Annotated in this window: 56 protein-coding genes and 1 pseudogene (1 of these 57 running past the window's edge); 26 read left to right on the top strand and 31 right to left on the bottom strand. The window is 69.1% G+C overall.

From position 1 onward, the window contains the following. Positions 1 to 78 precede the first annotated feature (78 nt). Positions 79 to 582 (top strand): hypothetical protein, encoded by a 504-nt coding sequence (locus AB0M48_RS37510; protein WP_363851392.1) that lies wholly within the window; start codon positions 79 to 81, stop codon positions 580 to 582. Positions 583 to 1,032: 450 nt separating this feature from the next. On the opposite strand, the gene AB0M48_RS37515 is transcribed toward AB0M48_RS37510, so the two are convergent. The 3 genes and pseudogenes from AB0M48_RS37515 to gabT form a co-directional block, all read right to left on the bottom strand. Continuing rightward, on the bottom strand, positions 1,033 to 1,992 hold the full coding sequence (locus AB0M48_RS37515) for a LacI family DNA-binding transcriptional regulator (RefSeq protein ID WP_363851395.1): 960 nt from the start codon (positions 1,990 to 1,992) through the stop codon (positions 1,033 to 1,035). Between the two features lie 55 nt (positions 1,993 to 2,047). Next, positions 2,048 to 3,334 (bottom strand): annotated as a pseudogene (locus AB0M48_RS37520) (aldehyde dehydrogenase family protein); the annotation flags it as partial. A gap of 20 nt (positions 3,335 to 3,354) precedes the next feature. Continuing rightward, positions 3,355 to 4,638: a 4-aminobutyrate--2-oxoglutarate transaminase gene (gabT, locus tag AB0M48_RS37525; RefSeq protein ID WP_363851398.1), complete on the bottom strand. Its 1,284-nt coding sequence runs from the start codon at positions 4,636 to 4,638 to the stop codon at positions 3,355 to 3,357. Positions 4,639 to 4,719: 81 nt separating this feature from the next. Here gabT and AB0M48_RS37530 point away from each other — a divergent pair, with 81 nt between their 5' ends. Next, on the top strand, positions 4,720 to 5,982 hold the full coding sequence (locus AB0M48_RS37530; RefSeq protein ID WP_363851401.1) for a PucR family transcriptional regulator: 1,263 nt from the start codon (positions 4,720 to 4,722) through the stop codon (positions 5,980 to 5,982). On the opposite strand, the gene AB0M48_RS37535 is transcribed toward AB0M48_RS37530, so the two are convergent. The 3 genes from AB0M48_RS37535 to AB0M48_RS37545 all read right to left on the bottom strand — a co-directional run bounded on the left by AB0M48_RS37535 (position 5,956) and on the right by AB0M48_RS37545 (position 7,166). Continuing rightward, the gene (locus AB0M48_RS37535) at positions 5,956 to 6,756 is read right to left on the bottom strand and encodes an intradiol ring-cleavage dioxygenase (RefSeq protein WP_363851404.1); all 801 of its coding nucleotides are present in this window, start codon (positions 6,754 to 6,756) and stop codon (positions 5,956 to 5,958) included. The genes AB0M48_RS37530 and AB0M48_RS37535 overlap by 27 nt on opposite strands. Before the next feature lie 70 nt (positions 6,757 to 6,826). Then, positions 6,827 to 7,000 (bottom strand): hypothetical protein, encoded by a 174-nt coding sequence (locus tag AB0M48_RS37540; protein ID WP_363851407.1) that lies wholly within the window; start codon positions 6,998 to 7,000, stop codon positions 6,827 to 6,829. After that, positions 6,966 to 7,166, bottom strand: coding sequence for a hypothetical protein (locus AB0M48_RS37545; protein ID WP_363851410.1), 201 nt, complete (start codon positions 7,164 to 7,166; stop codon positions 6,966 to 6,968). The genes AB0M48_RS37540 and AB0M48_RS37545 overlap by 35 nt, the downstream gene beginning before the upstream one ends. Positions 7,167 to 7,593: 427 nt before the next feature. On the opposite strand from AB0M48_RS37545, the gene AB0M48_RS37550 reads away from it, so the two are divergent. Then, positions 7,594 to 8,565: a helix-turn-helix domain-containing protein gene (locus AB0M48_RS37550; RefSeq protein ID WP_363851413.1), complete on the top strand. Its 972-nt coding sequence runs from the start codon at positions 7,594 to 7,596 to the stop codon at positions 8,563 to 8,565. Here AB0M48_RS37550 and AB0M48_RS37555 read toward each other — a convergent pair. The 4 genes from AB0M48_RS37555 to AB0M48_RS37570 all read right to left on the bottom strand — a co-directional run bounded on the left by AB0M48_RS37555 (position 8,550) and on the right by AB0M48_RS37570 (position 14,226). Further along, positions 8,550 to 12,293, bottom strand: a complete 3,744-nt coding sequence (locus tag AB0M48_RS37555) for a S8 family peptidase (RefSeq protein WP_363851416.1) — start codon at positions 12,291 to 12,293, stop codon at positions 8,550 to 8,552. The two genes, AB0M48_RS37550 and AB0M48_RS37555, sit on opposite strands and share 16 nt — an antisense overlap. A gap of 185 nt (positions 12,294 to 12,478) precedes the next feature. Continuing rightward, the gene (locus AB0M48_RS37560) at positions 12,479 to 13,114 is read right to left on the bottom strand and encodes a lamin tail domain-containing protein (protein ID WP_363851419.1); all 636 of its coding nucleotides are present in this window, start codon (positions 13,112 to 13,114) and stop codon (positions 12,479 to 12,481) included. 136 nt (positions 13,115 to 13,250) lie between these two features. Further along, complete coding sequence (locus AB0M48_RS37565; RefSeq protein ID WP_363851422.1) at positions 13,251 to 13,769, bottom strand: lamin tail domain-containing protein; 519 nt, start codon at positions 13,767 to 13,769, stop codon at positions 13,251 to 13,253. A gap of 148 nt (positions 13,770 to 13,917) precedes the next feature. Continuing rightward, positions 13,918 to 14,226: a helix-turn-helix transcriptional regulator gene (locus AB0M48_RS37570; RefSeq protein WP_363851425.1), complete on the bottom strand. Its 309-nt coding sequence runs from the start codon at positions 14,224 to 14,226 to the stop codon at positions 13,918 to 13,920. Between the two features lie 253 nt (positions 14,227 to 14,479). On the opposite strand from AB0M48_RS37570, the gene AB0M48_RS37575 reads away from it, so the two are divergent. From AB0M48_RS37575 to AB0M48_RS37585, 3 genes are all read left to right on the top strand, one after another. Continuing rightward, the gene (locus AB0M48_RS37575; RefSeq protein WP_363851428.1) at positions 14,480 to 14,887 is read left to right on the top strand and encodes a nuclear transport factor 2 family protein; all 408 of its coding nucleotides are present in this window, start codon (positions 14,480 to 14,482) and stop codon (positions 14,885 to 14,887) included. Continuing rightward, entirely contained in the window at positions 14,887 to 15,504 is a 618-nt protein-coding gene (locus AB0M48_RS37580; protein ID WP_363851430.1) for a ScbR family autoregulator-binding transcription factor, read from the top strand. The genes AB0M48_RS37575 and AB0M48_RS37580 overlap by 1 nt, the downstream gene beginning before the upstream one ends. Before the next feature lie 274 nt (positions 15,505 to 15,778). Further along, positions 15,779 to 17,080: a serine/threonine-protein kinase gene (locus AB0M48_RS37585; protein ID WP_363851433.1), complete on the top strand. Its 1,302-nt coding sequence runs from the start codon at positions 15,779 to 15,781 to the stop codon at positions 17,078 to 17,080. On the opposite strand, the gene AB0M48_RS37590 is transcribed toward AB0M48_RS37585, so the two are convergent. From AB0M48_RS37590 to AB0M48_RS37605, 4 genes are all read right to left on the bottom strand, one after another. Continuing rightward, positions 17,071 to 17,673, bottom strand: a complete 603-nt coding sequence (locus AB0M48_RS37590) for a VOC family protein (RefSeq protein ID WP_363851436.1) — start codon at positions 17,671 to 17,673, stop codon at positions 17,071 to 17,073. The two genes, AB0M48_RS37585 and AB0M48_RS37590, sit on opposite strands and share 10 nt — an antisense overlap. Positions 17,674 to 17,728: 55 nt before the next feature. Next, on the bottom strand, positions 17,729 to 18,394 hold the full coding sequence (locus AB0M48_RS37595; protein ID WP_363851439.1) for an HAD family hydrolase: 666 nt from the start codon (positions 18,392 to 18,394) through the stop codon (positions 17,729 to 17,731). 22 nt (positions 18,395 to 18,416) lie between these two features. Next, a complete protein-coding gene (locus AB0M48_RS37600) occupies positions 18,417 to 19,715 on the bottom strand; it encodes a wax ester/triacylglycerol synthase family O-acyltransferase (protein WP_363851442.1) in 1,299 nt (432 codons plus the stop codon). Positions 19,716 to 19,776: 61 nt separating this feature from the next. After that, entirely contained in the window at positions 19,777 to 20,676 is a 900-nt protein-coding gene (locus AB0M48_RS37605; RefSeq protein WP_363851445.1) for an anti-sigma factor RsbA family regulatory protein, read from the bottom strand. Between the two features lie 182 nt (positions 20,677 to 20,858). Here AB0M48_RS37605 and AB0M48_RS37610 point away from each other — a divergent pair, with 182 nt between their 5' ends. After that, positions 20,859 to 21,593 carry an alpha/beta fold hydrolase gene (locus AB0M48_RS37610; RefSeq protein WP_363851448.1) on the top strand — a complete coding sequence of 245 codons (735 nt, stop codon included), beginning with the start codon at positions 20,859 to 20,861 and terminating at the stop codon, positions 21,591 to 21,593. A 534-nt stretch (positions 21,594 to 22,127) separates the two neighbouring features. On the opposite strand, the gene AB0M48_RS37615 is transcribed toward AB0M48_RS37610, so the two are convergent. Next, positions 22,128 to 22,667 (bottom strand): MOSC domain-containing protein, encoded by a 540-nt coding sequence (locus AB0M48_RS37615; RefSeq protein WP_363851451.1) that lies wholly within the window; start codon positions 22,665 to 22,667, stop codon positions 22,128 to 22,130. Between the two features lie 264 nt (positions 22,668 to 22,931). Here AB0M48_RS37615 and AB0M48_RS37620 point away from each other — a divergent pair, with 264 nt between their 5' ends. The 9 genes from AB0M48_RS37620 (at position 22,932) to AB0M48_RS37660 (ending at position 32,366) form a co-directional block, all read left to right on the top strand. Further along, complete coding sequence (locus AB0M48_RS37620; protein ID WP_090065120.1) at positions 22,932 to 23,927, top strand: LacI family DNA-binding transcriptional regulator; 996 nt, start codon at positions 22,932 to 22,934, stop codon at positions 23,925 to 23,927. A gap of 115 nt (positions 23,928 to 24,042) precedes the next feature. Beyond that, complete coding sequence (locus AB0M48_RS37625) at positions 24,043 to 25,686, top strand: ABC transporter substrate-binding protein (RefSeq protein WP_363851456.1); 1,644 nt, start codon at positions 24,043 to 24,045, stop codon at positions 25,684 to 25,686. Next, positions 25,687 to 26,592 (top strand): oligopeptide/dipeptide ABC transporter ATP-binding protein, encoded by a 906-nt coding sequence (locus AB0M48_RS37630; RefSeq protein ID WP_363851459.1) that lies wholly within the window; start codon positions 25,687 to 25,689, stop codon positions 26,590 to 26,592. It abuts the gene before it with no gap. Further along, entirely contained in the window at positions 26,589 to 27,569 is a 981-nt protein-coding gene (locus tag AB0M48_RS37635; protein WP_363851462.1) for an ABC transporter permease, read from the top strand. The genes AB0M48_RS37630 and AB0M48_RS37635 overlap by 4 nt, the downstream gene beginning before the upstream one ends. Before the next feature lie 7 nt (positions 27,570 to 27,576). Continuing rightward, the gene (locus AB0M48_RS37640; protein ID WP_363851465.1) at positions 27,577 to 28,395 is read left to right on the top strand and encodes an ABC transporter permease; all 819 of its coding nucleotides are present in this window, start codon (positions 27,577 to 27,579) and stop codon (positions 28,393 to 28,395) included. Then, complete coding sequence (locus AB0M48_RS37645) at positions 28,392 to 29,348, top strand: ABC transporter ATP-binding protein (protein ID WP_363851468.1); 957 nt, start codon at positions 28,392 to 28,394, stop codon at positions 29,346 to 29,348. Before AB0M48_RS37640 ends, AB0M48_RS37645 begins: the two co-directional genes overlap by 4 nt. Further along, positions 29,341 to 30,675, top strand: coding sequence for a GH1 family beta-glucosidase (locus AB0M48_RS37650; RefSeq protein WP_363851471.1), 1,335 nt, complete (start codon positions 29,341 to 29,343; stop codon positions 30,673 to 30,675). The genes AB0M48_RS37645 and AB0M48_RS37650 overlap by 8 nt, the downstream gene beginning before the upstream one ends. A 224-nt stretch (positions 30,676 to 30,899) precedes the next feature. Continuing rightward, positions 30,900 to 32,150, top strand: a complete 1,251-nt coding sequence (locus AB0M48_RS37655) for a SidA/IucD/PvdA family monooxygenase (protein WP_363851474.1) — start codon at positions 30,900 to 30,902, stop codon at positions 32,148 to 32,150. A gap of 21 nt (positions 32,151 to 32,171) precedes the next feature. After that, positions 32,172 to 32,366 (top strand): MbtH family protein, encoded by a 195-nt coding sequence (locus tag AB0M48_RS37660; protein ID WP_363851477.1) that lies wholly within the window; start codon positions 32,172 to 32,174, stop codon positions 32,364 to 32,366. On the opposite strand, the gene AB0M48_RS37665 is transcribed toward AB0M48_RS37660, so the two are convergent. Together AB0M48_RS37665 and AB0M48_RS37670 are read right to left on the bottom strand one after the other, a co-directional pair. Beyond that, a complete protein-coding gene (locus AB0M48_RS37665; RefSeq protein WP_363851480.1) occupies positions 32,359 to 33,036 on the bottom strand; it encodes an SDR family oxidoreductase in 678 nt (225 codons plus the stop codon). The genes AB0M48_RS37660 and AB0M48_RS37665 overlap by 8 nt on opposite strands. Beyond that, the gene (locus tag AB0M48_RS37670) at positions 33,033 to 33,851 is read right to left on the bottom strand and encodes a hypothetical protein (RefSeq protein ID WP_363851483.1); all 819 of its coding nucleotides are present in this window, start codon (positions 33,849 to 33,851) and stop codon (positions 33,033 to 33,035) included. Before AB0M48_RS37670 ends, AB0M48_RS37665 begins: the two co-directional genes overlap by 4 nt. Before the next feature lie 64 nt (positions 33,852 to 33,915). Between AB0M48_RS37670 and AB0M48_RS37675 the strand changes: the two genes are divergently transcribed. Genes AB0M48_RS37675 through AB0M48_RS37685 form a run of 3 tightly spaced genes read left to right on the top strand, consistent with a single transcriptional unit; the run spans position 33,916 to position 35,815 of the window. Beyond that, the gene (locus AB0M48_RS37675; protein WP_363851486.1) at positions 33,916 to 34,284 is read left to right on the top strand and encodes a GntR family transcriptional regulator; all 369 of its coding nucleotides are present in this window, start codon (positions 33,916 to 33,918) and stop codon (positions 34,282 to 34,284) included. 41 nt (positions 34,285 to 34,325) lie between these two features. After that, positions 34,326 to 35,159, top strand: coding sequence for an ATP-binding cassette domain-containing protein (locus AB0M48_RS37680; protein ID WP_363851489.1), 834 nt, complete (start codon positions 34,326 to 34,328; stop codon positions 35,157 to 35,159). Beyond that, the gene (locus AB0M48_RS37685; protein WP_363851492.1) at positions 35,156 to 35,815 is read left to right on the top strand and encodes a hypothetical protein; all 660 of its coding nucleotides are present in this window, start codon (positions 35,156 to 35,158) and stop codon (positions 35,813 to 35,815) included. The genes AB0M48_RS37680 and AB0M48_RS37685 overlap by 4 nt, the downstream gene beginning before the upstream one ends. Here AB0M48_RS37685 and AB0M48_RS37690 read toward each other — a convergent pair whose 3' ends face one another. From AB0M48_RS37690 to AB0M48_RS37700, 3 genes are read right to left on the bottom strand one after another with little or no spacing between them, the layout of a single operon-like run. Continuing rightward, entirely contained in the window at positions 35,816 to 36,787 is a 972-nt protein-coding gene (locus AB0M48_RS37690) for a LacI family DNA-binding transcriptional regulator (RefSeq protein ID WP_363851495.1), read from the bottom strand. Positions 36,788 to 36,792: 5 nt separating this feature from the next. Continuing rightward, the gene (locus AB0M48_RS37695) at positions 36,793 to 37,245 is read right to left on the bottom strand and encodes a hypothetical protein (protein ID WP_363851498.1); all 453 of its coding nucleotides are present in this window, start codon (positions 37,243 to 37,245) and stop codon (positions 36,793 to 36,795) included. Between the two features lie 2 nt (positions 37,246 to 37,247). Continuing rightward, the gene (locus tag AB0M48_RS37700) at positions 37,248 to 38,084 is read right to left on the bottom strand and encodes a DUF1996 domain-containing protein (protein ID WP_363851501.1); all 837 of its coding nucleotides are present in this window, start codon (positions 38,082 to 38,084) and stop codon (positions 37,248 to 37,250) included. Between the two features lie 215 nt (positions 38,085 to 38,299). Here AB0M48_RS37700 and AB0M48_RS37705 point away from each other — a divergent pair, with 215 nt between their 5' ends. Continuing rightward, complete coding sequence (locus tag AB0M48_RS37705; RefSeq protein ID WP_363851504.1) at positions 38,300 to 40,009, top strand: discoidin domain-containing protein; 1,710 nt, start codon at positions 38,300 to 38,302, stop codon at positions 40,007 to 40,009. On the opposite strand, the gene AB0M48_RS37710 is transcribed toward AB0M48_RS37705, so the two are convergent. Beyond that, entirely contained in the window at positions 39,993 to 41,918 is a 1,926-nt protein-coding gene (locus tag AB0M48_RS37710; RefSeq protein ID WP_363851507.1) for a hypothetical protein, read from the bottom strand. The two genes, AB0M48_RS37705 and AB0M48_RS37710, sit on opposite strands and share 17 nt — an antisense overlap. A gap of 241 nt (positions 41,919 to 42,159) precedes the next feature. Between AB0M48_RS37710 and AB0M48_RS37715 the strand changes: the two genes are divergently transcribed. After that, positions 42,160 to 42,999, top strand: a complete 840-nt coding sequence (locus AB0M48_RS37715; protein WP_363851510.1) for a dienelactone hydrolase family protein — start codon at positions 42,160 to 42,162, stop codon at positions 42,997 to 42,999. A 55-nt stretch (positions 43,000 to 43,054) separates the two neighbouring features. Here the strand turns inward: AB0M48_RS37715 and AB0M48_RS37720 are convergent, their stop codons facing one another. The 4 genes from AB0M48_RS37720 to AB0M48_RS37735 form a co-directional block, all read right to left on the bottom strand. Further along, a complete protein-coding gene (locus AB0M48_RS37720) occupies positions 43,055 to 45,574 on the bottom strand; it encodes an FtsX-like permease family protein (protein WP_363851512.1) in 2,520 nt (839 codons plus the stop codon). Further along, positions 45,567 to 46,253 carry an ABC transporter ATP-binding protein gene (locus AB0M48_RS37725; RefSeq protein ID WP_319981328.1) on the bottom strand — a complete coding sequence of 229 codons (687 nt, stop codon included), beginning with the start codon at positions 46,251 to 46,253 and terminating at the stop codon, positions 45,567 to 45,569. The genes AB0M48_RS37720 and AB0M48_RS37725 overlap by 8 nt, the downstream gene beginning before the upstream one ends. Before the next feature lie 290 nt (positions 46,254 to 46,543). Then, positions 46,544 to 47,029, bottom strand: a complete 486-nt coding sequence (locus AB0M48_RS37730) for a hypothetical protein (RefSeq protein ID WP_363851516.1) — start codon at positions 47,027 to 47,029, stop codon at positions 46,544 to 46,546. Positions 47,030 to 47,075: 46 nt separating this feature from the next. After that, positions 47,076 to 48,053: an LLM class flavin-dependent oxidoreductase gene (locus tag AB0M48_RS37735; RefSeq protein ID WP_363851519.1), complete on the bottom strand. Its 978-nt coding sequence runs from the start codon at positions 48,051 to 48,053 to the stop codon at positions 47,076 to 47,078. A 29-nt stretch (positions 48,054 to 48,082) separates the two neighbouring features. Here AB0M48_RS37735 and AB0M48_RS37740 point away from each other — a divergent pair, with 29 nt between their 5' ends. From AB0M48_RS37740 to AB0M48_RS37755, 4 genes are read left to right on the top strand one after another with little or no spacing between them, the layout of a single operon-like run. Next, positions 48,083 to 48,361: a GNAT family N-acetyltransferase gene (locus AB0M48_RS37740; RefSeq protein WP_363851522.1), complete on the top strand. Its 279-nt coding sequence runs from the start codon at positions 48,083 to 48,085 to the stop codon at positions 48,359 to 48,361. A 35-nt stretch (positions 48,362 to 48,396) separates the two neighbouring features. Next, on the top strand, positions 48,397 to 49,386 hold the full coding sequence (locus AB0M48_RS37745) for an MBL fold metallo-hydrolase (protein ID WP_363851525.1): 990 nt from the start codon (positions 48,397 to 48,399) through the stop codon (positions 49,384 to 49,386). After that, positions 49,383 to 50,108, top strand: coding sequence for a lysophospholipid acyltransferase family protein (locus AB0M48_RS37750; RefSeq protein ID WP_363851528.1), 726 nt, complete (start codon positions 49,383 to 49,385; stop codon positions 50,106 to 50,108). The genes AB0M48_RS37745 and AB0M48_RS37750 overlap by 4 nt, the downstream gene beginning before the upstream one ends. Continuing rightward, positions 50,105 to 50,254: a hypothetical protein gene (locus AB0M48_RS37755; RefSeq protein WP_319987925.1), complete on the top strand. Its 150-nt coding sequence runs from the start codon at positions 50,105 to 50,107 to the stop codon at positions 50,252 to 50,254. Before AB0M48_RS37750 ends, AB0M48_RS37755 begins: the two co-directional genes overlap by 4 nt. Positions 50,255 to 50,525: 271 nt before the next feature. On the opposite strand, the gene AB0M48_RS37760 is transcribed toward AB0M48_RS37755, so the two are convergent. From AB0M48_RS37760 to AB0M48_RS37770, 3 genes are read right to left on the bottom strand one after another with little or no spacing between them, the layout of a single operon-like run. Beyond that, on the bottom strand, positions 50,526 to 50,966 hold the full coding sequence (locus tag AB0M48_RS37760) for a response regulator (protein ID WP_363851531.1): 441 nt from the start codon (positions 50,964 to 50,966) through the stop codon (positions 50,526 to 50,528). Beyond that, complete coding sequence (locus AB0M48_RS37765; protein ID WP_363851534.1) at positions 50,963 to 52,474, bottom strand: ATP-binding protein; 1,512 nt, start codon at positions 52,472 to 52,474, stop codon at positions 50,963 to 50,965. The genes AB0M48_RS37760 and AB0M48_RS37765 overlap by 4 nt, the downstream gene beginning before the upstream one ends. After that, positions 52,471 to 53,616 (bottom strand): SpoIIE family protein phosphatase, encoded by a 1,146-nt coding sequence (locus AB0M48_RS37770; protein ID WP_363851537.1) that lies wholly within the window; start codon positions 53,614 to 53,616, stop codon positions 52,471 to 52,473. Before AB0M48_RS37770 ends, AB0M48_RS37765 begins: the two co-directional genes overlap by 4 nt. 66 nt (positions 53,617 to 53,682) lie before the next feature. On the opposite strand from AB0M48_RS37770, the gene AB0M48_RS37775 reads away from it, so the two are divergent. Then, positions 53,683 to 54,168, top strand: coding sequence for a GNAT family N-acetyltransferase (locus AB0M48_RS37775; protein ID WP_363851626.1), 486 nt, complete (start codon positions 53,683 to 53,685; stop codon positions 54,166 to 54,168). Here AB0M48_RS37775 and AB0M48_RS37780 read toward each other — a convergent pair. The 3 genes from AB0M48_RS37780 to AB0M48_RS37790 form a co-directional block, all read right to left on the bottom strand. After that, entirely contained in the window at positions 54,103 to 54,573 is a 471-nt protein-coding gene (locus tag AB0M48_RS37780) for a DUF1232 domain-containing protein (RefSeq protein ID WP_363851540.1), read from the bottom strand. The two genes, AB0M48_RS37775 and AB0M48_RS37780, sit on opposite strands and share 66 nt — an antisense overlap. A gap of 8 nt (positions 54,574 to 54,581) precedes the next feature. Further along, positions 54,582 to 54,992, bottom strand: coding sequence for a hypothetical protein (locus AB0M48_RS37785; protein WP_363851543.1), 411 nt, complete (start codon positions 54,990 to 54,992; stop codon positions 54,582 to 54,584). 104 nt (positions 54,993 to 55,096) lie between these two features. Continuing rightward, positions 55,097 to 55,219, bottom strand: partial view of a zf-HC2 domain-containing protein gene (locus AB0M48_RS37790; protein WP_363851546.1) — the final stretch only. 621 nt of this gene lie beyond the right edge of the window; the window shows 123 of its 744 coding nt (coding positions 622-744); its start codon lies off the right edge, out of view; its stop codon occupies positions 55,097 to 55,099.

Below are 55,219 nucleotides of genomic sequence, written 5' to 3' on the forward strand. Positions count from 1 at the left end.
ATAGTGAGTTCATGGCGGCGGAGAGTCAAATCGTGTGATTGCAGTTACACCGACTTGAACCAAGTGAGGGTGAGATCGATGAACTCGCCTAAGGGAGTACTACCGTCCGGAGTTCTGCCGCAACTCGACACGTTCGCCGGTGCGCTCGAGCGGTGCTCGGAGTGGGGGTGGCTGGTGCTGCGGTCGGAGAACCGGCTGCTGCTCACCACCGATCACGCGGTCTCCGCCGTGGAGATGGCGGCGGGGATCGGCGGGGAGGTGCGGCACTACCTGTCCCTGCGGATGCTGGGCGGGCCGGTGGTGGTGCTGCCTTCGGTCGGGGGCGCTCCCGGGCGATGGCTCATCCTCACCGAGTCCGCCGACGAGGCGTCGCAGGTGAACCTGATCCGGTTGCGGGCGCGCGGTGCGCTGACGCACCGGCTGGGGACCCTCGTGCCGCTGCCGCCGTCGCGGATCGACGGGGGCGGGGTGCGGTGGCTCGGCGAGGTGCCGGCCGCGAAGCCGTTCCTGCCGCCGTTCTCGGCCGTGGTGGCGGCGCTGAGGGCGGTCACCGAGACGGGTCACGCCGACTCTTTGACGTAGTCGTAACGGCGCGATTCGCCATACCGGTCTTCCTGGACTTTCACGATCACTGGATCGATTTCAGTTCACGTCCGAAAGCGTTTGTTACGCCCGGATGATCGGCCCATTCTTGCGCCGTTCTTGACACTTCGGAATCGAGATAGAGCCGTCACCACGACTCCTCTGGGTTATCGGCGGCTACCCCGGTTGCGATGTAAATTCACTCCACAGGACGCGTCTGAGGCTCTACGGTTTATGGGGTCGACACCAACGGAAGGAGCTGGCCATGGACGGCTACGAAATTCTCGCCGACGAGGACGGGCACGTTCGCGGTTACGACTAGAGATCACTCATCGGCTGCGTGAGGGAGTCACCCCGAAGCGACTCCCTCGGCCCGAGTGAACCGGCGCCGCCGGTTGTTCGATCGCCGCGAGGAATGCGTCCAGGCCGTCCCGGTTCTCGCACCGGGTGTCAGGCCCCCGGACGCCTGGTCGTGCTCGCGCGGACCACGAGCGTCGTCGGGAGTTCCCGGTGCTCGGCCGGTCCGCCGTCGAGCAGGGAGGCCAGGAGGTCGACGGCGACCTCGCCCGCGGCCTCGGTCGGCATGTGGACCGTCGTCAGCGCGGGAGAGCACATCGTCGCGTAGAGGATGTCGTCGAATCCGGTCACGCTGATCTGTTCCGGCACCTTCACGTCGTGCGCGGCGAGGTAGGCGAGCGCACCCAGTGCCATCAGGTCGTTGTAGCAGATCAACGCCGTCGCACCGGTGCCGAGCGCCTGCTCGGCGGCCGCGTGGCCGCCGTTGAAGTTCGGTTCGAACGAGCCGAGCAGCCGGGCGCGGCCAGCGAGGCCCCCGATCCTGCGGCCGTTCGACCACGCCGCGGCGGGGCCGCCCAGGTAGGCGTAGTCCTCGTGGCCCAGCGACTCCAGGTGCGCGACCACCTGGTCCATGCCGGACGCGCTGTCCATCAGCACCGACGAGACGCCCGGCACGATCCGGTTGATCAGCACCAGCGGGGTCACCGCCGCCAGTGCGACGATCGTGTCGTCGGACAGCAGCGACGCGCACAGCACCACGCCGTCGACCTGCGCCGCCATCGTCCGCACGAGCTCGGCCTCGGTGTCCGGGTCCTCCCTGCTGTCGCAGAAGAACACCGAGGTGCCCGCCTCGCCCGCCTTCGTCTGCACGCCCCGCAGGATCGAGGGGAAGAACGGGTTGAGGAGGTCGGGCACCACGATGCCGAGGTTCCCGGTGCGGCCGGTGATCAGGCTTCGCGCCGCCCGGTTCGGCTGGTAGCCGAGCCCGGCGACCACGTCCAGGACCCGTTGCCGGGTGGCCTCCTTGACGAGACCCGGCGCGCTCAGCGCACGCGAGACGGTCGAAACGGAGACCTGAGCCTGGAGTGCGACATCCCTGATCGTGACGGCCACCGGCAGATCATCGCAGTCACGGTCAAGAACGACCCATTCGTCGGACGTCTGCCGGTCAGAGCTCCAGTCCGGTCAGGACCAGGACGCGCTGCTCGGTGAGGTCGTCCATGGCCGCGCGCAGGCCCTCCCGGCCAATGCCGGACTCCTTCACGCCGCCGTAGGGCATCTGGTCGGCGCGGTAGCTCGGCACGTCGCCGACGATCACGCCACCGACCTGGAGTCGTTGCGCGGCACGGAAAGCCAGCCGCACGTCCGTGGTGAACAGACCCGCCTGCAGGCCGTACCGGGACGCGTTGACGCGGTCGAACGCCTCCTCGACGCTGTCCACCCGCGTGAGCGTCACGACCGGGCCGAACACCTCCTCGGCGTTGACCTTCGAGTCCTCCGGCACGTCGGTCAGCACGGTGGGCGCGTACGTGCGGCCCTCGCGGGTTCCGCCTGTCAGCACCGTGGCACCGGCTTCGCGCACCCAAGACTCGACGCGGTCGGCCGCGGCGTCGTTGATCAGCGGGCCGACGTCGCCTGCCACGTCCAGCTTGTTCACGTGCTGCACCACGGCGTCCGAGACCGCGTCGTACACGTCGGTGTGGACGTAGACGCGCTGCACCGAGATGCACGACTGACCGGCCTGGTACATCGCGAACGTGGCGATGCGCTGCGCCGCGAACTCGAGGTCCTGCCAGTCGGGGGCGACGATCGCGGCCGCGTTGCCGCCCAGTTCCAGCGTGACGTGCTTGCGCGGCACGCGTTCCTTGATGCCCCAGCCGACCGGGCCGGACCCGGTGAACGAGACCACCGGCAGGCGCGGGTCCTCGACCAGCGCGGCCGTGTCCTCATTGGACAGGTGCAGGATCGCGAAGGCACCGCCGGGCAGGTCGGTCTCGGCCAGCAGTTCGCCGAGCAGGAACGCGACCTTCGGCGTGGCGGGCGCGGGCTTCAGCACGATCGGCGCGCCGACGGCCAGCGCGGGTGCCACCTTGTGCGCCACCAGGTTCAGCGGGAAGTTGAACGGCGCGATGCCCAGCACCGGACCGCGCGGCACCCGGCGCACCAGCGCGAGGCGGCCCTCGGCGGCCGGATCGGTGTCGAGGCGCTGCAGCTCACCGGAGAACCGGCGGGCCTCCTCCGCGGCCCAGCGGAACGTGGAGATCGCCCGCGTCACCTCGACGCGCGCCCACTTCAGCGGCTTGCCCGAGTCGTCGTTGATGGCCTGCGCGAACTCCTCGGCGCGCTCGGCCAGGCGCCGCGACACGTGGTCCAAGGCGGACGCGCGGCGGTGCGCGGGCAGCGCGGCCAGTTCGGGAGCGACCGCGTGCGCCTTCGCGACCGCGTTCTCCACGTCTTCGGGGGTGTGGAAGCCAATCATGCGAGCAGAGCTCCTTCGAGCACGTCGAGTCCTTCGGCGAGCAGGTCGTCCGGGATGACCAGCGGGGGCAGCAGGCGGATCACGTTGCCGTACGTGCCGCACGTCAGCACGACGACACCCTGTTCATGGCACGCCTTCGCGACGCGCGCGGCGACGTCGGGGGTGCGTTCGGTGAACTCGATGGCGAGCATCGCGCCACGGCCGCGGATGTCCGCGATGACGTCGGTCTTCTCCGCGATCGCCCTGAGCCGGCCCAGCACCTTCTCCTCGATGCGGCGGGCGGCGGCGTTGAGGTCGCGTTCGCGCATCGTGCGGATGGCGCCCAGGGCCGCCGCGCACGCCACCGGGTTGCCGCCGTAGGTGCCGCCGAGGCCGCCGACGTGCACGGCGTCCATGATCTCGGCACGACCCGTGACGGCGGCGAGCGGCAGTCCGCCCGCGATGCCCTTGGCCGTGGTGATCAGGTCCGGCACCACGCCCTCGTGGTCGAGCGCGAACCACGAACCGGTGCGGCAGAAGCCGGTTTGGATCTCGTCGGCGACGAACAGCACACCACGTTCGGAGCACCACCGCGCGATCGCCGGCAGGAAGCCCTCGGCGGGTTCGACGAACCCGCCCTCGCCCTGGATCGGCTCGATCACGACAGCGGCGGTGTTGTCCGCGCCGACCTGCTTCTCGACGGCGGCGATCGCCCTGGCCGCCGCTTCGGGACCGGTCAGGCCGTCGTGCAGCGGGTAGGACCCGGGCACGCGGTAGATCTCGGGCGCGAACGGGCCGAACCTGTGCTTGTAGGGCATGTTCTTGGCGGTCAACGCCATCGTGAGGTTCGTGCGGCCGTGGTAGCCGTGGTCGAACACCACGACGGCCTGCCTGCCGGTGACGTGCCGGGCGATCTTGACCGCGTTCTCGACGGCCTCGGCGCCGGAGTTGAACAGCACCGACCGCTTCTCGTGGCCGCCGGGCGTCAGCTCGTTCAGCTGCTCGCAGACCTCGAGGTAGCTCTCGTACGGCGTGATCATGAAGCAGGTGTGGCTGAACCTGTCGATCTGCGCGTGCACGGCCTCGGCGACGGCGGGCGCGGGGTTGCCGGCGTTCGTCACGGCGATGCCGGAACCGAGGTCGATCAGCTGGTTGCCGTCGACGTCGATCAGCAGGCCGTCGTCGGCGGAGTCGATGTAGACGGGCAGCGTCGAACCGACTCCGGCGGCGACGGCACCCCTGCGCCGCGCCTGGAGCTCCAGCGACTCGGGACCGGGGATCGCGGTACGCAGTCGGGTCATGTGCACAGCATGGACCTGGTCAGCTGCCTGCGCAGTGTCTGAAATGGCGCTCTTCGAAGCTGGGACTGTACAAATTGGCACATGCCCATCACGGTGCGGGAGTTGGCGGGGAGGCTGGCGTTGCCGGTGCTGGCCGGGGACGTGTCGAAGCCGGTCGGGTGGGTGCACGGCACGGAGCTCGCGGACCCCACCCCGTTCCTGGAGGGCGGTGAGCTGCTGCTCACCACGGGCCTCAACGCCCTGCGCGACGGTTATGTCGAACGGCTGGTGCGCGCGGGGGTCGTCGGGCTCGGCTTCGGCACCGGCCTGGGGCACGACGTCGTGCCGCCCGCACTCGTGGAAGCGGCGGCGGAGGCGGGGCTGGGACTGGTCGAGGTGCCGCGCGACGTGCCGTTCATCGCGATCAGCAAGGCCGTGTCGAAGGCGCTCGCCGCCGACGAGTACGCGGCGCTGACCAGGACCAGCGAGGCTCAGCGCGCGCTCACCAGAGCCGCTGTCCGGGCCGGCGTCGGGGGAGTGGTGCGCAGGCTCGGCCAGTGGATCGACGGCTGGGCCGTGCTCCTCGACGCGGCCGGCCAGCCCGTGCACGCCCACAACCCCCGCCTCGTTCCGGACCTCACCGCCGAGCTCGCCCGGCTGAAGACCGCGGGCGGACTGGCCAGCGCCGCGTTCGAGCTCGACGGCGTGCACGTGTTCCTCCAGGTCCTCGGCAGCCGCGCCCGAGGGGTTCTGGCGGTCGGTACCGCCAGGCCGGATCCGGGGATCGTCAACACGGCCGCGTCGCTGCTCGTCCTCGCGCTCGCCCAGCACGACTCGGTCGACGCGGCCAGGAGGGAACTCCGCGCCGCCCAGTTCCGGATGCTGCTGGCCGGGCTCGCGGTCGACGGACTGCCCGCCCGGTTCCGGGCGTTCCTCGCCGCCGGACCGCCGGACGACGACGTGTTCTGGGCCGAGCACGACGGCGACGTCGTCGTGCTCACCGACGAGTTCGACGGTGTCGCATCGTCCGAAGTGGACCAGAGCGACGTGGCGAGGGGCTACCGCGAGGCCCGCCAGGCCCGTCGGGCCGGCCTCCGCACGTTCGAGGAGCTCGCCGGGCACCTGCCGCTGCCGGACGGGTTCGCGGACGCGTTGCTGAAGCCGCTCGACGCGGAAACCCGTGCGACGCTTCGAGTGTGGCTGGCGCACCACGGTGCGTGGGACCCGGCCGCGACGGAACTCGGCGTGCACCGGCACACGCTGCGCAACCGGGTGCGCAAGGCCGAGCAGGCGCTGAACCGCTCGCTCGACTCGCCCGGCCTGCGCGCGGAACTGTGGCTAGCCCTGCACCGCGAAGGTCAGTGAGGCGGTGTAACCGGACTGGACGTCTCCCGACATCGTCGCCATCTGGTGGTCGACGCCGTCGCGGAACACCATGTCCTGCTTGAGCGAGGTCCGCGACATGTTCTGCACGCTCTGCGTGTACCCGGCCGTGCCGTAGACCTCCTTGCACGTCGTCTCGGGCAACGCGAGCTGCGAGGTCGTGATCTTGTTGCCGGCCCTGGTCGCCTCGGCGAGGCTCGGGTAGACCTCGAAGTGGATGTGCGGCCAGCGTCCCGCGTACGCGCCGGGGAAGACGCTGACGAACGTCAGCTTGCCGCTCGCGTCGGCCTCCTGGACCCCGCGCAGGAAGTTCTCGTTCTTCACGCGGTCCGAGTACATCGAGTAGTCGCCGTTGATGTCGCAGTGCCACAGGTAGATCGCGGCACCCGCGAACGGCTTGCCGTCGTCGTTCTGGACCGTCAGGTCGATGGTCAGCCGCACGCCCTCGGCCGTGCGGCTCGACGAACCGAAGCTGGACCGGATGTCCGAACGCACGATTCCGCTCTGCGTCAACGCGTTCGGGCCGTTGGAGCCGTCGCCGGGGTACGGGCCGGCGGTCTCCGCCGGGATGGTGTCCAGCGGGGTGCCGTCGGCGGTGGTGGTGGTCGAGCCGGTGGTGGTCGAGGTCGCGGTGGTGGTCGACGGGGCGCAGGCCACGAGCGTGAGGCCTGCGCCGCCGAGCAGCGTCAGCGCCCGCCTGCGCCCGATGAGCGTGGCGAGGTCGAACTGGAGGCCGCGGTCGTGGTTGTCCGTCATGCGACCCAGATTGCGGCCGATTCCTGTGAGTCGCCTGTGGACGAGCTGTTGAGGAGATAGCGACTCGAACTCACGCACGCAGCTCGAAGTCCGGGAGGGTCAGCGCGGAGTGTTCGGGGCGCGCGGCCTCGGCGGGCATCGTCTCGCGCGAGCGCAGGGCGGCGTTGCGCGCGGCCAGTGCCTCGGCGGTGCCGGGGAACAGTTCCGCGTTACCGACGTCGACCAGGTTCTGGTTCGCCTCCACGAACGGCCGGATCGTGCGCGGCGTCCCCGGCCAGGGTGACGCGGCCGGACGACCAGCGCGGCATCCGGATCTGGCTGACCGTGTCGAAGAACAGGTCGTTGGCCTCGTGCATCGCCTTGACCAGCCCCGGCACCTCCCAGCCGTCACCGGCGAACACCTCCGCCACGAGGTCGCGCTGGGCCTGCGGGTCGGGGGAACGGCGCCTCGGCGCGCGCGAAGCTCAGGAAACCGTGCGCGGTCTCGTTCGCACCGACGGCGTACAGCGCGGCGGCGCGGCCGGGTTCGTTCCACACAGGGCTTCCTGCGTGGGGCCGAGGTGGCCGGGAGCGTGAAGCCTGCGAAGCAGTAGCCGAGGTAGCGGTGGAACCGCTCCTCCGGCCCGAACGTCTGCTCGCGCACCACCGAGTGCAGTCCGTCGGCTCCGATCATGTGGTCGTAGGTGCGTTGCAGGCCGCTGCGGAACGTCAGGTCCACGCCGCCGGAGTGCTCGTTCATGGCGACGATGGTGTTGTCGAAGAGGAACTCCACGTCGTCGCGCACGACCTGGTTCTGGCCCCGCGTCAACGCGTGCCCGAAGTCGGCATACTGCTCGCGTGCTCGGATTGCGTCCGGCGGAATTCGCGGTGTACGAGGTGCTCGTGGACTCCTACCAGCTCGGTGTCGCCGAACTCTGCCTCGCCACGGACATGGCCGAGTCGACCGTCCGCCCCGCGCTGAGGTCGTTGACGGAGCTGGGGTTCGTCCACCAGGTCAACGGGCTGCACACGGCTGTGGCCCCGGAAGTCGCGCTGGCCATGCACTTCCTGCGCAGGGAGGACGACCTGCGGCGTGACCGGTTGCTGGCCGGCGAGCTGCAGGTCCGGTACGAACGCGCGGCAGGGGTGCGCGCGCCAGCCGATCTCGTCGAGGTCGTGCACGGGACCGAGGCGATCTCGCGGCGCGTCGACCAGGTCATGCGCACCGCCCGGCGGGAGGTCTGCTTCGTGGACAAACCGCCCTATGCCAAGGCGCCCACGTCCTTGCACCCGGTGGAGGAGGAGCTGTTGAACCGCGGCATCCGGTTCCGCGGGATCTACGAACGCCAGGCGCTGGAGCTGCACGACCTGCGCGCCGACCTGGAGATGGGGCTGTCGCTGGGGGAGGAGGCGCGGGTGGTCGCCGTCGCGCCGACGAAGATGATCCTGGCGGACGCCCATCTGGGGCTCATCCCGCTGCACGGCACCGAGACGACGCTGGAGAGCGCGGTGATCGTGCACCGGTCGGCGTTGCTCGACTCGCTCGGCGCGCTGTTCGCCAGGCTGTGGGACGACGCGGTGCCGTTGTCGTTGCCGGGGCAGCCCGCGAGCACCGAGATCTCGATCGAGGACGCGCGACTGCTCGCGTTGCTGGCCACCGGGCTGCCGGATCGCAGCATCGCGAAGCAGCTCGGGCTGAGTTATCGGACCTTTCAGCGGCGGCTGCACCGGCTGATGGACGAGCTGGGCGCGCAGACCCGGTTCCAGGCGGGTCTGCGCGCCGCAGCACGCGGTGCTACCTCTCTGCTGCCACCTCAGCTACCGGAGTGAGTGCGGAACGCCTTCTGCATGGTCTGCACGACGGTGTTCCCCGCTCCGTCCCGGGCCTCGGTGCGCAGCCACACGTCGCCGGCGGGTTTGTCGATCGTGACCTGCCAGCGGTCTCCGCCCGGCTGGATGGCCGCCTGACTCCACGTCCTGCCGTCGTCCGACGACCACTGCACCTTCACCAGGGTGATGGGTGAGCTGTTGGACGCGTGCACGTGGTAGGTGAACGGTGTGCCCGCCGGTGCGGAGTTCGTGAGGTCGAGCGGCAGGTCGTGGCGGAGCCGGATGAGCGGCTGGAACTGGCAGGCCGGCTGACCCGCGTGACACGCGTATCCGGGAGGAGGAGGGTTCTGCGAGCGGTGGGACTGGAAGGTCCACGTGGTCTCGGTGCGCGGGGCGAGGGTGAACAGCACCGGGTTGACCGCGCCCGCGACGGCTCCCGGAGCGTGCGTCTCGACCGTTTCGAGGCGGTAGGCCGCCTTCTCCGGTGCCATCGTGAAGGTGGGGTAGAAGGCCAGTGGCTCCTGGGAGGCCGGGATCTCCGCGTCGCCCCGGAACAGCCGGACCTTGGTGGTCGTGAAGAACTTGCTGTTCTGGTAAGGATTCGTGTAGTGACCGGGGTTGCCGTCGGTCCACTGCAGGGCGGGGACGAACGTGTCGCCCGTCCGGCAGTTCGAGCAGAGTTGCCGCCACGCGCCGTTCGCGGCGGGGTAGCGGGCGGGGTGGTCGGACTGCAGCGCGATCGCGGTGCTGTGCATCGGTCCCGCGAACCACCGTTCCGGCGCGGGAGCCGCACCCTCGCGGAACACGTTCTCCTGGAACATGGTCATGGCCGCGCGCTGGCCCTTGGCGTCGGTTCCGCTCAGCGTCACGTGCCGCTTCCAGACGATCCGCTCGTCTCCCGGCCCGATGTACTCCTTCCACGCGGCCGGCGGGGTGAACGTGGTGCCGCGCAGGATCTGCGTCTGCCACAGGCCGGTCGGGAACGGGTACCACGTCTTCTGCACCGTCAGGCCCGGCTTGTCGGCGTGGTAGGCGGTCTGCCGCTGGACGAGCTTGGAGGGGTCCACCGTCCGGCGGTGGTCGGCCGGGATCCCGTTGGCGTCCAGGAAGCTCAGGTTGAACACCGACTCCGGGCCGGGTTTGACGGTCAGCCTCAAGGACCTCTGCTTCGCGAGGAACTCGCCGTCCGCGTTGCTGACGCTCAGCGCCGGGAGAGAGGCGCTGGAGAGCCCGGTGAGCGCGAGCGCACCCGGAGCGTCCACATAGGACAGGATCGCCTTCTTGCCGGCCTGGGCCGCGGCCGTGGCGGCGGTGTTGGCCGCCTTGACCATGGCGGCCGGTGTGTCCGCCTTGATCTTCACCAGCGCCGTGTCCCCGCCGAGGGTCAGGTCGCGCTCACCGGACCACTTCGCGGACAGCACGCCCACGTCGCCGTCCGTCGCGAGCGTCCGGCCTCCCGAGGACGCGGTGACCGTCGCGGTCTGCAGGGTCACGTTGTCCTGCAACGAGATCGCACCCTTCTTCGCCGCCGCGGAAGGCGTCGCGCGGATCTCCCACGGTGCGCTGCCGAGCGCGGCGGCGATCTCGGTGATCAGCGGCAGCCTGTCTCCTTCCGCCGGGAGGACGCGGCGCACGGTGACGGTGCGGTCGCGCTGTTCGGCCGGACCTGGTGGCACGACCTCGATCGGCACGGTCTTCTGCGCGTCGAGTGAGACGCTGGAGGCGCCGCTGACCGTCAGCTCCGGTGCGGCGAGTGCGGACCAGCGCCGGACTCCCGCCGTGTTCTCGGTCGCCCAGGTCACCGCCGAATAGCGGCCGCTCGGCACGTTCGCGACGCCTTCACCGTTGACGACGTCGAAGTAGTAGCTCAGGGTCTCGTCGAACGGGTCGTTGACGTCGTCGCCACCGTTGGTGTCGTCGATCAGCTGGCCCATCGCCGGTGCGGGCGGTTCGCCGGCGCCGTCGCGGACCCGCACGGACACCGGGAACGTCTGGGGCGCCTCGTAGACGCTGACCGGGGTGCGCAACGTCGTGCTGGCTCCGGTCGCCGTGACCACGCCGCCGTACACGCCGGCCGGGCCCACCTCCGGGTCGAGGGTGAGGGTGGCCGACGCCTTGGCGTGGGCGGGAACGGTCAACCGGGTGGTGCCGAGGGTGAACCCGGTCGTCGACTTCCCGTCCCAGCCCTTGATCGTCGCGCTGAGGTCGAGGGTGAGCGGGGTGCCGGAGGTGTTGACGTACTGGAGTTCCCTGGTGAGCACTCCACCCTTGCCGCGTTCGTGACGGCCGTAGCTCGCCGACGCGGTGGCCGTGGCCTTCTGCGTGATGGCCCTTGCGACGTCGAGGCGGCCGGCGCCTTGCTCGTACCAGGACATGCCGGCATCGGTGGCGCTGGTGACGAGGGCGTTCTTCACCGTCTGCGCGTCCCAGTCGGGGTGCTGCTGCGTGAGCAGCGCCGCGGCGCCCGCGACGTGCGGCGTCGCCATGGACGTTCCCGAGGCGGCCGTGTGGCGGTCGTCGACCGGGGCGCCCATCGAGGTGCCCGCGGCACGGGCGGCCACGACGCCGACGCCGGGCGCGGTGATCTCCGGCTTCACGTGGGCGTCACCGATGCGCGGGCCGGTGCTGCTGAACGGCGCCGGTTTGGTCTGCCGGTCGACCGCGCCGACGGTGAGAGCGGAGGCCGCGGCGCCGGGTGAGGTGACCGAGCGGCCGGCCGGGCCGTTGTTGCCCGCCGCCACCACGAACAGCACGCCCGTCTCCGCGGAGAGCCTGTCGACCAGCGCGCTCATCTCGTCACTGCCGTCCGTGACGGCACCGCCGAGGCTGAGGTTGACGATCCTCGCCCCGGAGCGGGCCGCCCACTCGATGCCGGCGAGCACCTGGGACGTGTCCGCCTCGCCGGCGCCGTTGAAGACCTTGGCGATCACGAGCGTCGCGCCGGGGGCCACGCCCTTGTACCTGCCGGCGGAACCCTGACCGGTGCCGGCGACGGTCGAGGCGACGTGCGTGCCGTGGCCGTGCCGGTCGACGATGTCCGGTTCGTCGGAGAAGTTCTCCGTAGCGGTGATCTTGCCGGCGACGTCGGGGTGGTGCGCGTCGATGCCGGTGTCGACGACGGCGACCGTGACACCGGTGCCGTCCAGGCCGGCCTTCCACGCCTCCGGGGCACCGATCTGCCGGGTGGTCTGGTCGAGCGCGACGCGGACCGGGCGGTCGTACTTCAGCCGCACGCCGGACTTCGCGCTCATGTCCAGGGAACGCCAGAACTCCCGCGCCTTCGACTTCTCGACCCGGATGCCCGAGGCGTCGAGACTGCTGATCCTGGTGTGGGCGCTGGCGGAGAAGCCACCGGTCATCAGCACCGGAACCGTGGTCGTGCGGTCGTCGGACTGGCCGGTGCGCACGAGATCGGTGACGTTGAAGAGAGTGCGCTCGACCGTTCCGGACGTGACGGCGCTCATCGCGTCCGACGGGTAGACGTGCAGACCTTTTGCCGTCGTCATCGTGTGGAAGATCGGCTGCTCGCCATCCCGTGGTGCGGCGTGGATCTGGGCGAACCGCCGCCCGTCCGAACGTTCGGTGTAGTCGACGACGTCACCGGTGATGAGCGTGATCCGGTGTGAGGCCTCGGATGTCTGCGTCTGCGGCGGTGGTGACGCGGCGGACGCGGCTGGTGCGACGAGCGTTGCGGCAGCTACGGCAAGTGCCAGAACTTGTCGAATCACGGCGCCCTCCCTCGGTGATCAGGTCACAGCAGGATGAGGGGCCGCAAATCGTTGGGAAACAGTAAAAAGCGGCGGTTAGTCGCCGTTGGCGACTTCACGCCACACACGAGCGTGCCCGGACCACCGAGGGGAGGTGGTCCGGGCACTTCGTTCGGTGCACCCGCTTGACGGTCAGATCGAGTTGATCAGAAGGTGCGTTCCTGCAGCGAGAAGTCCCGCTGGTTGTTGTTGGTGTCCTGGTTCAGCAGGTTGCGCGTGTTGGAACCGTTGAGCTGCGCGGTCCGCTGGTTCTCGGGCTGGGCGTGCACGCCTTCCTTCGCGGCGCTCACCGGCGCCGAGAATGCGACACCGTCGATCTTGAAGGCAGTCGGGGCCAGGCTGCCGAAGACAGCCACGCCACCGAGGGACGGGATGCCCTCGGCGCCGGTGAATCGCACCGGGAGAACGTTCGGCGTGGACGTGGTGCCCGAGAACTCCGCGCCCGTCAGCACCAGCGTGCTGCCGACGTTGTTCGCCGGGGCCAGCGTGAGCGGCCCGCCGAGCGGGTCGACCAACGGGATCGTCTGGATGACCTCGTTGCGCTGGTTGTAGATCCTGATGACCCAGTTGCTCAGGTCGACCTGCTCGCTCGTGGTGTTGATGATCTCGATCGCCTCGTCGAGCGGGCCGTTCGGTCCCATGGTGGAGACCTCGTTGATCAGCACTGCCGGCAGCTGCATGACCTCGGGAGACTCGGGCTCCTCGGCGGCCGTTGCCAGTCCGGCGAACGCGATGGTGCTCGCGATTGCCAGGGCGGCAGCTCCGCTCAGCAGTCGACGCATTGTCCTGTCCCTTCGGGAAAGTGAATTCGGGATATTCCTCGTAGCGGCCAGGTGGTCCGGGGGAACGACCTGTCTTGCCGCTGGGACTGACTTTGCTCGCATTCGTTCGGCCTCGAAAGGGGCCATTGCCGAATGATCAGGGATTGCTTTCTCCAGGAGAAGGAATGCGGCAGCTGAAGTCGGCCGAGTTGTGATCCGTGTCGCGCGAGGAGCCGTCGCGGCCGAGCGATGAATCTGCGCAAGGTGTCGCGGGTCCGGCTTCCCGGCACGGCGAGGAGGAGCTGAGGCCGACGCTGTCGGTGTGTGCGCCGTGCCGGTTCCTGGCGATTACGCCACTTCCGTCCACGGTCTCGACGATCAGGCCGTTCGGCACTGTTCCGCTGAACGCGGCACCGACTATGACGAAGTATTCGCCCGGAGCCAGGGGTGTGCCTGGTGAGATGGTGGCGAGGATTTCGGAGGTGCCGCCGGCGCAGGTCTGGACGGTCCACCCTCCGATGTCTGCGGTGGTGGAGGCCGTGTTGCGCAGTTCGACGAATCCGGAGGGGCCCAGTGCGATCTCGTTGACCTTGACGGGGGAAACGCCCGGTGTGCCGCCGATCGTGCTACCGGCGAGTAGAAGCAACGTTGCGACGGAATGTCCGAAGGCTGTCACGTCACGCAGTCTGGCCCCCTGTGCGCGGACGCACAGGGGGCCAAAGGTCCCTCCTGCCTGGGGCTTGTGGTAGGGCGGTGCCCTGCGGCGGCCGCTGTGGGCACCGCCCCTGCGGGCGGGCAGACCCCTGCCGTCTGCCCGCGCACCGCTAGCAGGAGTGGTCTTCCTCCTTCGCCCTGCGGCATTCCCGCTCGATCACGGCAGCTCGGTCGAGGGCCGCGTGCGGCACGTCGAGGGCCTCGCTGATCCAGGCACGCCAGTAAGGGCCGGGAATGCGTTTGCCGCGTTCCCACCTCGACACTTCTTCACGGGTGACGCTGTCGTTTTGTGAGATCTCGCACAACAGGTCCGCGAGAGCGCGCTGAGTGAGCCCTTGTTCTCGCCGTGCCTGTGGAATCAAGGCGGTAATCGGCGGGGTGACCTGGTGCTCGTGGGCTTGAGTGGCTGCCTTGAGCACGGTTCTGCTCCGTTTCAGTGAGTTGACGGGTGCGCCATCAACCATGCCTCAAAGTCCAGCAGTTCGTGCCGTGCATTGCGGTGATACCGACGGTCGTTGAAAGTTCAGGTACCAACGGAATCGTCCGATCGGATGTTTGGGTGAAACAGAGCTGGTCCAATGGGGTGTGCGCACTCGCATTTCGAGCGCCTCGCTAGTGTGACTGCACCGAGTTCATTGCCGCAGCAATGACCGGGATGAGAAGGTGAGTGAAATGTACTCGACGGTCGAAGCGGTGCAGGTCTTCCTGGCACGACTCGCGGCACAGGACGCACCTGGCATCGCGCGGTTGTGCGCACCGGCCGTCGAATGGGAGGCGCCCGACCCGAACGGCGTCCGCTGGGCACTCGGCAGGCGCACCCGCCGTGAGGTCGAGTCCCAGTTCCTGACCCTGTTCGCCACGTTCGACCTGGAGCAGCTCTCGGTGCGCCAGGTGATCGTCGACGGAGGAGACGCCGCCGTGATCGGCTCGGCGCGCTGGCGGGTCCGTGCCAGCGGCGAACCGGTGGAAGTGCGCTTCGCCGCGGTGCTTTCGGTGCACCTGGGGGAGATCGAGCAGTACTGGCAGATGCCGGACACCTTCGCCACAGCCGTCGCGACCGGCGTCGCACGGATCAAGTGATGAGTTCCAAACGCGAGAAGTCGGCGCACACGCGCGCGAAACTGCTGCGAGCCGCGGCGGAGGTCTTCGACCGAGAAGGGTTCTCCAGGTCGAGCCTCACGGCCGTGTGTGCGCGGGCGGACGTTTCCAAAGGTGCGCTGTATTGCCACTTTCGTTCCAAAGAAGCCCTTGGCGTCGCCATCATCGAGGAGCAGTCCCTGCTGTGGCACCGGCTGCGTGACGAGGTGCTCTCGGTCGAGTCGTCACCCGTGCAGGCGCTGATCGAGATGTCGTTCGAGTTCGTCGGCCGGCTCGAGACGGATCTCACCGTGCGGGTGAGCGCGAAGCTGTTGCGGGAGGCGGTGTTCTTCGACGTCGCCGCGGCCGCGCAGGTGATCGGCTGGGTGACGGTGGTGCGGGACCTGCTGTCGCTGGCGTCCGAACGCGGCGAGTTGTTGCCGGAGGTGAACGTGCGGCACGCGGCCGAGCAGATCGTGGCCGAGTTGCTCGGGTTGCAGTTCGTGGCGCAGGCGTTGACCGGCGGCACCGACCTCCGGGTCCGGCTGAGCCGGGTCTGGCAGGCCACCTCCGGCTGCCTCGTGACCGCCGACGTCCGGGAGAAGCTGCGGTTCGAGTGACGGTCGTCTCGACCCGATCGACACAGAGTCACCCGCGTGGCTGCACCGTGCAGGCCCGAAAATTCGCCGCTGCGTTAACAAGCCGAACCTCCGCGACGACAAGGTGCTCGTGCGGGAACTCGCTGCTGGCGGCGACCGGTCGTACCGGCTGGAACACGAGGTGGCGGTGGTCCGGGAGATCGAATGCGGGATGATCGTAGTTTGATCTTCAGGTAGGGCGGGTACCGGAATTCCAGGTGACCCGTTAGGTTGCTGCGCAGGCGAGCGGAGGCCCATGAGCGCACCTTGGGACGGCGATCTGACCGGAGCGGTGATCGACAACCGTTTCGTCGTCGGCACGCTCCTCGGGTCCGGCGGCATGGCGGAGGTCTACCGCGCGTACGACCGGTCGACGACGTCCTCGGTGGCGATCAAGATCTTCTCGGGCCCCGGCCTGCCCGACGACGAACTACGCCTGCAGCGCGAGGCCTCGATGCTGGTCTCGCTGGACTGCCCCGGCATCATCCCGGTCTACGCCTCCGGCACGGTGTCGCGCCGCCCGTACTTCGTGATGCGCGAGATCACCGGCGGCACGCTGCGCCAGCGCATGCGCGAACCGCTGCCGCCCCGGTTCGTGGCGCGGATCGGCAGCCAGATCGCCGCGGTGCTGGACCACGTGCACGACCTGGGCGTCGTGCACCGCGACATCAAGCCGTCCAACATCCTGCTCGACGACACCGAGAAGCAGGCCTACCTGGCGGACTTCGGCCTCGCGCTGGTCGCGGAGGTGACGCGGGTGACGACGTCCGGCGTGCTGGTCGGCACCGCCGGCTACCTGTCGCCGGAGCAGGTGCGCGGCGCCGAGGTCGGCCCGCCCGCCGACGTCTACTCGCTGGGCCTCGTGCTGCTGGAGTGCCTGACCGGGCGGACCGAGTACCCCGGCGGCGACGCCGAGGCCGCCCTCGCCCGCCTCGCCCGGTCGCCGCGGATTCCCGTGGACCTGCCGCTGGCCTGGGTGTCGTTGCTGTCCGCGATGACGGACATGAACCCGGCGCGCCGGCCGTCCGCCGCTCAGTGCTCCCGGTCGTTGCAGGCCGCCTTCGAGGCCAGCCGGGGCCTGCCGGCGTTGCTGCCGGACGCGGCCGTCGCCCCGGACGAGCCTCCGGCCGTGCCCGAGCCCCGCTCCCGGCGGGGCAAGCGCGTGGCGATCGCGGCCGCGGCCGTCGCCGTCACCGCGGTGGCCGTCGTGGTGGCGAACCTCGGCGGTGGCGGGAACGAGGCGCCGGCGGCGGACAGGCCGGTGGTGCCGGACGCGCACACCCAGGTCGTCACCGTGACGCCGTCGACCGTGACCGTGGTGCAGACGCCGGACGGGTCGGGCGTGCCGGGGGCCTCGGACGCGCCGGGGGTCTCGGACGCGCCGGGTGTGCCCGGAGCGCCGCAGCCAGGGGCCGGTGGGGTCGTGCCGTCGTCGGCTCCGGTCGTGGAGACCACCGGGGACGAGCCGGCCGGGGACACGACCAGGCCGAGCAAGGAGAAGAGGGACCGCGGCAAGCCCTCGGACGTTCCGGTTCCACCGGTCGTTCCTCAGCCGTAGACCTGGAACGTCAGGCCTTCCGGACTGCTCACCCGCCCGCCACGGGGACCGGGCCGGTCGCCTGCCTCGATCGCGAGTTCCCACTGAGGGGCTGTGAGGCCCGGTGAGGTGACGAAGTCCGCGCCGGGCAGCGGGGCGCCGGTCGTCTCCTCGTAGAAGTGCCTGGCCTCGTCCGGCCGGGCGCAGGCCAGGACCATGCGGCGCGCAGCACCCGGCAGGCCGGGCGGGAACGTCCAGCCGGCGAACCTGTGCCGCTGCCACAGCGAGAAGGCGGCACCGAACGGGTCGATCACCGTGGCCAGGCGGCCCTGGTCGCCCGCCTCGAAGGGCGGCACGACGACGCGGGCGCCGTTCGCCACGGCCGTCGCGGTGCGGCGGCCGACGTCGTCGACCGCCAGGTAGTAGGCGATGTGGGCGGGTGTTCCCGGCGGGTACACCGGGTTGGCGAGGTCGCTCACGCCGCCGATCAGGTGGCCGTGGACGGAGATCTTGACGGCCTTGCGCCAGTCCTCTTCGTCCACCTCGAAGCGCCAGCCCAGGGTCTGCGAGAAGTAGGCGGTGGTGCCGGCCAGGTCGCGGGTCTTGAGGTCCATCCAGCAGAACATGCGGTCTGGGTATCGGCTGCCCGGACGGCCCGGCAAGGGATTTTCAGGCGTCGGGCTCCTCCACGACGGCGAACGGCAGGTCGCTCAGCTCCGCTCGCAGCGTGTCCAGGTCCTGGTAGACCGCCGAGGCTCCGCTGTCGACCAGTTCGTCCTCGCCGAACCCGCCCGTCAGCAGCCCGATCGACGGCAACCCGACCCGTGCGGCGGCCTCGCAGTCCCACACCGAGTCGCCCACCACGACCGCGCGCTCACCCTCGACCTTGCGCAGGGCCACCTCGATCAGGTCCGGCGCCGGCTTGCTGTCCTCGACGTCGTCCGAGGTCGTCCAGGCGACGTCGCCGGGGTCGAGCAGCTTCAGGTAGTGCTCGACGTGCTTGCGCTTGCCCGAGCTCGCGAGGACCACGGTCAGTCCGAGGTCGGTCGCCGCGCGGATCAGGCGGTGTGCGCCCTCCAACGGCTGGATCTCGTCCAGCATCTCGTCGAAGTACCGCTCCCACGCCTGCCGCAGCTTGTCGCCGTGGTCCTGTTCGACCTTGTCGCCCGCCACGGCGGCCACCAGCTTGTCGCCGCCCATGCCGATCGCGCGGTGCACGCGCCATCCGGGCACGGTGACGTCGACGGTGCGGAAGGCGCGCAGCCACGCCACCGTGTGGTGGTAGTTGGTGTCGACCAGGGTTCCGTCCACGTCGAGGACCACGGTGTTGCTCATGAAAACAGGTTTGCCCGCGGCTCTACCTCGGCAAACCCACCAGCTCCCTGCTCTCCTGCAACGAGGAGAGCTCGCGCCGCAGCACGCTGTCGAGCCAGTGCGCGTCCGACATCCACGACTGGTTCGTGTTCAGGCAGACGTGGACCGACGACTTGTAGACCGACAGCGCGATGCCGACGGCGTGACCGGGTGCGACGGGCGCGACCGGGTACATCTCGCACAGCGCGGCGCCGTCCAGCGAGAGCGGAACGGACGGCAGCGGCACCGAGGTGACCAGCGTGTCGAACAGCAGCGGAGCGCAGCGACCCATGACCGGCGCGGCCAGGCGGTGCACCAGCGGCGGCACCTTGTCGGCGAGCAGCGGCAGCGCCCCGGCACCCCGGTCCGGGCCCGCCGCCTTCGCGGCCTCCATCTGCGAGCGGATGTTCCGCAGCCGCCTCACCGGGTCCGTCTCGCCGACGGGCAGCGCGACCAGGAAGCCGGAGATCTGGTTGCCCGAGGCGCCGTCGCCGGAGCGTGAGCGCTGGTTAACCGGGATCAGGGCGCGCACGACGGAGTCGGGACCGGCGCTGCCGTGCGCGGAAAGCCAGTGACGCAACGCACCTGTGACGAGGGCCAGCAACACGTCGTTCACCGTGCCGCCGTGCGCGCGGCGGATCCGGTGCACGTCCGCGAGATCCAGGCGCGACATCACCACGCGGCGTGGCCGGGTGGACGAGGTGAGCACCGGCGAGTTCAGCGTCGGCGGGCGGGTGTTCATGAGCACGCTCGACGCGATGTCGATCGTGTCCTTGATCCCGCGCAGCGACGGGAGGGACGGGAGGATCGACTTCACCGCCGGCTCCACAGCGTCCGGAATGGACAGCCGGGACGGGTCGAAGAGCTGAATTCCCAGGCCGACGGCCTTCATGCCATCGCACAGCGAGTGGTGCAGCTTCGCGACGACGGCGAACCGGCCGCCCGCGAGGCCGGTGATGACGTGCAGCTCCCACGGCGGTCGCGCGAGGTCGAGCGGCTGCGCCATGAGGTGCGAGACGAGGCTGGCGAACCGGTCACGGCCGCGCGCGTGGTGCGTGAAGACGTGGTCCTCCGGCGCGAAACCCGGGTCTTCCACCCAGCGCGCGCCACCGAGCAACGAGGTGCGTGCGCGCTGGCGCAGGCGCGGAATCTCTTGCGCCCGTTCGCAGAGCACGGCGGCGATGCGGGCCGGATGCACCGGAGTGGACGGTGCGAAGGTCGCGACGGCACCGAGGTGCAACGGATTGGTGTCGCCCTCCATCGCGAGGAAAGCGATGTCGAGGGGAGAGAGGTGGTCTGTCATATCTGTGCAAGGAAAACAGGTCATCGTGTCGTGCGCATTGCGATGAGATGGCGGTGACTCCCTACCGCCCCAAGTACACTCGAACGGTGGTACCACTGTGACTCGTGTGGGTGCGAACCAGGTCACACAGCAGGTTCACCATCACGATCCCGAAGCCGGACAGGCCGGTGAACGACGGCGGGAAGCCGGAGCCCGAGTCGCTCACCTCGCACACGACGGTGCCGCCCTCCCGCCACAGCCGCAGCACCCCGCGGCCCGACGCGTGCAGGATGCTGTTCGTCGCCAGTTCGTTCACCGCGAGCACCAGGTCCTCGACCTGTTCGCGGCGCAGCCAGTGCGCGAACGCCGACACGATCTTGCGCATGTGCGCGAGCGTGCCGACGGAGAACGGGTGCTCCTCGGCGTCCGCGGGCGGAGGCGGCAACGGCACGTTGTAGATGTCGGCCAGCGCGGTGGTGGGGTCCGAGTACCACGCGCTCGCCATGCGCCGCCCGTCCTCGATCACCACGGGATGGGTGCGCCGCGCGTCCTCCAGCACGTGGCCGGGCAGCGCCGTCGCGTCGTACGGGCACAGGATGACGCCCGGCCGTCCCTCGAACGCCGTGTTGATCAACGCCTCGTGCTGCACGCACGCCGGGTACTCCAGGTCGGTGCGGCCGGGCCAGATCGGCTGGCCGACCACGCGGAACCGCAGCTGCGTGCTCGCGCCGAACGCCATCAGCACACCGGGGATGATCCGGCCGGGGTTGCGACCGGCCTCGGTCATGTCGATGAAGTGGACCTGCTCCGCCACGTCGCCGAGCCGTTCGCGCAGCGGGCCGATGCTCACCTCGGGTACCGCCACCAGCGCCGGCTCGCCCCGGTCGACACCTTCCGCGACGAATCTCGCCGTACCGGCGAGGAAGGTGTCCTCGTCCCGGTAGAACAGGGCTTCGTGTGCGAACGGGGCAACGGAGTTCATCGGCTTCCCGGTGAGGTCGGTGGCTGCGGCAGTCCCCCATTCTGCTCCCCGTAACAGTGTTTCGGCGGGGGCCAGGCCGGTGGTTGTCGACGAGCGGGGATTCGCAGGTTGGATTCGTCGTGCGAGTGGGGAACACCCCAGGCAGACTCCCGGTTGTCGGGGCACAGCGAGGAGGTGACGCCGTGCTGCACCACACGTTGACCGGCCCGCGAGACGCGCCGGTGCTGGTGCTCGGCAACGCGCTCGGCACGACGACTGAACTGTGGCGCGAGTTCTCGCTGCCGTTCCGCCTGCTGCGCTTCGACCACCGCGGCCACGGCGGCAGCGCGCCCGTCGAAGGCCCGTGCGCGATCGAAGACCTGGCGCACGACGTCGTGGAACTGCTGGACCACTTGGGACTGCGCCAGGTGTACTACTGCGGCGTCTCCCTCGGCGGCATGGTCGGCATGTGGCTGGCCGCGCACACCGACCGGATCTCCCGGCTGGCGCTCGTGTGCACCACCGCGTGGGTGCCGGACAAGGCCCGGCTGGACGAGCGGATCGCGCTGGTGCGCGCACACGGGATGGAGTCGGTCGCGGACGCGGTGGTGTCGCGGTGGTTCACGCCGACCTGCGCGCCGGCCGTCGTCGCGCACTTCCGCGCCGAGTTGCTGAAGGTCGACCTGCCGACCTACCTCGCCTGTGCCGAGGCCGTCCGGGACATGGACCTGCGGCCGGATCTGGCGAAGATCGACGTGCCCACCGTGGTGATCGCGGCGGCTCAGGACCACGCGACGCCCACGGAGTTGGTGCGGCACACCGCGGACGAGTTGCCGGATTCCGAGCTCTACGTGGTGGGGGATGCGGCGCACCTGGCGGTGGTCGAGGCGCCTCGGACGATCTCGGTGATCCTCGACGACCACTTCGGCAACGGGTAGCCGGGCCTGGCGCGGGCGCGGGTCGGCCTGCGTTGGCCGGTTCCTGCTCCAGCGGGGTGGGTCGCGTTCCTGGCGTTCGGTCGCCTCGCGAGGGTGGTCGCGCGGGTCGGGACGAAGTGCGGGGTTGCGATTGGGGCTTGACCTTGAGCCGTCTGGCGGGATGCTCCCCTCAAGGCAAAGCCCCAATCGCCGTGAGCGGGGTGCCGCTACCCGGCGGCTCCAGGTTCAGACGGCTCGCTTCGCATCGCCACGCCAGGACTCGTACGTGGTCGCCTTGCGTTGGCGGGCGCCTGGTGGCACCGCGCGGGTCTGGTTGAGGTGGCTGGTTCCCGTTCCAGCGGGGGTCGCCTGCCTTGCTGGCGTCGCCTTGCGAGGGTGGTCCCTCAGGTCGTGACGACGTCAGGACTCGAACATGGCCGCCTTGCGAGGGCGGCGCCTGGTGACACCCCGCGGGACTGCTGCGATGGCTGGCGCTGGTCCACCGGAGGGGTCGCCTCGCCTCGTACGGCTCGGCGACCTGTCCTCGGCGCGGCGCTAGACCTTTTCCAGGGGCCGGTGCGGCTCCGCGGGCAGCTCCACGCGGATCTCGTCGCCGGGCCGGACCACACCACCCACCAGCACGACCGACATGATCCCGGCGCGCCGGACGAGCTCACCGTCCGGGCCCTTGCCCACGACCTCCTTGAGCAGACCCTTCGCGAAGGCGTCGATCTGCAGGCACGGGTTGCGCAGGCCGGTCACCTCGACCACGGCCTCGGGGCCGAGGTGGAGGACCGTGCCGGTGGGCAGGCCGAGCAGATCGACGCCCCGCGTCGTGATGTTCTCGCCGATCTCGCCGGGGGCCACGGAGAAGCCCTTGCCGCGCAGTTCGTCGAAGAGCTCGGCGTGCATCAGGTGCACCTGCCGGAGGTTCGGCTGCGTCGGGTCCTGTGCGACCCGTGATCGGTGTTTGACCGTGACGCCCTGGTGGACGTCGCCCTCGACACCGAGTCCGGCGAGCAAAGTGATGCTCTCGCGCACGGGCTTGGTGAACGTGTACTCCTCGTTGCGGCTGACCGCTGTCACAACCCCCATGGCCTCGATTGTGCACGATCAGTTGAGACGCAACAGGTACTCCGTTCGGCGCAAGCCGCCGACCAGGCGCGAATCGATCGAGGTGCTCCGATCCGGGTCGCCTGACAGTGTTCTACCTGCGTCGATGCACCGGCCCGTGGAAACGCTCTCACGAACTTCCGGCAAGGCTCTTGACTAATCCTCACGTCAGGCTGTTGACTCCGTCACACCTCGTCGGAACCGGTACCGAAACCGGTTTCAGGAGGCGGCGGAAGGAAGTTCGGCATGCGTGTCACGATCGCAGAGGTCGCCCAACGCGCCCAGGTGTCCAAAGCGACCGTGTCACGTGTGCTGAACGGCAAGCCGGACGTGGACGCCTCCACCGCGCAGCGCGTTCGCAAGGTCATCGACGAGATCGGGTACGTGCCCAGCGCCCGCGCCGTCGGCCTTGCGCGGGGTCGCACCCGCACCGTCGCGATGCTCGCGCCGTCGCTCACCTGGCCGTGGATGGGTGAGGTGCTGCAGGGCATCGTCGACACGCTCGAAGCCGACGGGTACGGGCTGCTGCTGTACACGCTGAACCGCGGGCCCGAGTCGCTGAACCAGTTCGCGAACCACGTGTCCGCCAACGCTTTCGACGGTCTGCTGGTCGTCGAGCCCCCGGACGCCCTGCACTACATCTCCACGCTCTACCGGGCCGGACTGCCGGTCGTCATGATCGACGATCGCGGCTCGCACCCGGAGTTCCCCTCGGTGACGACGACGAACCGGCAGGGAGGCGCGGATGTCGCGAGGCATCTCGTCGCGGCGGGTCGCCGCAGGTTCGCCGTCGTCACCGGGCCTCCGCACTTCGGGTGCACTCAGGCGAGGCTGGACGGGTTCCGGCTCGCTTTGGCGGAAGCGGGCCTGACGCTGCACCCGGACCTCGTCGTCGACGGCGACTTCACCACGGAAGGTGGTGAGGTCGCGGTGGACAAGCTCGTCGCGAGTGGAATCCCGTTCGACGCCGTGTTCGCGCAGAACGACCTTTCGGCGGTCGGAGTGCTGCGGGCGCTGCGGGAATCCGGCAGGACCGTCCCCGACGACGTGTCGGTGGTCGGCTTCGACGACGTCCCGGTCGCGGGACACACCGAACCTCGGCTGACGACGATCCGCCAGCCGGCACAGGAGATGGGTGCCGCCGCCGCGCGGATGCTGCTCTCCACGCTCGAGGGACAGCCGATGCCCGACCACCCGCTGGTGCTGCCGACCTCGTTGATCGTGCGCGAATCCGCGCCCTGACCCACCCGCTCCACCACAACTGAACGGACCCGCCAGGCCACCGCATGCGGCCTGGCGAGTTCGCCGTACGTATGAGAGAGCGCTCTCATACATCGTCGTATCGGGAGATTCCCCCATGCGCAGAACAGTCATCGTCGCGTTGGCACTGGCGCTCGCGGCGACCGGTTGCTCCTCTGGTGGCGCCACCAAGGCTGCCGGAGTGCTGACCGTGGGCATGCCCAACGGGCCCCTGACCGAGAACCACAACCCGTTCCTGCCCACCTCGGCGGCGGGTTCACTCGGCTACCGCTACCAGATCTACGAGCCGCTGGCGTTCGTGAACAACACGCGCCCGGCCCAGGACCCGGTGCCGTGGCTCGCCACCAAGTGGGACTGGACGCCCGACTACAAGAAGGTCACCTTCACGATCCGGGAGAACGTGAAGTGGTCCGACGGCAAGCCGCTCACGGCCGCTGACGTCGCCTTCTCGTACGAGATCCTGAAGAAGTGGCCGGCGCTCAACAACCGCGACTCGCTCAAGGTCGAGACCGCGACGGCGACGCCGGACAACAAGGTCGAGGTGTCGTTCGCGAGCCCGCAGTTCGTGAACCGCAACAAGGTCATCAGCGCGATGGTGGTTCCGCAGCACATCTGGAGCACCGTCGGAGACCCGACGACCTACACGAACCCGAAGCCCGTCGGCACCGGCCCGTACGAGCTGAAGTCGTTCACCTCGCAGACCGTGACGATCGCGCGGCGTGCCGAGTACTGGCAGGAACTGCCCAAGGTTCCGGAGATCCAGTACACCTCCTACAACGACAACACGGCGCAGACCACCGCGCTGGCGTCGGGTGCGAGCCAGTGGTCGTACGTCTTCATCCCGGACTACCAGAAGCTCTACGTCGACAAGGACCCGGCGCACCACAAGCTCTGGTTCCCGGCCGGTCTCGGCATCCACGGCCTGTGGCTGAACACGACGATCGCGCCGTTCGACAACGCCGCGCTGCGTTCGGCGATGAGCGACGTGATCGACCGCGAGGCGATCTTCGTCAAGGGTGAGGCCCGCCTGTTCCCGAAGCTCGAGTCGAAGACCGGCATGCCGCTGCCCGCCGGTGACTCCTTCCTCGCGCCGGAGTACAAGGACGCGAAGTTCAAGATCGACGTCGACGGCGCGAAGCAGAAGCTCGCTGCCGCCGGCTTCAAGCTGGAGGGCGACGTGCTCAAGGCGCCCGACGGCAAGCCGGTCACCATCGAGCTCACCAACCCGTCCGGCTGGTCGGACTACCTGACGGTCCTCGACATCATCAAGGGCGACCTGAAGAAGATCGGCATCGAGGCGACCGTGCGCACGCAGACCGCGGACGCGTGGACGACCGACTTCGCCAACGGCGCGTTCCAGGGTTCGCTGCGCTGGACCAACACCGGTGCGACGCCGTACGAGATGTACCAGAACATCATGGACGCGGCGGAGATCAAGCCGATCGGGCAGACCGCGGCGGTGAACTTCGGCCGCTACAACAACCCCGAGGCGACCGCGGCGCTGGCCGAGTACGCGAACGCGGCGGACGACGCGGCGCGGGCCAAGGCCCTCGCGGTGCTGCAGAAGATCATGGTCGAGCAGGTCCCCATGATCCCGACCTCCGCCGGCCCGATCGGTGCGGAGTACAGCACGAAGAACTGGGTCGGCTGGCCCACCGAGGAGGACCCGTACGGTCCGCCGCAGGCCACCCTGCCGAACGCCCTGCAGATCGTCATGAAGCTGAAGCCCGCGGGGTCTTAAATGAACGAAGTCGCGCTTGAAGCGAAAGGTCTGGTCAAGACCTACAAGCGCGTGCGCGCGGTGCAGGACGTCTCCATCGTCCTGCGCCGTGGGCGCGTGACCGCCCTCGTCGGCGAATCCGGATCAGGCAAGTCGACGGTGGCGAAGCTGCTCGCGCGGCTCGTGGAACCCACCTCCGGCGAGATCCTGCTGGACGGCGAGAAGGTGCGCAGGGTCCGGGAGTACCGGCGCAAGGTCCAGATGGTGTTCCAGGACCCCTTCGCGTCCCTCAACCCCGTCCACACGATCCGCTACCACCTGACCCGGCCGCTGAAGATCCACAAGCGGCCGGAGACGGTGGAGGAGCTGCTGCAGCGGGTGAACCTCCCAGCGGATTTCGCCGCGCGGTACCCGCACGAGCTGTCGGGCGGTCAGCGGCAGCGCGTCGCGATCGCACGGGCGCTCGCCGCGGACCCCGAGGTGCTGCTCGCCGACGAGCCGGTGTCCATGCTGGACGTCTCCATCCGGCTCGGTGTGCTGAACCTGTTGCTGGACCTCAAGGAACGGCTCAAGCTCGCGGTCCTCTACATCACCCACGACATCGCGTCGGCGCGCTACTTCGCGGACGAGACGTTCGTGATGTACGGCGGGCAGATCGTCGAGGGCGGCGACAGCGAGTCCGTGACGCAGCGGCCGGCCCACCCGTACACGCAGCTGCTGATCGAGTCCGCGCCCGACCCGGAACGGTCGGTGATCGCGCTGGACGCGCCGCTGGAGGAGACCGCCGAGGTCTCCACCGGCTGCCAGTTCGCGCCGCGCTGCCCGAAGGTGCAGTCCCGCTGCTGGACCGAGGCGCCCCCGCGCACCGAGGTCGACTCCTACGGGCACTGGGCGGCCTGCTGGCTGTACGTGGAGGCGGCGGCATGACCTTCCTGCTACGCCGTGCCTTGTTCTACTTGGTCACCCTGTGGGCGGCGATCACGGCGAACTTCCTGCTGCCGCGCTTTCTTCCCGGCGACCCGGTGCAGGCGATGATCACCAAGCTCGGCGGACGGCTGAACAGCGACGCGATGGCGTCGCTGTACGTCCTCTTCGGGCTCGACAAGAACAAGTCGATCTGGGAGCAGTACGTCGACTACTGGGCGTCCCTGGTGCGGGGCGACCTCGGGCTGTCGTTCACGTTCTTCCCGACCCCCGTCGCCGACGTGCTCTCGCAGTCCATGCCGTGGACGCTCGGGCTGGTCGGTGTCACCACGGTCATCGCGTTCCTGCTGGGCACCCTGCTGGGTGTCTACGCGGGGTGGAAGCGCGGTTCGTGGATGGACAACCTCATCCCGATCACGACGTTCCTGTCGTCCATCCCGTACTTCTGGCTCGGGCTGATCGCGATCTCGTTGTTCTCCGTGACGTGGCCGCTGTTCCCGGCTTCCGGCGGTTACGCGCCGGGCCTCGTGCCGGAGTTCTCCGGCGAGTTCATCGGCAGCGTCCTGGAGCACGCCGTGCTGCCCGGTGTCACGATCATCGTGAGCTCGGTGGCCGGCTGGATCCTCGGCATGCGCAACATGATGGTGACCGTGACGGCGGAGGACTACGTGCTCGTCGCTCGGGCCAAGGGCCTCACGCAGAAGCGGATCATGTTCGCCTACGCCGCGCGCAACGCCGTGCTGCCGTCGATCTCCGGTTTCGCGCTCTCGCTGGGTTTCATCGTCGGCGGCGCCCTGCTGGTCGAGATGGTGTTCTCCTATCCGGGCCTCGGCTACGTGCTGTTCCAGGGCATCGGTGCGAAGGACTACCCGTTGATGCAGGGCGTGTTCCTGGTGATCACATTGGCTGTGCTGGTGGCGAACCTGCTCGCGGACATCGGCTACCTGCTGCTGGACCCGCGCACCCGGCGGGAGGGCTGATTCCCCGATGAACCTCAAGACGAAACTGGGCCTGGGCATCCTGGCGTTCTTCGCGCTGATCGCGGTGGTCGGCGAGTGGATCGCGCCGTACGACCCGTCCGCGATGAGCGACGACGCGCTGTCGCCGCCCTCGGGCGCGCACTGGTTCGGCACGACCATGACCGGGCAGGACATCTTCTCCCAGGTGCTCGTGGGCACCAGGGGGGTGATGGTCGTCGGGCTGGTGTGCGGTGTGCTCGCGACCTTCCTGTCGATCCTGGTCGGGGTGACCGCCGGGTTCCTCGGCGGCGCCGCCGACGAGGCGTTGTCCATGCTGTCCAACATCTTCCTGGTGATCCCGGCACTGCCGCTGATCATCATCGTCGCCTCGATGCTGCCGTCGGCGGACACGGTCCTGATCGCCGCGGTGATCAGCCTGACCGCGTGGGCTTGGGGTGCGCGAATTCTGCGCGCGCAGACGATGTCGTTGCGGCGCAGGGACTTCGTGGAGGCCGCACGGGCTTCCGGGGAGCGGACCTGGCGCATCATCGTGTTCGAGGTGCTGCCGAACCTGCTGGCCGTGATCGGGTCGGGCTTCGTCGGCACGGTGATCTTCGCGGTCATGCTGCAGATCACCCTGTCGTTCGTCGGCGTGATCTCGCTGTCGACCTGGAACTGGGGCACGATCCTGTTCTGGGCGCAGAGCAACCAGGCGCTCGGCCTGGGCGCGTGGTGGTGGTTCGTCCCCGCCGGCCTGTGCATCGCGTTGCTGGGCACGGCGCTGGCCCTGATCAACTTCGGGATCGACGAGTACGCGAATCCCCGCCTGCGGAAGGTGCGCGCATGAGCCCGGTGCTGGAGATCCGCGATCTCTCGGTCGACTACGGCAACCTGAGGGCCGTGCACAACGTCTCGCTGACGTTGAACGCGGGCGAGGTGCTCGGCCTGGCGGGGGAGAGCGGCAGTGGCAAGTCCACCCTGGCCTATGCCGCGACCCGGCTGCTGCAGACGCCGGGCAAGGTGCCGTCCGGCGAGGTGCTGTTCAAGGGCCAGGACCTGCTGTCGCTGACCGACAAGCAGCTGCAGGTGCTGCGGTGGAACGAGATCGCGATCGTGTTCCAGGGCGCGATGAACGCCCTGAACCCTGTCATCTCGGTCGGCACGCAGATCGACGACGTGCTGCGCACGCACCGGCCGCAGATGAAGCGCCCGCAGCGGACCGCGCGCGGCCGTGAACTGCTGTCGCTGGTGGGCATCCCGACCGACCGGCTGTCGTCGTACCCGCACCAGCTCTCCGGCGGCATGCGGCAGCGCGTGATGATCGCGATGGCGCTCGCGCTGGAACCTGAGATCGTCATCATGGACGAGCCGACCACCGCGCTGGACGTGGTGGTGCAGCGGCAGATCCTCGGCCAGATGATGCGGCTGCGCGAGACGCTCGGCTTCTCGGTCGTCTTCATCACCCACGACATCTCGCTGCTGGTCGAGTTCTCCGACCGCATCGCGATCATGTACGGCGGGCGCGTGGTCGAGGAGGCGCCGGCGAGCGAGATCTACCGCGCCGCCAGGCACCCGTACAGCCAGGGCCTGCTGGGGTCGTTCCCGGCGTTGCGCGGCCCGCGCCGTGAGCTGAAGGGCATTCCGGGATCACCACCGGACCTGCGCTCGATGCCGTCGGGCTGCCCGTTCCACCCGCGGTGCCCGTCCGCGATGGACGTGTGCGGCGAGCGGATGCCCTCGCTGGAGTCCGTCGAGGAGAGCCGCCGCGTGGCGTGCTGGCTGGAGGACGTGCGTGTCTGACCTGATCGCGGGATTGCCGGCGGACTTCTTCTGGGGCGTGGCGACCTCGGCGTACCAGATCGAGGGCGCGTACGACGAGGACGGCAGGACGCTGTCCATCTGGGACACGTTCGCCCGCCGTCCCGGCGCCGTCGAGAACGGTGAGACCGGCGACGTGGCCTGCGACCACTACCACCGCATGCCGTCCGACGTGGCGATGATCGCGGGCCTGGGCGTCGACAAGTACCGCTTCTCCGTGTCGTGGCCGCGCATCCAGCCCGGCGGCCGCGGCCCGGTGAACCCCAAGGGCGTCGACTTCTACTCGCGGCTCGTCGACGAGCTGCTGGACAAGGGCGTCGACCCGTGGCTGACGCTCTACCACTGGGACCTGCCGCAGGAGCTGGAGGACGCGGGCGGCTGGCCGCACCGCGACACCGCCTACCGGTTCGCCGAGTTCGCGGGCCTGGTGCACGACGCGCTGGGCGACCGCGTGCCGACGTGGACGACGCTGAACGAGCCCTGGTGCTCCGCGATGCTCGGCTACGACGTCGGCCGGCACGCGCCTGGGCGGACGAACTTCGCCGAGGCCGTGCGCGCCACCCACCACCTGCTGCTGGCGCACGGCCTGGCCGCGCAGGAACTCCGGACGCGCGGCGTGACGTCGCTGGGCATCACGCTGAACATGGGCACCCACAGCCCGGCGTCCGACGACCCGCGCGACGTGGACGCCGCCCGTCGCGCCGACGGCCTCGGCACCCGGATCTACCTGGATCCGCTGGTGCACGGGCGTTATCCGGAGGACGTGCTGGCCGACATCGCCGCGCGCGGTGCCGCGATCCCGGTCCAGCCCGGCGACCTGGAGATCATCTCGACGCCGCTGGACGTCTTCGGCGTCAACTACTACACCTCGCACGTCCACAAGGCGACCGGCGACCCGGCCGTGTCCGAGATCGTGCCGCAGGGCCGTCCGGTCACGGCGATGGGCTGGGAGATCGTGCCGGAGGGCTTCACCTCGCTGCTGGTCCGGCTGCACCAGGACTACGGCGTGCCGATGGTGATCACCGAGAACGGCGCGGCCTTCGACGACCTCGACGTCGTGGACGGCCACGTCGCCGACACCGACCGGGTCGAGTACCTGAAGTCGCACATCGAGGCCGTGGCCGCCGCCGTCCAGGCCGGCGCGGACGTGCGCGGCTACCTCGCGTGGTCGCTGATGGACAACTTCGAGTGGGGCTACGGCTACGGCAAGCGCTTCGGCATCGTCCGCGTCGACTACGAGACGCAGGATCGGACCCTGAAGCAGAGCGCGCGGTGGTTCCGCGACCTGATCACGCGATCTCGGACGTAACACCTGGTCCAGCCCGGTCTCCGGCCCGGTCGTCGTGGAATCTCTGCGCCCCCACGGCGACCGGGCCGGTTCCACTTCCACGGCTCGATCCCGGTGGAGCCGCACTCGCGTACGACCGTTCTCCCGGTCCAGCGGCGTAGATCACGCCCGAATGCACTAGCTAAGGCATACCTTAGTTAAGTTAGGGTTACTTTACGCCCTGTGAGTGCCAGGAGAGGATCGCGATGGAACCGGTGTTAGACCTGGCCGGAATAGGCTTCGGGCCGTCCAACCTCGCTCTCGCGATCGCCGTGGAGGAACACGAGCTGCCCGTCCGAGCTCGTTTCTTCGAGAGGCAGCCCCGCTTCGGCTGGCACCGGGGGATGTTGCTGGAGGACGCCACCATGCAGGTGTCGTTCCTCAAGGATCTTGTCACGCTGCGCAACCCCACCAGCAGTTTCAGCTTCCTGTGCTACCTGCGCGATCGCGGGCGGTTGATCGACTTCGTCAACCACAAGAACCTCTTCCCGCTGCGCAAGGAGTTCCACGACTACTTCGAGTGGGCCGCGGAACGGGTCGGGCACCACGTGTCGTACGGCGCGGAGGTCTCCGGAGTCCGGGCGGTCGACGACGGCTTCGAGTTCACCGTCGGCGAGCAGCAGGTCAGGACGCGCAACCTGGTGCTGGCGACCGGCCTTGAGGCGAACCTGCCGGACGGCATCGAGACGAGCGACCGGATCTGGCACAACAAGGACCTGCTGACGCGCGTCGACACTCTCCAGGACCCGCGCCAGGTCGTCGTGGTCGGCGCCGGGCAGAGCGCGGCCGAGGCCGTGGCCTTCTTCCACGACCGGTTCCCGCAGGCCGAGGTGCACGGCGTCTTCGCGCGCTACGGCTACAGCCCCGCCGACGACAGCTCGTTCGCGAACCGGATCTTCGACCCCGCCGCCGTGGACGACTTCTACGCCGCGCCGGAAGAGGTCAAGCGCAGGCTCATGGGCTACCACGCCAACACGAACTACGGCGTGGTCGACGGCGACCTGATCGAGGAGCTCTACCGGCGGGTGTACCGCGAGAAGGTCGTCGGCAGGCAGAGGTTGTTGCTGCACAACACCTCCAAGCTCATCGACGTGACGACCGACGGCAAGTGCGTGGTCGAGTCGCTCGCCGACGGCAGCCAGCTGCCGATCGACGCCGACGTCATCGTCTACGCCACGGGCTACCGGCCCGCCAACCCGGTCAGGCTCCTCGGCGACCTCGCAGGCCACTGCGAACGCGACGAGAGCGGCCGGCTGAAGGTGACCCGCGACTACCGCGTCGTCACCGACAACGGCCTGCGCGGCGGCATTTATCTGCAGGGCGGCACCGAACACACGCACGGCATCACGTCGTCGCTGCTGTCGAACACGGCCGTGCGCGTCGGCGAGATCCTCGACTCGGTGCTGCGACGGGTGCAGCAGCACCACACCGGACCGAAGCTCCAGGCAGTCAAGTAGTTCCACCAGGAAGGACCTGTCATGACCAACCCGTTCGAGGACCCGCAGGGCCGTTTCTTCGTGCTGGTCAACGAAGAGCAGCAGCACTCGCTGTGGCCGACCTTCGCGGACGTGCCCGCCGGGTGGACCAAGGTCTACGGCGAGGAGAGCCGCGAGGCCTGCCTGGCCTACGTCGAGGAGAACTGGACGGACCTGCGCCCGGCCTCGATCAGGTGACGTAGTCCTCGAACGTTCGCGTGCCCACCGCGCGGCCGGGAGTCAGGTTCCCGCCCGCGCGGTAGGCTCGGTACGTCGCCCCCGGCACCTTCAACTGCACGAGCGTGCGCTGCTTCCCCGTCGCGGCCAGGTACGTCCGGGCGAAGTCGACGGCTTCGCGGATCTCCGGCCCGCCCATCTCGGGTGCCTTGCCCGCCGGCGACGCCTGCGCCAGCGCCGCCAGTTCCAGGCCCACCTCGGCCTCGTCGACCGGCTGGAACCGGAACCCCGGCACGAGCATCAGCGGCAGCTTCGACGCGCTGTCGAACATCCTGCGCAGCAACGAGTGGAACTGCGTGGCCCGCAGGATCGTGTGCGGCACACCCGAATCGATGATCAGCCGCTCGGCGGCGAGCTTCTGCCGGTAGTAGGGGAGCGGCACCTCGTGGCAGCCGACGATCGAGATGTAGACCAGGTGCGCGGGCTTCGAGGCCAGCACGGTCCGCGCCATCCGCACCTCGTGCCGGAACGACGTCGCGCAGTGCACGACCACGTCCGCCCTGAGAGCCCCCAAGCCGGTGCCGCGCAACAGGTCCGTGCCGCTCGAACGCGAGACCGAGCGCGCGCCCGGCAACGCGGCGACGACGTGCCGGCCCAGCGAGCCACTGCCACCCGTGACGACGAAGGTCATGCCCTCACTGTGACACGGTGGTAGTAGGCCAGCACGACGGTGCCCGACACCGCGGCGACCCCGCTGATCACCAGGCCCGCCTGCGACAGCCCGCTCATGCCCGTGCCCTCGCCGAGCAGCTTGATGCCGATCCACGCCGCGACGATCGGGTTCACGACGGTCTGCCCGGCCACGACCAGATCCGGCGGCCCGGCGGCGTAGCCGAGCTGGATGAACCACGCCCCGGTCAGGAAGGCGACGACCAGCCCGCCGAGCGAGATCCACTCGATCACGGGCAGCCCGGTCGTGACGTCCCTGACCAGCACGGCGACGAGTCCGTAGGCGATCCCGGCGCCCACGGAGAGCGCCAGGGCCCGCACGGCGCCCAGCGTGAACGTGGCGGCGACGACGCACACCAGCACGCCCGCGACGACGAGTTGCCCGGCCTGGAGCGCGACCTTCGGCGACACCTGGGTCGGCACCGCCTCGCCCGCCGTGATGGACACGAACGCGACGATGCCCGCCGTCGCGACGAGCACGGCGACGGCGAGCAGGCCGGACGGCCGTCGCGCGCGGCACACCGCGATGATCGGGATGGCCAGCGCGTTCAGCGGCGCGACGACCGAGACCGGGGCCAGCGACAGCGCGACGACCTGCAGGACCGCGCACGCGAAGAGCACCAGGAAGCCGTAGACCCAGCGACGGGACCGCACGAGCTGGAGCGCGGAGGTCAGCTTCAGATCGCCTGTCTCGCGGACACCGGCGTGCTGCCACATCGCGCCGAGTGCGCTGCACCCGGCCGCGAGCACCGCGCAGAGAATCGCGACCCCGACCACGTGGCCCATGCTACGCCGTCACTGCTATGGTTCATTACATGAGTAACGAACCAAGGAACTAGCGATGTTCGACGACCGGAGCCCGATCTACCGGCAGATCGCCGACCGGATCAAGGCGGACGTGCTCAGCGGGGCGTTGAAGGCAGACGAGCAGGTCATGTCGACCAACCGGTACGCCGCCTACTACCGGATCAACCCGGCCACCGCGGCGAAGGCCTTCCAGCAGCTCGTGGACGAACAGGTGCTCTACAAGAAGAGGGGGATCGGGATGTTCGTGAGCGCTCAGGCTCGCGACATGCTGCGGGCACAGGGGCGGGAGACCTTCTTCGGCGAGGTCGTGGACCCGATGGTCGCGGAGGCGCTGGCCATCGGCATTCCGCTCGCCGACGTGATCCGCCGGATCGAACAGCACGAGAACAACGGGGGCGTGTGATGCGGGTTGACATGCAGGGCTTAACGGTTCGATACGGCGACGTGACGGCCGTCGACGACATGAGCTTCTCGTTGTCCGGCAACAAGATCTACGGGCTGCTCGGCCGCAACGGCTCCGGCAAGACCAGCCTGATGTCGGCGCTGGCGGGCTACCGCAGGCCTTCAGGATCCGTTCAGCTCGACGGCCTGCCGGTCTTCGAGAACGCCGCCGCCATGCGTCAGGTGTGCCTGGTCCGCCACACCGCCGACGCCGCGGACAAGGGCGACAAGGTCTCGTACGTGCTGGAGTACGGCGCCGCGTGGCGCGACACCTGGGACAACGACTACGCGCTGGAACTCACCGACCTGTTCAAGATCGGGTTGAAGGCCAAGGTCGGCGAACTGTCGCTGGGGCAGCGCTCAGCACTCGGCGTCGTGATCGGGCTTGCCAGCCGCTCGCCGCTGACGATGCTCGACGAGTCGCACCTCGGCATGGACACGCCGACCCGGTACGCGTTCTACGACGCACTGCTCAACGACTTCATGGAGCACCCGCGCACGATCATCATCTCCACGCACCTGATCGAGGAGCTGGCCTCGCTGCTGGAGGAGGTGCTGATCATCGACAGCGGCCGGCTGGTGCTCCAGGAGGAGGCGGACGTGCTGCGCTCACGTGGCACCGAGGTCACCGGCAACGCCGCCGACGTCGACGAGTTCACCGCCGGACTGACCGTTCTGAGTGAGAAGTCGCTGGGGCGCACCAAGGCCGCGATGGTCTACGGCGCGCTAGACGACGGGCAACTGGTGCGTGCCCGTCAGCTCGGGCTGGAACTCGGCCCGATCGCGTTGCAGGACCTGTTCGTCCACCTCACCGATCCGGTCGGAGGGAAGCGGTGAAGATCTTCCGTCACCTGACCACCTCGCTGCTCGTCTTCTGCGCGATGGTCGCCGCGGTGGCCTTCGCGTTCGTCCTCGTGCTCACCTTCGTGGTCTCGGCCTTCCGCAGCGTCGAGATCAGCGCGTGGAACGTCGTCACGTCGCAGATCGCGCGCTGGTTCCTGTTCTGGGTCGGCATCTACGTGATCCACAATTTGCTGCCGATCGCCGTCGCGCACGGTCGCACGCGCCGCGAGTTCCTCGCGGCGGGATTCGCCTTCACCGTCGTGCTCGCGCTGCTGATGACGTTGTTCGCCTGGCTGGGATTCCTCGTCGAGGGCGGGATCTACTCGTTGATGGACTGGCGTGCGGACGAGCACGGCTTGCCGCAGGCGTACTTCCTGATGTTCCTGGTGTGGTGTGCGGCCGGAATGTTCTGCGCGGCGGCGTTCGGCAGGTTCGGCGCGGGTGGCATCTTCTCGGTGCCGATCGGCGTGGTGCTGGTCGCGGTCACGACCGCGCGGATCCCCGGTTCGGGCAACCTGCCGTTCATCCGCAACGTCCCGTCCTACCTGGGCGCCGGCTGGCACCTGATGTCGCTGGCGGCGTTCCTGGTCGCACTGGCGGCGACGTGGGCGATCGCCCGGGACATGCCGGTGCGCCTGCGCACCACCTGATCAACCGCTGTCGCGCACCACGAGTGAGGGTTCGAAGATCACCGACATGGTGGGGGAACGCGGCTCGGTGATCTGGCGCAGCAGCTGACGCGCCATCTCCGCGGCCATGTCGGTGATCGGCTGGCGGACGGTCGTGAGCTCGGGTTCGGACGTCAGCGCGGCACTGCTGTCGTCGAACCCGACGACCGCCACGTCGTCGGGAACCTTGCGGCCACTGCGGTGCAGCACAGGGATCGCGCCGTTCGCCATCAGGTCCGAGGCGACGAACACGCCGTCGACGTCCGGGCAGCAGCGGAGCAGCTTCTCCATCGCGGCCACGCCGGACTGCCGGGTGAAGTCCCCGTGCACCACCACGGCGCCGGGGACCTCGGCGAGGAACCCGGCGAGCCGGTCCTGGCCCGCCGGGGTGTCCTGCGGGCCGGTGATCGTCGCGATCCTGGTGCACTGCAACGACTTGAGGCGGCGTGCGGCCAGGGCGGCCCCGGCCGTCTGGTTCACGTCGACGTAGGTGATCGGCATCGGTTCGAGCGGACGACCGGCGAGCACGACGGGGAGTCCGGCCTCGATCAGCTGACCCGGCACCGGATCCGCCGGGTCGGTGTGCACGAGGATCACGCCGTCCAGCCGGCCGCACCGCAGGTCGCTCAACGCCCGCTCGCGCGTGCCCGGACCGGTCATCATCAGCACCAGGTGCACGCCCAGCGGCCGGACGACGCGGGTCACGCCGCTGACGACGCTCGCGAGGTGCGGGTCGCCGTCCATGCGGCGTTCGTCGGGCAGCAGCAGCCCGATCGCGTCGGCCCGGCGCGTGACGAGCGAGCGCGCGGCGATGTTCGGCAGGTAGCCGGTGCTGGAGATGGCTCTCTGCACGGCGTGCCGGAGTGACTCGTCGACGCTGGACGCGCCGTTGACGACTCTCGACGCGGTCGCGCGCGACACCCCGGCCACGCGAGCCACCTCCTCCAGCGTCACGCGCTTCACCCGGCCGCCAGTTCCGCCGTGCGGTGGCGTTCCATCAGCTTGACCACCTCGGCGGTCGGCGGGTGGGTGATGGCCGGTCCTGCCGACTTCAGCACCTCCAGCGACTCGGTGAGGTGCGCGCGCACGAACTGCTTCAGCGCGTCCGGGTTCGTGGACGCGAGCTGGATCTCGGCGTCCGTCGGCATGCCCGGCATGTCGTGCCCGGCGTGGTTGTTCACGTACGGCCCGTCGAGCAGCTTCCTCAGTTCGGTGAGCTCGATGTTGCGGTTCTGCTTGAGCTCGGCGGAGTCCGTGAGCTCGAGCAGCTTGAGGGCCTGCTCGTCGGTCGCGATGGCGAGCTCGACGAACGCTCGTTCCGTTGCGCCGTAACCGTTCTGCGGAGCCGGTGGGGGAGAGGGCGGGGATGGAGCCTGCTGGCAGGCCACGAGAAGGCCTGCCAGCAGGAGCATTGTCATCCGTGGTTGCCGTTGTGGTCGCACTTGATCACCACGTTGATGCAGTTGCGGACGCGGCGCTCCATTTCCGCGCGCGGCCACACGTTGAAGAAGTCACCGTGCATCGTCTGCCCTGTGCCGGAAGCGAGTCGCAGCCCGGCCGTGCTGCCGTTGACCGGATACCGCAGCACCATGCGCAGCTTCGGCACCGGGACGGGGTGGCTCGACGGGCAGCCGCCGGCGACCGGGTACGACATGTGGGACTTGTGGTCGGCCGAGTCGAGGTTGCGGCCGTCCCAGCACTGCGGGAAGTCCAGGTAGGTCTCGAGCATCGTGCCCGCCGGGCAGGTCACGAAGTTCTTGGACGGGTTGACGTGCCCGGCGTGCAGGCAGGACCAGCGCGCGATGCTGTCGGCATCGCCGGTGGCCTTCGCGTTGCCCGCCACGATCTTCAGCCCGTACGGCGTGGGCTGGATCGCCGCCGGGTTGTTCACGCCCTCACCGAGGTAGTAGAAGGTGACGCCGGTGGGGGCGATCGCGGTGTTGTCCCGGTACAGCGTCGGCACCCAGTACGACGAGATGTCCGAGGCCGGGTTGCAGTTGCCCGTCTGGCCCTCCATCGACTGCAGGGTGGAACGGGCGTTCGTCGAGTGGTTGCCGAAGAAGTCGTGGAAGTGCGAGGCACCGGCCAGGTTCGGCAGGACGATCGGGTCGTCCGCCAGCCGGTGGCTGATCGGGCACTCCGCGAGGAACTCGGCCACGCGGACTGGTTCTCCTTGTGCCGCAACGGGAATGCTGAGTGCGGTGGCTATCAGCTCGATGACGGCGGCGATGTGGAACAAGGGCTTCCTCATTGAAGCTTTCCTCTCCGCAGCAGGATTGGGAGAGCGCTCTCACGCCCTTCGAGCATGGCGCAGCCCGTAATCGGCCGTCAATCCGCAAGAAACGTTCAGAAGTCCCGGTTTTCTTGACAGGGCGGGCCCGATGCCCTGACTCTCGGCTCTGAACTCCTGTCGCAGAGAGCGCTCTCTCGCCGTCCTCCTCTCGTTCTCCGGCCTCAGGAGCACCCATGTCAGGAAGGCTTCAACGCGGAAGACTCCCCCTGTTCGCCGCGGCCGTGGTCGCGGCCGCTCTGCTCGTTCCGGTACAGGCGTCCGCCGCCGGTCCGCTGATCTCGCAGAACCGCCCGGTCACCGCCTCCAGCAGCGAGAACGTCGCGTTCGGCGCCGCCGCGGCGGTGGACGGCGATCTCGGCACGCGCTGGTCCAGTTCGTTCGGTGATCCGCAGTGGATCCAGATCGACCTCGGCTCGTCCGCGCGGGTCGACCAGGTGGTGCTGGCCTGGGAGACCGCGAGCGCGCGGGCCTACACGCTCAGCATCTCCGCCGACGGCACCACCTGGCAGGAACTTCGTCGAACGACGACAGGGCCCGGCGGCACCGAGACGCTTCCGGTCACCGGCACCGGCAGGTACGTGCGCCTCGACCTCACCCAGCGGGCCACGCAGTGGGGTTACTCGCTGTGGGAGTTCCAGGTGTTCGGCACCCCGGGCACCGGGACCGCGGAAACCCTGCTCTCGTACGGCAGGTCCGGTGCCGCGTCGACGTTCCAGGACGACGCGAACTGCGGCCAGTGCACCCCGGCCAAGGCCTTCGACCGCGACCCGGCCACCCGCTGGGCGACCAGCGCGACGAACGGCTGGGTCGACCCCGGCTGGATCTCCGTCGACCTCGGTGCCACCGCCACGATCTCGAAGGTCGTGCTGCAGTGGGATCCCGCGTTCGCCACGGCGTACCGGATCGAGGTCTCCGACAACAACACCAGCTGGCGCGAGATCTACTCGACCACGGCCGGCCGCGGGTTCAAGGAGACGCTGACGGTCAGCGGCACCGGCCGTTACGTGCGCATGTACGGCACGGCCAGGTCGAACGGCTACGGCTACTCGCTGTGGGAGTTCCAGGTCCACGGCAGCGGCGGCGCTCCGATCACGCCACCGCCGCTGCCGCCGAACCCGTCGTTCCCCGGCCGGCTGGTGTGGGGCGACGAGTTCAACGCGCCCGCGGGCACCGGGCCGGACGCCTCGAAGTGGCAGCCGGAGATCGGTCCCGGTGTGAACAACGAGCTGCAGTACTACACGAACAACAACAACGCCCGGCACGACGGCAACGGCAACCTGGTGCTGCAGGCCCGGCGTGAGGTCACGCCCGGCAGCGCGTGCCCGGTGGACCCGGTCAGCGGCAGCACGACCTGCCAGTACACGTCGGCACGGCTGAACACCTACGGCAAGTTCACCTTCACCTACGGCCGGGTCGAGGCGCGCATCAAGGTGTCGTCGACCCAGGGGTTGTGGCCCGCGTTCTGGATGCTGGGCGCGGACTTCTTCGACCAGCGCAGGCCGTGGCCCGCGTGCGGCGAGATCGACATCATGGAGCACGTCGGCAAGGAACCGAACCGGGTGTACTCGACGCTGCACGCGCCCCAGTACTTCGGTGCGGGCGGGTACGGGTCACCGCTGGAACTCGGCCAGCCCGCGTCCAGCGCCTTCCGGACGTTCGCGGTCGAGTGGGACTCCAGCCACATGACGTTCAGCGTGGACGGCAACAGGTTCTTCACCGTCGACCGGGAACAGCTGGAGACCACGCGCGGGCCGTGGGTCTACGACCACCCGTTCTTCCTGATCATCAACAACGCCGTCGGCGGCGACTGGCCCGGCCCGCCGGGGGCCGGGACGCAGCTGCCGCAGGACATGGTGCTGGACTACGTCAGGGTGTACCAGTGACGGAGGTCCTGGCGGGCGGTGAGACGTCGAACGCCTCGCTGACCGCCTCGACCTCGATCTGCGCGGTCTCGCCGCTGTTCAGCGGGATCGCCGGCACGAAGTACGCGTCGTTCGCCGTGCCGCCCAGGAAGATCCGCCCGGAACCGGTCCACTTGTAGACCCGGTACTGCCGGATCGCGCCGGGTGAGCGCGTCCAGGTGAGCCGTGCCGACGCCGTGGTGGCGTTGGTGCGGCTCACCTGCTCGACCCGGACGCCGGACGGCGCCGCCGGGGGAGTCATGACCGGGTTCGTGACACCGATCCGGCCGATGAACGCGGTGATCGCGGCTCCCGGCAGGACCCGCAGGGAGATCTCCGTGAGCGTCGCGCCGGAGTGCTCGCCCAGCGGGAACACGCTGCGCCGCCACGCCCCGCTGACGCCGCCGAGGTCCAGGACGCGTTCGGTCGCGCCGAACCGCAGGACCGCCTGCAGGCGCGACGGACCGGTGCCGGTGCGATGCACGATCTCGAACTGGCTGGCGCCGGTCAGCTCCAGCGACGTCGCGAACAGCCGGACGTCGTTGGCGGACTGCGGCGTGCCGGTGATCTTCAGCGCGGTGCCGCCGTCGTACGGGTCGTCCCAGTCGAGCGACGGGGTGACCTTCGTGCCGGTTCCCGTGACGCTCCACCGCCAGGTCGGAAGGACGTCCTGCAACGACAGGTTGTTCCAGGCCTGCGCCGACCGGACGGTGCCGTTGACGGCGAACTTCCTGCCGTGACCGGTGTTGAAGTTCGTGACGAACGGGAGCGTCGTGATCGGGGTCAGCTCGGTGACGTAGTGGGCCACGCCCTTCCAGTTCGCCGTCGTGGTGGTGTTCGACGGATCACCGTTCGGGCCGACCCAGAACCTGTTGTCGCGGGCGTAGAAGTCAGCGGGGCCCGTGGCCGACTTGAAGGTCCACTCCGGACGGTAGAAGCCGAGCGACGTCACGTGCGGCCTGCCCTCGGGGAAGATCGAGGCCCAGCCGACGCTGGTGTTGTAGCCGCTCGCCTCGACGTCCACACCGGACGCCAGGTCGTACGGGCTGCGGCCCGTCTGCCGGGCGAGCGCGGCGGAGTTCGCGAGGCCCTGCGTGCTCCACCAGAAGTTCAGGAACATCTCGTCGGACTGCTCGAAGAACATCCGGTTGCGCGCGGTCAGGGCGTTCTGCCAGCTGACGCTGCCGCTGTCGGTCATCGCGTCGTACCAGACGACCCGCAGCCCGGACTTCTTCATGTAGACGATGAAGTCGCGCATGTCGTTCGCGAGCTGGGTGTTGCCGCCGGCGGTCTCCTGGTTGAGGAACCAGCCGTCGAAGCCGTAGTGGCGCGCGACCTGGACCATTTTGTCCGCCACGGGGAACCTGTCGCCCTCGCGCCGGACGAAGTCGCGGACCCACTGGATCTGGCCGCCGTACGCCGTGGGCGGGAGGAACACGTTGCCGATCACGCGCACGCCGTTGCGGTGCGCGGCGTCGGTGACGGTCGGGTTCGGCGCGAGGATCAGCCCCTCGGACGCCGACCCGCCCCAGAACACCAGCTCGTCGATGTACTGCCAGTAGTTCGTGGCGTAGTAGTTCATGTCGAGCGAGCCCTGCGCGGGGTTGCCGCTCGTCGGCGCGTAGGCCACCAGCGCCTGGACACGGGCCTCGTTCGGGCGGGCGTGCGCGTTGGCCGGTCCGGCCGGGACGACGCGTCTCGCGAGCGGCACCGTGCTGCGGTTGTACTTCGCGTCCCGGTCGGTCGACGGATCCCAGTCGAGGATCGTCGCCGGGTGCCAGTAGGACGCGTACGGCTGCGCGGTGTCGGCAGCGGACGCGGGAGTCTCGGACAGCAGACCGGTGAGTGCTGCTGTGGAGCTCAGAACGAGGAACTGTCTCCGGGTGGGCACGAGATCACCTTCGTGGGCCGTCCGAATCGCCGCATACCGCCGCTGCGGTGACCGGACAGGACGACAACGTCCCGGTCCGCTGCGGTGGGTGACGAGCCGGTCCCGGGAAACATTCTGTCGAACAGTGTCGAAACGTCCCCGTAACCATCCATGTGGCCGAATCCCAACGAGGCTACTGGGCGGTAGCGTGTGGCTCGCCGTCGCTTTTGGTTCCCCTGCAACCATTCGAGGTGTCTTCGTCGTGCGCATCAAAACCATGCTTGCGGCGCTGGTCCTGGCGCTCATCCCAGCCACCGCCCCCGCCGTCGCCACAGCGGCGGCCAACCCCTACGAACGCGGCCCCGCACCCACCGCCGCGTCGGTCGAGGCCTCCCGAGGCACGTTCGCCGTGACGTCCGCGGCAGTCGCCCGCCAGTCGAACTTCGGCGGCGGCACGGTCTACACCCCGACCAGCGATCTCACGTTCGGCGCCATCGCCGTCTCACCCGGCTTCACCGCCACCCAGACCTCGGTCGCGCACTTCGGCCCGCGCCTGGCGTCCTACGGCTTCGTGGTGATCACCATCAACACCCTGTCCGGCTTCGACGACCCGGACAGCCGTGGCCGTCAGCTGCTCGCGGCACTGGACTACGTGGTCCGCACAAACCCCCGCGTCGACGCCTCGCGCCTCGCCGTGATGGGCCACTCCATGGGCGGCGGGGGAGCGTTGCGCGCCTCCGCGAACCGTCCCGCCCTGCAGGCCTCGATCCCGATGGCCGGCTGGCACACCACCAAGAGCTGGTCGACGGTCCAGGTGCCGACCCTGGTGCTCGGCGGCCAGAACGACCCCACCGCGCCCAACTCGCAGCACTCCACGCCGTTCTACAACTCGATCACGGCCGCACCGGACAAGGCGTTCCTCGAACTGCGCGGCGGCGACCACTCGGCACCTCGCAGTGACAACGTGACGGTGCGCAAGTACACGCTGTCGTGGCTCAAGCGCTTCGTGGACGACGACGTGCGCTACGACCAGTTCCTGTGCCCGCCCCCGGCGCCGAACACGCTCATCTCGGCCTACCGGGACACCTGCCCGCACGCGTGAAAAAGGGGTGCTGTGCCAGAAGCGCGACGGCCTGGCACAGCACCCCCTTCTCTGCCTACTCGTAAGCGATCGCGTCCAGCACGTTCAGACGCGCGGCCCGGATCGCGGGCAGGATCGCCGCGATCACGCCGACGAACGCCGCCACCACCAGGTACTGGACCATGGTCATCCAGGGCAGGCCGATCTCGGAGATGCCCTGGTCCTTCAACGCCTGCACGGTCGCGACTCCCAGCGCGAGACCGACCGCGAGGCCGAGCACCGCGCCGAACACCGAGATCACCACCGACTCGACGGTGATCATCCGCATCACCTGCGCCCGCCGCATGCCGATGGCCCGCAGCAGACCCAGTTCGCGGGTCCGCTCGATCACCGACAGCGCCAGGGTGTTGATGACGCCGAGGACGGCGATCAGGATCGCCAGCGCCAGCAGGATCTGGATCATCAGCAGGACCGTGTCGAACTGCGAGGTCGTCTGCTTCACGAACGCGCTGCGGTCCTGGACGGTGATCTCCGGGTTGTCCGCGAACAGCGGCTCGACGCGCTTCTGCACGTCCGCCGCGGACACGCCCGGCGCGACCTGCACGAACGCCTGGGCGATCTGGTCGGACCGGAAGTCCTTGCTCGCCGACTCCGGCAGCACCAGCGCGCCCTGCAACACCTGCGACTTCACCCAGATGAAGCCGACCGCGTAGGTCTTCGGCTCGCCCTTGGCCAGTTGCAGCGTGACCTTGCTGCCCACCGACCAGCCCTTCTCGGCCGCCATCTCCTCCGGCAGCGCGAGCTGGTCGTCCTTGAGCGGCGCGATGGTGCCGGACTTCGGCTTCAGCCCGAACATCGACGCCATCGCGGGCACGTCCGTGACGCCGACGGCGAACAGCTGGTTCTCACCCTCGAGCACGCCGTCCTGCGACCAGCCGACCGCCGACTTGACGCCGTCGGTCTTCTCGATCTTCGTCAGGACGTCCCGCCTGAACGTCGCGGGCTCGCCCTCCATCTGGCCCTCGCCGGAGACGATCAGGTCGGTCTGCAGCTGACCGGAGGCCAGCTTCTCGATCGACTTGGTCGCCGACGTCAGCACCACGCTCACGCCGGTGATCAGCGAGATGCCGACCATCAGCGCGGCCGCGGTGATCGCGGTGCGGCGCGGGTTGCGCGCGGAGTTGCGGCGGCCCAGCAGGCCGGGCATCGACCACGACAGCAGCCGGCCGATCAGCGACACCATCGGCTTGGAGAGGATCGGCGTCAGCAGCGCGACACCGACGAACGCCACCAGGATGCCGCCGAAGATCAACGGCAGCGAGGCCTGGTTGAAGCCGAACGCCAGCGACGTGCCACCCGCGGCCGCCACCAGGGCACCGGTGATCGTGATCTTCGTGAGCGGACGGTCCGGCGTGGCCGCCTCGCGCATCGCCGCGACCGGCGCGATCCGCGACGCCCGTAGCGCCGGCATAACGGCCGCGACCACCGTGACGATCATGCCCACCGCGAACGCCGAGATGACCGCCGTCATCGGCACGCCGATGCTCGCGAGCTGCAGGTCGGTACCGCCCACCGAACTGAAGATCTTCGCCAGCAGCGCGCCGATGCCGATGCCCGCCCCGAGGCCGACGATCGACGCGATCAGGCCGATCACCAGCGCCTCCAGCACCACGGACCCGATGACCTGGCCGCGTGAGGCACCCATCGACCGCAGCAGCGCCAGTTCCCTGGTGCGCTGGGCGACGATGATGGAGAACGTGTTGAGGATGATGAAGATGCCGACGAACAACGCGATGCCGGCAAACCCGAGCAGCACGTAGTTGAAGAACTTCAGGCCCTCGTTGATCTGGTCGGCCTGCTCCTTCGCCAGCACCGCACCGGTCTTGACGTCGTAGCCGGAGCCCAGCTTCGCCGCCACGGCGTCGCGCAGCGCGTCGTCCGTGGTGCCCTGGGCCGCCGTGACGGTGATGCCGGAGAACACGTCCTTCTTGCCCAGCAACAACTGCTGCGCGACCGGCTCGGTGAACGCCACCGACAGCTCGCCGCCCAGCGAGTCGCGGCCGCCCGCGTACTCGTAGATGCCGGTGATCTTGAAGGTCTTCTTCGGCTCCAGCGTCAGCAACGCGATGTCGTCGCCCACCTTGAAACCACCGGCCGTCGCGAGGGACCCGCCGACGGCGACCTCGTTCTCGGTGGCGGGGGCCTTGCCGTCGCGTATCTTCTCCTGGCCGGTGCCGGTCCAGTTGAAACCGAACCGCGGCGAGCCCGACGTGGTGATGACCTTGCCGTTCTTGCCGATCGGCCGTGCGGACCCCTGCACGTCACCGACGGCCGACGCCACGCCCGCCACCGACTTCACGTCCGCGATCGCCTGCGGCGTCAGCGGTTCGGGCTGCTTGCCCTTCTCCGCCTTCGGCGTCACCGAGACGTCCACGTTGGCGAAGGCCGACGAGAACAGGTCGGTGAACGACCGCTGGAGCGTGTCGGTCAGCACGAACGAACCGGACACGAACATCACGCCCAGCACCACCGCGAGCGCGGACAGCACCAGCCGGAGCTTGCGCGACAGCAGGCTCTTGAGAGTCGCCTTAAACATGCGGCACCGCGACAACTGAGTCGAGGTGCTTCATCGTGTCGAGGACCTCCTCGGCCGACGGCGACAGCAGCTCGCGGACGATGTGGCCGTCCTTGAGGAAAATGACGCGGTCGGCGTACGAAGCGGCGTTCGGGTCGTGCGTGACCATCACGATCGTCTGCCCGAACTCGCGGGCGGACCGCTGCAGGAACCCGAGCACCTCGGCACCGGACTGCGAGTCCAGGTTGCCGGTCGGCTCGTCCGCGAACACGACGTCAGGGCGCGACACCAGCGCACGCGCGCAAGCGACGCGCTGCTGCTGGCCGCCCGACAGCTGCGTCGGCCGGTGGGTCAGCCTGTCCCTCAGACCCACCGTGTCGACCACGACGTCGAACCAGGCCTTGTCGACCTTCTTGCCGCCGATCGCGAGCGGCAGCGTGATGTTCTCCTCGGCGGTCAGCGTCGGCAGCAGGTTGAACTGCTGGAAGATGAAGCCGACCTTGTCCCGCCGCAGCTCCGTGAGCCCGCGGTCCTTCAACCCGGTGACCAACGTGTCACCGACCCACACCTCACCGCTGGTGACGTCGTCGAGCCCTGCCAGGCAGTGCATCAACGTCGACTTGCCCGACCCCGACGGGCCCATGATCGCGGTGAACCTGGACTTCTCCAGGTCGACGCTCACCCCCGCGAGCGCGGTCACGGCAGCGTCGCCGGACCCGTAAGACTTCCAAACGTCGACGGCTCTCGCCGCGACTCCATCGGACGCGCTCACTTCTCAGTCCCCTCCTATGGGCTTCGTGCGCACCATCTTCGGCGACACGGGCACACCGAAGGGTCAGGCCTTCCACTGAGATCGACCCTGAGATTAACCCCGGTGCCCCCGCCCCGAGCCGCCACGCTGAGAGAACCCTCAGCTGCACCGCGTGTGCGGATGGTCGCAGGAGGAGACGATATTTCACTGCTGCGGCAATGTCTTCAGACTTCGGAGAACTACGCCTTCAACTTCCGTCGCATGGGGACGGTCGGTTCCATCAGCCATGAAACCAATTCCACGCGGAGGCCTTCGCGCAACGCGTTCTCGGCCAGCCAGTGATCGACGTCGCCGCGATAGGCGCTCGCGGGCCTCGGCCAGCGCGCCAGCCACTCGCCGAACGCCGCGTTGAACGCGATCGGGCCGCCCGGCGGCCGCACGCCGAGGACGAGCACGGGGTCCTCTCCGGTGGCGAGAGAGGCGGCGATGTCGTACGTGCCACCGAAGAGGATCCGATCCGCTCCCAGCTCACGGGCTTTGTCCGCCACCCCGAAGAACGCCGACCCGCGCCCGTGAGCGCGCACCACCAGCTGGTGCGCACGGAAGTCGGTGTCGAGGAACTCGTCGGCGTACGTGCCGTCGTCGGCCAGCACCAGCACGTTCGTGCCGTCGGGGAGCGCCCCGACCTGCCCAGGATGCGTGATGCCGATGACGGTGATGCCCACGCGGTCCATTCTGCTCGCCGAGTGTTAACCCGTTGCGGCGCTTGCGTTAAACAAGTTTCGGAAGCACCTCGGTGCCGAACAGGCGGATCGTCTCGACGACCGATTCGTGCGGCATGCCACCGATGTCCACCATCACCAGGTGCGTGTCGATCGACAGGTGCTCCGCCAGTTCGTTCAGCCGTGCCGCCACCTCGTCCGGCGTCCCGCACACCGCCGCGCCGTCCATGATCGCGTCGACGTCGATGTCGCCGTCCCCGCGCCACGGGTCCGCGAACCGCGCGTACTCGGCGAGGTGCGGCCGCCAGCGCTCCCGCGCGTCCTCCCGCGCCACGAACACGTGACTGGGCACGCCGACGCGTCCGGCGGGGAAGCGCTCCCGGTACCGCTGGACCACCTCCAGGTAGATCGACGGATCCCGCAACGTCGACGGCAGCATCAGCGGCATCTCCAGCTCGGCGCCCAGGTCCGCCGACACCGCCGACCCCGATCCGATCCACACCGTCGGCCGCGGCGTCTGCACGGGCCGCGGCGTCGTCGTGACGTCGCTCAGCTGGCCGCGGAACCTCCCGTCCCAGCTCACCGACGGCTCTTCCAGCAGCTTGAGCAGCAACCGCAGGTGCTCCTCGAACCGCGCCCGCAACTCACCCGGCTGCACGCCGAACGCCGCGTCGGTCTGCTGGTCGACCCCGCGGGCCACGATGAGCTCGGCCCGCCCGTTCGACAGCACGTCCAGCGTCCCCAGCGCCTCGGCCACCAGCACCGGGTCGCGGTGGGCCAGCAGCGTCACGCCGGTCGAGAGCCGCAGCGTGCTCGTCCGCGCCGCCACCGCCGCCAGCAGCAGCTCGGGCGCGGACACGATGTAGCGGGTGAAGTGGTGCTCACCGATCGCGACGCCCGCGAACCCCGCCTCCTCGGCCACCACCGCCTGCTCGACCATCGCGCGCAGCCGGTCGGCCTGGGGGACCTCCTGCCCGGTGCACGGGTTGGGCAGGTGGTCACCCAGGATCAGGAGGTAGACGTCCATGCGGGCCATTTTCCCTCTTCCGAGGCAAGATGGTTGACGTGGTCACCAATAACAAGGCCGAGAGCCGCTACGAGGTGCACGTCGACGGCGAGCTCGCCGGCTTCCTGGAGTACCGCGACGTCGCCGGCGTCCTCGCGTTCGTGCACACCGAGGTCGACGAGGCGTACGCCGGTCAGGGCCTCGGCGCCCAGCTCGCGAAGTACGCGCTGGACGACGTCATGGCGCGGGATGTCAAGATCTCCCCGTTGTGCCCGTTCGTCGCGAAGTACATCGACAAGCACCCGGAATACCGTGTTACCGTCCGGTAGATAGTTGCGAGCGCTAACAATGAGGTGGGCGTAGCGTGTGGAGTGAGCCGGGCGCGTTCGAGGTCGCACCAGGAGTGCACCGGATTCCGCTGCCGCTGCCGAACGACGGCCTGCGCGCGGTCAACGTCTACGCGATCGAGGACGGCGACGGCCTGGTCATGGTCGACTCCGGCTGGGCGCTGGACGAGGCGCGCGACCAGCTCGAAGCGGCGCTGGGCACCCTGAACAAGGGCTTCGAGGACATCAAGAGGTTCCTCATCACGCACGTCCACCGCGACCACTTCACGATGGCGGTGTCGCTGCGCAGGACGTTCGGCAGCAGGATCGGGCTCGGTCTCGGCGAGCAGCCCTCGCTGCGGCACATGCTGCACGGCCAGGACGACCAGCACGTCGACGACCTGCGCAAGTGGGGTGCCAGCGAGCTGGCCGAGACGTGGATCAAGATCATGCACCACGTCGACCGCGGTGAGGCGCTGCGCGACTACGAGGAGCCTGACGAGTGGCTCGTCCGCAGCACCGTCGGCCTCGAGCACCGCGAGCTGGAGATCGTCCCGACGCCCGGTCACACCCGCGGTCACGTCGTGTTCGTCGACCACACCGCGAAGGTGTTGTTCTCCGGCGACCACGTGCTCCCGCACATCACGCCGTCGATCGGCTTCGAGCCGTTGCGGCCCGAACTGCCGCTGGGCGACTACATGACGTCGCTGCGGCTCACCCGCGAGCTGCCGGACCTGAAGCTGCTGCCCGCGCACGGCCCGGTGACCGACAGCTCGCACGCCCGCGTCGACGAGCTGCTGCAGTTCCACGAGCAGCGCCTGGAGGAGATCCTCAAGGCCGTCGCGGGCAGCGCGTTCGAGACCGCCCGCAAGATCGGCTGGACCCGCCGCCAGCGCCGGTTCGACGATCTCGACATGTTCAACCAGGTGCTGGCCATCGGTGAGACGGCCGCGCACCTCGACGTTCTGGTCGAACGTGGCGAATTGACCCGAACTCCGAACGCCGGCGTGCTCGAATACCACGTGTGACACCGCTGGAGCTGGCCGCCTGGACCTGGAAGATGCCCCGCAGGGGCAGAGGCTTCTGGTTCTCGCTGGCGATCGACGTCCTGTGGCCCGTGGTCGTGCTGTTCGTGCGGCTCAAGGTGCGCGGCAAGCAGCACGTGCCGGGCAACGGCGGCGTGATCCTCGCGTTCAACCACCTGTCCAACGCGGACACGGTGGCGGCCGTGGTGTTCGCGCTGATGTCGAACCGGGTGCCGCGCGTGCTCGCGAAGGCCTCCCTGTGGCGCCTGCCGGTCTTCGGCCGGGTCATGCGCTCCGGAGGTCACATCCCGGTCGAACGCGGCACGGTGAAGGCCTCGGAGGCGCTCAGGCCCGCTGTGGAGGCGTTGCGCGGCGGTGAGTGCGTGATGGTGTTCCCCGAGGGCACCTTCACCGACGACCCGGAGAACTGGCCGATGAAGGGCAAGTCCGGCGTCGCGCGGATGGCGCTGGAGTCGCGCGTGCCGGTCGTCCCGGTCGCCGAGTGGGGCACGCAGGACCTGCTGCCCAGGGGCAGGATCCTGCCGAGGCTGTTGCCGCGCAAGCGGATCGAGGTGGTCGCGGGGGCTCCGGTCGACCTGTCCGACCTCTACGACCTCGAACTCACCGCGGAAGTGCTGGCAGAGGCCACCCGGCGGGTCATGGCGGCCATCACGACCATGCTGTCAGGCATACGTTCGGCTGATGCGGGTAGCCAGAGTGCATGAGCACGCGAGAGGAATTCGAGTTACGCAGGCAGCGTCGTCCGGGTGGCACGGGGATGTGGGCGCCGGTCATCCCTGAGCCGCGCGAGCCCCAGGAATGGGTCGTGCAGGCCGACGAGGAACCCGTGATCGTGCGCAGCGTCGACTGAGCGTCCAGACGCCACAGACGCGTCCAAGCACCTGGTCGGAGGTCGTGGATGAGCCAACAGCCTTGGCTTTTCTAGCCGCCCCGGCCGCCACGCGGGGATCCCGCGTGCCCTCCTACCGCACGCGGGGTCCCCGCGTGCCTTCCAACCGCACGAAAGCTCCCTGCGTGCGGTGACCGAATACGAAACGCGCTCACGTCAGAGATCGAGCGGTGCTGGTCCTGCGAGCGCGGCGCCGCCGGCGTCGACAAGCTGATGGCCGAACCGGCCGTGATCAGCGGGGCAGCTTCACCACGGTGACGAAGAAATCATCGATCTGGCGGACGACCTCGATGAACCTGTCGAAGTCCACCGGCTTGGTCACGTACGCGTTGGCGTAGAGGCTGTAGCTGCGCAGGATGTCCTCCTCGGCCTCCGAGGTCGTCAGCACGACGACGGGGATCGAGCGCAGCTCGGGGTCGTTCTTCACCTCGCCCAGCACCTCGCGGCCGTCCTTGCGGGGCAGGTTGAGGTCGAGCAGGATCAGGCCCGGCCGCGGTGCGTCCTGGTACTGGCCTTCGCGGCGCAGGAACTCCAGCGCCTCCACACCGTCCTTCACCACGTGCAGGACGTTGCGGATCTTGTGGTGCTCGAACGCCTCCTGGGTCATGAGGGCGTCGCCCGGGTCGTCCTCCACGAGCAGGACGTCGATCACGTTCAGGGGTGCTTCAGTCATGCGGTTACCTCAACCAGGTCTTCTGCGGCCACGGGCAGGGTGAACTCGAACTGGGTACCCGAGTCCACATCGGTCTTCAGCCAGATGGTGCCGCCGTGGTACTCGACGATCTTGCGGCACATCGCCAGGCCGATCCCGGTGCCCGGATAGGCGTCCTTGGGGTGCAGGCGCTGGAAGATGACGAAGATTCGATCACTGTACTCCGGCTCGATCCCGATGCCGTTGTCGCGAACGGAGAACTTCCACACCTCGCCGTCGCGCTCAGCTTCGATCGTGACCTCCGGAGCCGACGACCCCCTGAACTTCAACGCATTGCTTATCAGGTTCTGGAACACCGCGCTGAGCAGAGTCGCCTCACCTCGCACGGAGGGCAGATCGCCCACGACGATGGTGGCGCCGGTCTCCTCGATGCGGTCGGAGAAGTTCTCCACCACCTGGCTGACCAGCTCGTCCAGGTCGATCATGGTCCGCTCGCGGGTGATCCGGCCCACGCGGGAGAACGCCAGCAGGTCGTTGATCAGGCCCTGCATGCGTTTCGCCCCGTCCACGGCGAAATCGATGTACTGGTCGGCGCGCTCGTCGAGCTGGCCGCCGTACCGCCGTTGCAGCAGCTGGCAGAACGACGCGACCTTGCGCAGCGGTTCCTGCAGGTCGTGCGAGGCCACGTAGGCGAACTGCTCCAGCTCGGCGTTCGAGCGCTGCAGCTCGGCGGATCTCTGGTCCAGCGCCTCGAGCTCCTGCACGATCCGGCGGCGCATGCCGTTCACGTCCTCGCCGAGCATCACGGTCTCCAGTGGACCGTCCGCGTCGATCTCGTGCTCGAAGTCGCCGGACGCCACCTGCCGGGTGTGCGCGGCGAGGTTCGCCAGCGGCGCGACCAGCAGGCGGTGCAACAGCACCGACAGCCCGCAGATCACCACCACCAGCAGCACGCCCATGCCGATCACCAGCCACAGCACGACCTGCGCCACTTCTTCCAGGTCCTCGCGAGCCTGCTGGGCGAACCCACCGATGTCGGTGCGCAGCGCCGACACCTCGGCACGGAGCTGGTCGAACAGCACCTTGCCGCGCTCGATGTCCCCCGCTGTGCTGCCGCCGGCGCCGGACTGCTTGATCCCGGCCACCGTGGACTCCGCGTACTCCGAGCGCCACTGCCGCGCGAGGTCCTCGATGCGGCTCACCCGGCCGTTGACGTCGCCGACGAGCTCGCGCAGGCTCGCGGCCGTCTCGATCTCGGCCTTCTGGCCGTCCAGGTAGGGCGCGAGGAAGTCGTCCTGGCCGGTGAGGACGAAACCGCGCACCCCGGTCTCCTGGTCGAGCAGCGCGCGGTTCAGTTCGTTCACGCGGCGCCCGGCGGGTTCGACCTGGTCGACCGACCGCGCCCGCGCGTTGCTCAGCGAGTCGAGGGCGACGACCGTGGACGAGATCGCCACCGCGGTCATGGCCAGCAGGATCGCCACGATGGCGCCCAGCAGGCGGCTCGCCGGAAGCCTGTGCGGCAGGTTCACTTTCCGTCCTTCAGCAGCAGGATGGCCACGTCGTCGTCGAGCGTCCCGCCGTTGAGCTCCGTCACCTCCGCGATGACCGAGTCCATCCAGTCGGGACCGTTCCGCAGATGTCTCGCCAGGATCTCGCAGAGGCGCTCGACACCGAGCCGGTCGACGTCGTCAGGTACCCGGCCCTCGATCAGTCCATCCGTGTAGCAGGCAAGAGACCAGCCGGACGGCAGCGGCACGTCCACCCCGGTCCACGCGTAGTCGGGCAGCACGCCGAGCGGCACACCGATCTTCGACTGCGGCAGGTCGACGATCTGCCCGCCGACCATCATCAGCGGCTCGGGGTGCCCGGCGAGGAAGTAGCGCGCCGAACGGCGGTCCGGCGCCACGGTCACCATGCACGCCGTGGTGAAGATGCCCTCACCGTGCCGTTCCGCGACCAGCACCTGGTCGAGCGTGTGCAGCACCTTCTCCGCGGGTTCGCCGGCGAGGACCAGCGCGCGCCACGCTATCCGCAGGCAGACGCCCAGCGCGGCCTCGTCCGGGCCGTGGCCGCAGACGTCGCCGATGATCGCGTGCACGGTGCCGTCCGGCAGGCCGACCGCGTCGTAGAAGTCGCCGCCGAGCAGCAACCGCTGGCCGCCGGGCTGGTAGCGGACCTCGAGGTTCACGTCCGAGTTCTGCAGCAGCGGGGGAGGGAGCAGGCCGCGTTCGAGCCTGCTCCGTTCGGCCGCCAGCAGCTTGGCCTCGCGCAGCTGGAACTGGGCGTCGTCGGCGCGGCGGCGTTCGACCGCGTACCGGACGCCGCGCAGCAGCAGTTCGCCGTCGACCTTGCCCTTGATCAGGAAGTCCTCGGCACCGGCGGCGACCGCCGAGATGCCCTCGCGTTCGTCGTCGAGCCCGGTCAGCACCAGGATCGCCGGCGCGTCCGGTTTGGCCAGCAGCCGGTGCAGGCCGTCGAGCCCCTGTGAGTCGGGTAGTCCCAGGTCGAGCAGCACGCACTCGGCGTCGGGGAGCAGCCGTTCCGCCTCCGCGAGCGTGTGGGCGCGCGCCAGGATGAACGGGGCGCTCGCTTCTTCGAGCAGCGCCTCGACCAGGAGGGCGTCGCCATCGTCGTCCTCGACCAGGAGGACGCGCACTGTCTTCGTTCGCATCAGGAAGGAACTTTAACGTTATTCGGGTGCGCCGCTCGCGTCCGACCTACCAGGATCGCGGGCGTGTTGATCCGTCTCGCCCAACCAGCCGAACTCCCGTACCTCCAGGAGATCGAAATCGCCTCCGGAGAGCCGTTTCGCGACATCGGGATGCCCGAGATCGCCGACGACGACCCGATGGCCCTGGCAGACCTCGCTGAGCACGAGGTCTGGGTCGCCATCGGCGCGGAAGGCGTGCCCGTCGCGTTCATCGCGGTCGGTGACGTCGACGGTGCGACGCACGTCCACCAGGTCAGCGTGCATCCCTCGCACGCCCGCCAGGGCATCGGCGCCGCGCTGATCGAGCACGTCACCCGCTCCGAGCGCGCTGTGACGCTGACGACGTTCCGCGACGTGCCGTGGAACGCGCCGTACTACGAACGCCTCGGGTTCCGCGCCGTGGCGGACACCTCGCCCGGCCTGGCCGGGATCATGCGCGAGGAGGCCTCACGGGGCCTCGATCCCGCGACCCGTGTCGCGATGATCCTTCTCCCAGCGCAGGTACGAGCCTGAGGCCACCGAAAGGCTGCTGAGCAGCCAGACGAGCACACCCGCGTCGTCCGTGACACCGATCACCGGCAGGAACTCCGGCAGGACGTCGATCGGCGACACGAGGTAGACCAGCGCCACCGCCCACATCATGACCTGGCTGCGCGGCAGCTCCGGGTACTTGCCGCCGCGCCAGGTCTTCCACAGCCGCGGCAACGCCTTGAGGCGCGCGATCGGGTTCCCGACCGGGCCGGGACCGTTCTGCGCGCGCTTGCGGCGGTTGCGCAGCACGCCGAGCCCCGCGAACACCAGGCCGAGCGGGATCAGCACCCACCCGACGACCGCCGGGCTGAGCCCGCCCATCGGGGCGTTGCGCAGCAGCAGGATCAGCAGACCTGACAGCGAGATGAACGATCCGAAGACGACCATCCGGCTCCCTAGCTCGGCTCCTGGAAGAGCATCGACGGAATGACCTTGTGCGGCTGCCTCTGCTGAGCGGGCTCGGGTTCCCTGAGCTCGATCGCACGTTCGGGTTCCTCGGCGGGAACCTCTTCAACCACTGGCTTTTTCACGGCCTTCACCGGAGGCGGAACGACCTGGTCCAGTGCGGCGCGCGCGTTGGAGATCCAGACCCTCTGCATGGCCTCGTCCTTGCTGCCGGTCGCGGTGGCCGCGAGTCCGGAGAGGACACCGCGGATGCGCGGAACCAGAGACGGATGACGCCGGATCGCCTGCCACACCGCGTGATCACCCGGTAGCCGGGCGGACACGAGCCGCGTGACCTGAGCGCGCAGCTCCTCTGTGGACAGATCGAGCCAGCGCTCGACCGCTGACGGGCCTATCGCCACGTAGCCAGCCTTCCCGAACTTCTGCGAAAATTCCTGCGAAACGACAACTGCCCCCACAGGATCTCACGGATCCCGCGGGGGCAGTGGGCTGGTGTCGCGAAACGTCAGGAAGCCACGACTTCGAGCAGCGTCTTCCCGTTCTCGTCGACGATGCGGAACGTCGCGATCTCGTGCCACCGCATGGCCACGTTCGCGGCCAGCTTGATGGTCTTCTTGTCGCCCGCCAC

It is taken from the genome of Lentzea sp. NPDC051208, from assembly GCF_040682435.1.
Taxonomy (GTDB): Bacteria; Actinomycetota; Actinomycetes; order Mycobacteriales; family Pseudonocardiaceae; genus Lentzea; species Lentzea kristufekii.

What these genes read in the sequence shown, in the direction of transcription:
- AB0M48_RS37510 (WP_363851392.1), top strand. Translation starts at nt 79, where the DNA reads ATGAACTCGCCTAAGGGAGTACTACCGTCCGGAGTTCTGCCGCAACTC.
- AB0M48_RS37770 (WP_363851537.1), bottom strand. Translation starts at nt 53,616, where the DNA reads ATGCGAACGAAGACAGTGCGCGTCCTCCTGGTCGAGGACGACGATGGC.
- AB0M48_RS37700 (WP_363851501.1), bottom strand. Translation starts at nt 38,084, where the DNA reads ATGAGGAAGCCCTTGTTCCACATCGCCGCCGTCATCGAGCTGATAGCC.
- AB0M48_RS37605 (WP_363851445.1), bottom strand. Translation starts at nt 20,676, where the DNA reads ATGAACTCCGTTGCCCCGTTCGCACACGAAGCCCTGTTCTACCGGGAC.
- AB0M48_RS37780 (WP_363851540.1), bottom strand. Translation starts at nt 54,573, where the DNA reads ATGGTCGTCTTCGGATCGTTCATCTCGCTGTCAGGTCTGCTGATCCTG.
- AB0M48_RS37620 (WP_090065120.1), top strand. Translation starts at nt 22,932, where the DNA reads ATGCGTGTCACGATCGCAGAGGTCGCCCAACGCGCCCAGGTGTCCAAA.
- AB0M48_RS37580 (WP_363851430.1), top strand. Translation starts at nt 14,887, where the DNA reads ATGAGTTCCAAACGCGAGAAGTCGGCGCACACGCGCGCGAAACTGCTG.
- AB0M48_RS37595 (WP_363851439.1), bottom strand. Translation starts at nt 18,394, where the DNA reads ATGAGCAACACCGTGGTCCTCGACGTGGACGGAACCCTGGTCGACACC.
- AB0M48_RS37600 (WP_363851442.1), bottom strand. Translation starts at nt 19,715, where the DNA reads ATGACAGACCACCTCTCTCCCCTCGACATCGCTTTCCTCGCGATGGAG.
- AB0M48_RS37585 (WP_363851433.1), top strand. Translation starts at nt 15,779, where the DNA reads ATGAGCGCACCTTGGGACGGCGATCTGACCGGAGCGGTGATCGACAAC.
- AB0M48_RS37720 (WP_363851512.1), bottom strand. Translation starts at nt 45,574, where the DNA reads ATGTTTAAGGCGACTCTCAAGAGCCTGCTGTCGCGCAAGCTCCGGCTG.
- gabT (WP_363851398.1), bottom strand. Translation starts at nt 4,638, where the DNA reads ATGACCCGACTGCGTACCGCGATCCCCGGTCCCGAGTCGCTGGAGCTC.
- AB0M48_RS37740 (WP_363851522.1), top strand. Translation starts at nt 48,083, where the DNA reads ATGGTTGACGTGGTCACCAATAACAAGGCCGAGAGCCGCTACGAGGTG.
- AB0M48_RS37560 (WP_363851419.1), bottom strand. Translation starts at nt 13,114, where the DNA reads ATGCGTCGACTGCTGAGCGGAGCTGCCGCCCTGGCAATCGCGAGCACC.
- AB0M48_RS37640 (WP_363851465.1), top strand. Translation starts at nt 27,577, where the DNA reads ATGAACCTCAAGACGAAACTGGGCCTGGGCATCCTGGCGTTCTTCGCG.
- AB0M48_RS37735 (WP_363851519.1), bottom strand. Translation starts at nt 48,053, where the DNA reads ATGGACGTCTACCTCCTGATCCTGGGTGACCACCTGCCCAACCCGTGC.
- AB0M48_RS37635 (WP_363851462.1), top strand. Translation starts at nt 26,589, where the DNA reads ATGACCTTCCTGCTACGCCGTGCCTTGTTCTACTTGGTCACCCTGTGG.
- AB0M48_RS37695 (WP_363851498.1), bottom strand. Translation starts at nt 37,245, where the DNA reads ATGCTCCTGCTGGCAGGCCTTCTCGTGGCCTGCCAGCAGGCTCCATCC.
- AB0M48_RS37645 (WP_363851468.1), top strand. Translation starts at nt 28,392, where the DNA reads ATGAGCCCGGTGCTGGAGATCCGCGATCTCTCGGTCGACTACGGCAAC.
- AB0M48_RS37760 (WP_363851531.1), bottom strand. Translation starts at nt 50,966, where the DNA reads ATGACTGAAGCACCCCTGAACGTGATCGACGTCCTGCTCGTGGAGGAC.
- AB0M48_RS37755 (WP_319987925.1), top strand. Translation starts at nt 50,105, where the DNA reads ATGAGCACGCGAGAGGAATTCGAGTTACGCAGGCAGCGTCGTCCGGGT.
- AB0M48_RS37630 (WP_363851459.1), top strand. Translation starts at nt 25,687, where the DNA reads ATGAACGAAGTCGCGCTTGAAGCGAAAGGTCTGGTCAAGACCTACAAG.
- AB0M48_RS37575 (WP_363851428.1), top strand. Translation starts at nt 14,480, where the DNA reads ATGTACTCGACGGTCGAAGCGGTGCAGGTCTTCCTGGCACGACTCGCG.
- AB0M48_RS37655 (WP_363851474.1), top strand. Translation starts at nt 30,900, where the DNA reads ATGGAACCGGTGTTAGACCTGGCCGGAATAGGCTTCGGGCCGTCCAAC.
- AB0M48_RS37590 (WP_363851436.1), bottom strand. Translation starts at nt 17,673, where the DNA reads ATGGACCTCAAGACCCGCGACCTGGCCGGCACCACCGCCTACTTCTCG.
- AB0M48_RS37530 (WP_363851401.1), top strand. Translation starts at nt 4,720, where the DNA reads ATGCCCATCACGGTGCGGGAGTTGGCGGGGAGGCTGGCGTTGCCGGTG.
- AB0M48_RS37660 (WP_363851477.1), top strand. Translation starts at nt 32,172, where the DNA reads ATGACCAACCCGTTCGAGGACCCGCAGGGCCGTTTCTTCGTGCTGGTC.
- AB0M48_RS37535 (WP_363851404.1), bottom strand. Translation starts at nt 6,756, where the DNA reads ATGACGGACAACCACGACCGCGGCCTCCAGTTCGACCTCGCCACGCTC.
- AB0M48_RS37615 (WP_363851451.1), bottom strand. Translation starts at nt 22,667, where the DNA reads ATGGGGGTTGTGACAGCGGTCAGCCGCAACGAGGAGTACACGTTCACC.
- AB0M48_RS37705 (WP_363851504.1), top strand. Translation starts at nt 38,300, where the DNA reads ATGTCAGGAAGGCTTCAACGCGGAAGACTCCCCCTGTTCGCCGCGGCC.
- AB0M48_RS37665 (WP_363851480.1), bottom strand. Translation starts at nt 33,036, where the DNA reads ATGACCTTCGTCGTCACGGGTGGCAGTGGCTCGCTGGGCCGGCACGTC.
- AB0M48_RS37675 (WP_363851486.1), top strand. Translation starts at nt 33,916, where the DNA reads ATGTTCGACGACCGGAGCCCGATCTACCGGCAGATCGCCGACCGGATC.
- AB0M48_RS37625 (WP_363851456.1), top strand. Translation starts at nt 24,043, where the DNA reads ATGCGCAGAACAGTCATCGTCGCGTTGGCACTGGCGCTCGCGGCGACC.